The organism is Pseudomonas sp. NFX1 (assembly GCF_051123555.1).
Taxonomy (GTDB): domain Bacteria; phylum Pseudomonadota; class Gammaproteobacteria; order Pseudomonadales; family Pseudomonadaceae; genus Aquipseudomonas; species Aquipseudomonas capeferrum.
The window spans coordinates 4,836,682-4,892,906 of sequence record NZ_CP169366.1; the positions used below are offsets into that span (position 1 = coordinate 4,836,682).

Sequence of the window (56,225 nt, forward strand, 5' to 3'; positions counted from 1 at the left end):
TAGCTGCGGTACTGGGCCTCGATGTGGGCGCGCGAGTACACGTAGGTGGGGGTGCCGAAGCGTTCGGCGATGGCCGACAGGGCCACGCCTTCCGCGAACAGTTCACCGTCGCGGTAGTTGAAAGCGTTCATCTGATTTCCTTACTGCGCTGGCGACTGCTCGGGCTCGGATTGCAGCTCGGGCTGCTGTTCTTGCGTCTGGGCCGGCTTGGCTTTGGGCTGGTGCTGGTGCGATTTGCGGGTGTCCTTGCCGTCCTTGCCGTCTTCCGGCAGGTACAGGGGGCCTTTCTGGCCGCAGGCAGAAACGAGGCAGGCAACAGCGACCAGCGCCGCGAGGGAGGAAATCAGGCGCTTCATTGGGTGAAATCCTTTGAAATATGCAGTATTGCGCCCGAGTATACCGAGCGACCGGCGGATTGCCTATGCAAGGGCCGGTCCGCTGGGCGGGCTATTCTTACCGCCTTCAATGGCTAATCTTTGCATTCAGCGCCAAGCGCCCGTATCTTGCCCGGCTTGCCTGTCACGCAGCCAATTTCGAGGTTCCTGCAATGAGTTTGAGCGAAGCGCGTTTCCATGATCTGGTCGACGCGACCCAACAGGCGCTGGAAGACCTGTTCGACGAGAGCGACTTGGACCTGGACATGGAAAACTCCGCCGGCGTCCTGACCATCAAGTTCGACAACGGCAGCCAGCTGATCTTCAGTCGTCAGGAGCCGCTGCGCCAGTTGTGGCTGGCTGACAAGTCCGGGGGTTTCCACTTCGACTACGATGAAGAGAGCAAGAAGTGGACCTGCGAGAAGACCGACGAGCTGCTCGGCGAGATGCTGGAACGCATCGTCTGGGAGCGCGCCGGCGAGAAGCTGGACTTCGACGAGATCTGAGATGAGTGAGCAGCCCCGGCCGCCCAAGCCGCTTTACAGCAATGTCAGCACCGCCGTGAAATCGCCGTGCATCAGTGTCTGCCGCCTCGACGAGCAGCGCGTCTGCACCGGCTGTCATCGCCATGTGGAGCACATCCGCGAATGGCGCTCTGCAGATGACCAGCGGCGCCGGCAGATCTGCCAGGAAGCCGAGGCCTTGCGCGCGCGGGCTTGAGTATTTGCCCGGCTGTGGTAGTGTCGGGTTATGCGTCGGTGACGCCAAAGCATTCACAAACCCCGCCCTTGGGCGGGGTTTTGCTTTATTTGCCCACAGAAAACCGCCTGTTCAATGGAGTCTGACTGGATCATGAGCACCAAGCCTTCCCTCACCCTCACCCGATTGGACGTACAACGTCTGGAGCGTCTGATCGACAGCCTCGACGAAAGTACGCCGGGTGTGCTCGCCCTGCAGGACGAGCTGGACCGCGCCGAGAAGGTGGTCGGTCATGAGGAAGTACCGGCCGGCGTGGTGACCATGAACTCGCGCGTGCACTGCCGTGAAGAGGCCAGTGGCAAGGATTACCACCTGACCCTGGTGTATCCAAAGGATGCCGGCGGCGAAGGCAAGGTCTCGATCCTGGCGCCAATTGGTTGCGCATTGCTGGGCCTGACGGTGGGCGAGCAGATCGACTGGCCGGCGCCCGGCGGCAAGACGCTGAAACTGAAGCTGGTGGCGGTTGAGTACCAACCGGAAGCGGCGGGTGATTTCGATTTGTGAGCCTTTGGGGGCGCAAAGCGCCCCCAACTATTCAGAAGCCCAGCGCCTGCACCTGCTCCAACCCCTCGTTCAACGCCTGCTCCAGCTCCCGCTTGTAGCGCAGATACAACACGGTCGCCCCCAGCTCGTCCCCCAGTAGCTCGGACAAATCCAGGTCGGTGATGTAGCAGCGGTAATGCCCGGCATTGCGCCGTTGGCCGATGATCTGCCGCGCGACCACTGCGTACAGCTGATCACCATGATCCAGCTCGGAAAACTCCTGTTGGTCACAGTACAAGGTGACCTGCACGGCGCCCGCTGCCCCAGCCTGAATGATGGCCTGGACCTCATAGAAAGGCTGGTCGCTGCCGTCCACCGGCGCCAGGCGCGGCTCGATGCTGCGGGCCTTGCCTGTGCCTGAAGGCAGCAACTGCCCATAGCGGATATCCAGCGAAGCCGCCCCCAGGCTGTCGAGCGGCAGTTGCGCATCGCGGCGCATCAGCACCGAGCGCAGAAAGCGTTGCAGCGGCTGCAGCAAGTGGGCTTCGTCCTGCAGTGGCAGGCGCTGCTGCCACAACGCGTTGTACTCATCCAGCACATACAGGTCGGCCCAGTCACCCAACAGGCGATAGAACACCTGAATGCAAGCGGGCCGGCCGTGCTCCAGTACCAGTGGCAGGTCGTGGTCCTGCAGGGCATTGGCGTCCAGGTGCAGCGGGCTGTAGACGCTGCGCTCTTCGCTCAGGCAGTCCAGCACGGCCTCGTGGTCGCCCAGGGTCGCCAGGCTGACCTGGCCGGGCAGAAGCTCCAGCACATGGGTGTGCTGGGCCACCTGCAGCACATAGCGGTGGTTGGCACCTTGGTCGAGCAGCCGTTGCACCGTGGCGAAAATGTCCTCGACCCGCTGTTCGATGGCCTGCGCGCGGTTGTGGCAAAAGCAGCGCACCCGCAGCCGGGGGCGATGGCCGCGCTGGCCGAGGTTGTTGAGGTAGTCGCGCAGGCAGCGCAGCAGCGCGTGCTCGCCGTCGTAGCGCTGCACCAGCACCTCGCTCCAGCTGTTGAGGGTGACCTGGTCCAGCGTTAGCACCAGGTTTTCGCGAACGCCGGCGTAGCTCAACGAGTCGGTGCGCTCGGTGGTCATCAGGATGTTCAGGTCGCGGTGGTGGCGCAGTGGGTCGACACCGACGTTGACCAGCAACAGGATGTCGTCGGCCACGCTGGGCTGCAGCAGGCGGACTTCGCTGACGGTGGGCAACGGCAGGTCGATGGCCTGCTGCAGGCTGCCCAGCAGGTTGAACAGTTCGAGCTCTCTGAGATCGCTGGCGCCAGGGTGCAGGGCGAAGCGCGTGCTGCTGTCGATCACGCCGTTGCGATGGGCCCAGGTCAGCAGTTCGAGCAGTTCGCGGCAGCGTTTGATCGGGCTGAAGTGCTCCACTTCGTGGGTGCTCAGGTTGCCTGTGTACAGTTCCCAGTGATGGCTGCCGGGCTCCTTGCGATTGGGGGCCTGGACTAGGGTGAGGGTGCCCTCGGCCAGGTCCGGGGCAATCCCAGGGTTGATCACCTCGGTCTTGCCAGCACGGCGTTCGAACGCGGCATACAGGCGCCGCCCCAGCACATTGAGGTCACGCTGATCGGCGCGGCTGCTGGCGTTGCGGGTCTGGGCGAACTGGCTGAGGAAGCGGTAGCTGTGGTTCAGTTCGGCCACCAGTTCGCGGCGCTCCACGGCCACCTGGCCGACTTTCCATTGGCTGCGGCTATCGAGCACGGCCAGTTGGCGCTCGTCCCAGCCCCATTCGTCTGCCAGGCGCTGCAGCAGCTGGCGCTGCCAACCGTTGCCGCGCACCTGGCCGCTGAGTTTCTTGTTCACCTTCAGGTACAGGCTGCGCCTTACCCGTTCGAGGCGTACCGGCTCGCCGCGTTGGTGCAGGTACTGCTCGATGCGCCGGTAGACCATCACGTAGGGGTCCAGCGCGTCGAGGTCGAGCTGGTTGGCGAACACCGCTTGCTTGTAGTCCAGGCTCAGGCAGCGTACGGCGGGGTGCTCACTGGCGTAGGCTTCGGTCAACAGCAGCTTGAGCAGCGATTTGTAAGGCGAGTCGATGCCCTTGAACAGCTGCCACAGCCCGGCACCGACGAACTCGCCGGGTGGGATATGCGCCAGGTTGCCGAGGTCGAGCACGTCCTGGCTGCGGATGAAGCGCTTGCTGAGCAAGGTCTGGGTGTAGGCCCTGTAGTTGTGCTCTTCATACACCGGCACCAGCCACCACAGGGGCGTGCGCCCGGCCAGCCAGATGGCGGTGCGATAGAACTCGTCGAGCAGCAGGTAATGCTGGGTGGTGCCACAGTCGTCGGAGCCGAGCTGGCCGTCCCGCTCGCCTTGGGCAAAGCCTTGCGGGTCGATCAAGAAGAAGTGTGCCTCGGCCCCCAGGCTGGCGGCCCAGGTTTCCAGCAGCTGGCATTTGCGCCGAAGCTCGTCCAGCTGGCTGTCGCCCAGGTCAGGCGCGTGGCAGACCCAGAAGTCCATGTCGCTGAGTTCTGCCTGGGCCAGGGAGCCAAGGCTGCCCATCAGAAACAGCCCATGGATCGGGCGCGGTGCGTGCCCCTGGCGAGCCTTGTAGGCAAACGAGCGAGCCAGGCGCTGGGCTTCGGCGACCAATTCTGCGCCAGGCTCGAAGCCGGCCACCCCGGCAGGGGTGCTGCCCGAGACATAACCGGGCAGCAGCGGGTGATTGACGTGGAACAGCAGCGGCAACAACGTCAGTACTTGCTGCTGGCGCGTCGACAGCCCCTCCCTCGCACGCTGCAAACGGCCTTGATTGAGCTGCAAGAACCGCGCCCGTAATGTCGCCAGGACCTTGCGGTCGATGCCTTCGTCCAGGTCGGGGCGGATTTCGTGGGGGTGGTTCATTGCACACTCGGGGCAGGCCAGTGGGGCTGCGGCGAGTTTAGCCTGAGTGACGCACTCGGATAAGCGCTAAATGGATCGTTGGCGCCATTTTTCAAGCGCCGGTGTGCCTTGTGCAGGCCAGGCAGCTCCAGCTTTTGCCACGCTTCGGGCATGATATGAGGCATGAGCGTAGTCTCGCTGATTTAGAGGTGTTTCCCGATGCGTGTATGGATCGATGCCGACGCCTGCCCCAAGCCGGCCAAGGACTTGATCGTCAAGTTTGCCCTCAAGCGCAAACTCGAGGTGGTGATGGTGGCGGGCCAGGCGCAGAGCAAGCCGGCCTTTGCCTGTGTGCGGCTGATCGTGGTGCCCAGCGGCATGGATGCGGCTGATGATTACCTGGTCGACAACGCCGCGCCTGGCGAACTGGTGATCTGCAGCGACGTGCCCCTGGCCGATCGGCTGGTCAAGAAAGGTGTGGCGGCGCTGGACCCGCGAGGGCGTGAGTTTGACGAGCGCAACATGGGTGATCGGCTGGCGGCGCGCAACCTGTTCACCGAATTGCGCGAGCAGGGGCAGGTTGGAGGAGGGCAGGCGCCTTACGGCGAGCGGGAGAAACAGGCGTTCGCCAATGCGCTGGACCGCATCATCGCGCGCTTGTCCAAGGGCCCCTGACGCGCGAGCGCGGGTTTTGGTTTTTGTAGGAGCGGCCTTGCCGGTCCGGCGCCCCGGCAAGGCCGCTCCTACAAAGAGGGTGCAGGCCGGGGGTTACTGGTCGTTCTCGTGGGTCAGTTCCAGCACGCGATCCACCAGCTTGTAGATCCCGCCCGCCGCCTCGCTGATCGACTTGGCCACCATGTATGCCGGGGTCGTCACCAGCTTGCGCTGGGTGTCTTCGACGATATCGTGCACATCGCATTCTTCATGCTTGCCGCCCATTTTTTCCACTGCAGCAGCGGTGCCGGCATCGTTGCCGATGGTGCAGACCACGCCCGGGCCATAGATTTTCGCTGCCAGCGCTGGCGAGATGCAGATCAGCCCGACCGGCTTGCAGGCGTCGGCAAAGGCTTCGGCCAGGGCCAGCACGTCCGGGTTGACGCTGCAGTTGGCGCCTTCGACGGCAAAGTTGGACAGGTTTTTTGCCGCGCCAAAACCACCGGGCACGATCAGTGCGTCGAAGTCTTCGGCATTGGCTTCGCGGATGTCCTTGACCTCACCGCGGGCGATACGCGCCGACTCCACCAGTACATTGCGCGACTCGGGCATTGGCTCGCCGGTCAGGTGATCGATCACATGCATCTGCGCGATGTTCGGCGCAAAGCACTGCACCTGCGCCCCGCGCTGGTCGAGGCGCAGCAGGGTGATCACGCTTTCGTGGATTTCGGCGCCGTCATACACGCCACAGCCTGAAAGAATCACCGCTACTTTTTTTGTCATGCTCATTACTCCAGTGTCGAGGCGCTAAATGTCCTCTAGTTTGGCAGATGTAGCCATAGGGGTTCCCGCAGTCGCGGCCTAATCTTGGTGGATAACGCCTGAGGTCGTTGCCATGGACCTGATACTGCTGGCCGTGCCGTTCTTCTTCGTATTGATTGCCGCGGAGCTGGTCGCCGACCGCGTGCGCGGCCTGCGCAATTTCACCTTGGCCGACTCGATCAACAGCCTGAGTACGGGCGTCTTGTCGACCAGTACCGGCCTGCTGACCAAAGGTGTAGGGCTGGTGACCTATGCCCTGGCCTGGGAGCACCTGGCGTTGTTGCGTCTGCCGCACCAGGCGTGGTGGGTGTGGGTGCTGGCCTTTGTGCTGTACGACTTCTGCTACTACTGGCTGCACCGCCTGGGGCATGAGCGCAACGTGCTGTGGGCAGCCCATTCGGTGCACCACCAGAGCGAGGAGTACAACCTCACCACGGCGCTGCGGCAGACCAGCAGCGGGTTCATCTTTTCGTGGGTCTTCTACCTGCCGTTGGCGCTGATCGGCGTGCCGCCGCTGGTATTCATCACCGTGGCGTCGCTGAACCTGCTGTACCAGTTCTGGGTGCATACCCGGCACATTCCCAAGCTTGGCTGGCTCGAGTGGATACTGATCACGCCATCCAACCATCGCGTCCACCATGCGCAAAATCCTGTTTACTTGGATCGCAATTACGGCGGCGTGTTCATTCTCTGGGACCGCCTGTTCGGCACCTTCAAGGAAGAAGACCCGGCCGAGCCGGTGGTATTCGGGGTGACCACGCCACTCGCCAGCTGGAACCCGCTGTGGGCCAACCTGCAGTTCTATGCCCAGCTGTGGAGCGATGCACGGCGTACCCAGCGCGTGTGGGACAAGCTGCGGATCTGGTTCATGCCCACGGGTTGGCGCCCGGCCGATGTCGCGGCGCGCTATCCGCAGGCCAAGCCGGACCTGGCGCTGTTTCGCAAGTTCGAGGTTGCCCTGGGGCGGGCGGCGCAGGCCTACGTAGCGGCGCAGTTCGTCGTCTATGTGGCCGTGGGCAGCTACTTGATGGAGGTGGCAGAGCGCGTGCCGAGCGCCGCCCTGGTACTGGGCTGGTCGGTCATGGCCGTGGGCCTGTTCGTGCTCGGCACGCTGCTTGAGAATCGGCCGTGGGCCAGGCGCCTGGAGTGGCTGCGGTTGCTGTCGAATGCGCCAGCGCTGTACCTGGCTGGCGCACTGGGTTTAGCGGTGATCACGCCGCTGGGGTGGTTCCTGCTCCTGGTCTACAGCCTGCTCAGCGTCTGCGGCCTGGCCCAGTGCGGCCGCCTTGCGCTCGGCGCGCATGGTGCGAAAGCGCCGGCGCAGCCAGAGCAGGGCGCCAAGCAACAGCAGGCCGCCGAGCACCCATAGCTCGTATCGCTTCACATTACCCAGCAGGCCTTCGAGGATAGCGCCGAAGTGGTAGGCCGCAGCACCCAGGGCCAATGCCCAGATGGCGGCGCCGAGGCCGTTGAGCAGCAGGTAGCGGCGCGGCGGGTAGCCCGACAGGCCAATGGCCACCGGCATGACCGTGCGCAGGCCATAGACGAAGCGAAAACTCAGCACCCAGATGTCGGGGTGGCGGCGGATGTGGTCCAGCGCCCGATCACCCATGGCCTGCCAGCGCGGCTTGCGTGCCAGGATCTTGCGCCCATGGCGACGGCCCATGAAGTACCACAGTTGGTCGCCAGCATAGCTGCCCAGGAAGGCCACCAGGCACACCAGCTTGATGTCCATGTAGCCGCGGAACGCGAGAAAACCCGCAAGCACCAGGATGGTCTCGCCTTCAAAGAAGGTGCCTAGAAAAAGGGCGAAGTAGCCGAAATCCTGCAGGAATTGTTGAAGCATTTTCTGAGGTGCTGGCGAAATGAACGCGCAGCCTACCCCTTCGCGCGCGTGGATGAAAGTGTCCAAATGTGTCTCGACGTGAACATTTCCTACAAGGACAATGCCTTCGGCCACAAGTCGCAGGCTTGCCAGTGGGTGTAACACAGGCGTCATAATGGCCGCTTATCGTCCCGCTCAATTGATGATAGGGCGTTATCGTCCTCCAGGAACGTCCAGATGAATAATGAAGTGCTCACCCCTGTCGCGATCAAGGACGCCCAGGCAGTCCCCGAAGAGATGGTGCAGACCCCGCCAGACCTGCCGCCGGCGCCAGAGCCCGAGCCAGAACCTGCGCCGGTGGTCGAGGCTGCGGCACCGGCCCCTGCGCCGGCACCAGCGATCGCCGTCCCCGGCCTTGACGACAGCAGCCTGTACATTCATCGCGAGCTGTCGCAGCTGCAGTTCAACATTCGGGTACTGGAGCAGGCGCTGGACGAGAGCTACCCGCTGCTCGAACGCCTGAAATTCCTGCTGATCTTCTCCAGCAACCTCGACGAGTTCTTCGAGATCCGCGTCGCTGGCCTCAAGAAGCAGATCAACTTCGCCCGCGAACAGGCCGGTGCCGACGGGCTACAGCCGCACCAGGCGCTGGCGCGCATCAGCGAGCTGGTGCACTCCGAGGTGGACCGTCAGTACGCCATCCTCAACGATGTGCTGCTGCCGGAGCTGGAAAAGCACCACATCCGCTTCATCCGCCGCCGTCACTGGACGCCCAAGCTCAAGACCTGGGTGCGGCGCTTCTTCCGCGACGAGATCGCCCCGATCATCACCCCGATCGGCCTCGACCCGACCCACCCGTTCCCTTTGCTGGTGAACAAGAGCCTCAACTTCATCGTCGAGCTCGAAGGCGTCGATGCCTTCGGCCGCGACTCGGGCCTGGCGATCATCCCGGCGCCGCGCCTGTTGCCGCGGGTCATCCGGGTGCCTGAAGAGGTCGGTGGCCCGGGTGCCAACTACGTGTTCCTGTCGTCGATGATTCACGCTCACGCCGACGACCTGTTCCAGGGCATGAAGGTCAAAGGCTGCTACCAGTTCCGCCTGACCCGCAACGCCGACCTGGCGCTGGACTCCGAAGAGGTCGACGACTTGGCTCGCGCCCTGCGCGGCGAGTTGTTCTCGCGCCGCTATGGTGACGCCGTGCGCCTCGAGGTGGCTGATACCTGCCCGAAACACCTCTCGGATTACCTGCTAAAACAGTTCAGCCTGAGCGAGAGCGAGCTGTACCAGGTCAACGGCCCGGTCAACCTTACCCGCCTGTTCAGCATCACCGGCCTCGACAGCCACCCGCAGCTGCAATACACGCCGTTCACCCCGGCGATCCCCAAGCTGCTGGTGAACGCTGACAACATCTTCAGCGTGATCAGCAAGCAGGACATCCTGCTGATGCACCCGTTCGAGTCCTTCACGCCGGTGGTCGACCTGCTGCGCCAGGCCGCCAAGGACCCGCATGTACTCGCCGTGCGCCAGACCCTGTACCGCTCCGGTGCCAACTCGGAGATCGTCGACGCGCTGGTGGACGCTGCCCGTAACGGCAAGGAGGTCACTGCGGTGATCGAATTGCGCGCGCGCTTCGACGAAGAGTCCAACTTGCAGATGGCCAGCCGCCTGCAAGCCGCGGGTGCGGTGGTGATCTACGGTGTGGTCGGGTTCAAGACCCACGCCAAGATGATGTTGATCCTGCGCCGCGAGCACGGTGAAATCGTGCGTTATGCGCACCTGGGCACCGGTAACTACCACGCTGGCAACGCCCGTCTGTACACCGACTACAGCCTGCTGACGTCCGACGACGCCCTGACCGAGGACGTCGGCAAGTTGTTCAGCCAGTTGATCGGCATGGGCAAGACCCTGCGCATGAAGAAGCTGCTGCACGCGCCGTTCACCCTGAAGAAGGGCATGCTCGACATGATTGCGCGCGAGACCCAGTTCGCGCTCGAAGGCAAGCCTGCGCACATCATCGCCAAGTTCAACTCGCTGACCGACGCCAAGGTCATCAAGGCGCTGTACAAGGCCAGCCAGTCCGGCGTGCGCATCGACCTGGTGGTGCGCGGCATGTGCTGCCTGCGGCCAGGCATTGCGGGGGTCTCGCACAACATTCACGTGCGCTCGATCATCGGCCGCTTCCTGGAGCACACCCGGGTGTTCTACTTCCTCAATGGTGGCGAGGAGCAGATCTACCTGTCCAGTGCCGACTGGATGGAGCGCAACCTCGACAAGCGCGTCGAGACGTGCTTCCCCGTCGAAGGCAAGAAGCTGTTGCTGCGGGTGAAGAAGGAGCTGGAAAGCTACCTGACTGACAACACCCATGCCTGGACGCTGCAGTCGGACGGGCGCTACGTGCGCAGCACCCCGACCGGCAACCAGAACCCGCGCAGTGCCCAGGCGACCCTGCTGGAGCGCCTGAGCAACCCGGTGCTCAACGTACGCTGAGGACGAAGCCGACCCGGGCCAGCCACTCTGCCTCGTTGGCGAAGTCGGCCTGGGTCAGCTGGTGTTGCTCCAGCCAACCCTGCGGGAAGACCACTTCGAGGCTGTTGTCGCCGGCTTGCAGCTGCACTTTCGGCATCTGTTGAGTACCACGAATGTGGTGGAACAGGATGGCGAAGCGCAGCAGCACGCACAGGCGAATCAGCTGCACGCCTTCATCGCCGAACTCGGCGAATTTGTCTCTGGGGATGTTGCGGCGATGGCCGCGCACCAGCAGGGCCATCATCTGCTGGTCCTCGCGGGAGAAGCCCGACAGGTCGGAATGTTCGATCAGGTAGGCGCCATGCTTGTGGTAGTGGTAGTGGGCAATGTCCAGCCCAACTTCGTGCACTTTCGCCGCCCAACCCAGAAGATCGCGCCAATTGCCATCTTCCAGCTTCCAGGCTTTGGCCACTTGGTCAAAGGCATGCAGTGCCTTGCGCTCGACGCGCGCGGCCTGGCCTTGGTCAACGTGGTAGCGCTCCATCAATGAGTTGAGGGTGCGCTCGCGCACGTCTTCGTGATGATGGCGACCAAGCAGGTCGAACAGCACGCCTTCGCGCAGGGCGCCGTCGCAGTGATCCATGCGTTGTAGCTCGAGGGCATCGAAGATCGCCTCGAGAATCGCAAGGCCTGCCGGGAAGATGGTGCGCCGGTCTGGCTTGACCCCGTCGAAGTCGATCTTGTCGACCTCACCCAGCTTGAACAGCTTGCGTTTGACCCACGCCAGCCCCTCGGCGTTGACCTCGCCATTGCCCAGGCCACTGGCCTTGATGGCTGCGCCGATGGCGCGAATGGTGCCGGACGAGCCGATGGCTTCGTCCCAGGTCAGGCGGTGCAGGGCGTTTTCGATGCTCATCAGCTCCAGGCGTGCGGCGGTGTAGGCCTGGGCATAGCGCGCCGGGGTGATCTTGCCGTCGCGGAAGTAGCGCTGGGTGAAGCTGACGCAGCCCATCTGCAGGCTCTCGCGCAGCAGCGGCTCGAAACGCTGGCCGATGATGAACTCGGTACTGCCGCCGCCAATGTCGGCGACCAGGCGCTTGCCCGGGTTGTCGGCCAGGGTGTGGGAGACGCCCAGGTAGATTAGGCGGGCTTCCTCACGGCCGGAAATCACCTCCACCGGGTGGCCGAGAATGGCCTCGGCGCGCTGGATGAATTCGTTACGGTTGCGCGCTTCGCGCAGTGCGTTGGTGCCAACGATGCGCACGGCGCCCGCAGGCAGGCCGTTGATCAACTGGGCGAAGCGCTTGAGGCAATCGAGGCCTCTTTGCATGGCTTCTTCGCTGAGCTTGCGCTCTTCGTCGATGCCGGCGGCCAGCTGAACCTTTTCCCCCAGCCGTTCGAGAATGCGGATCTCGGTGTGGTGGGCCTTGGCCACGACCATGTGAAAACTGTTGGAGCCAAGGTCGATGGCGGCGATCAGAGACAGGTTCTTCGCGTTGGTATGCGGCATGATCTGGATGTTCTCGGTCGTTAACCTGGCAATCGTGCCACGATACGGGGCTGTCGCCAACGCGTGGCACGCCAAGGCTTGATGCAAGGCAATGTGCCATTCGATGTTATGACACACGTATGACAGTTTTCGATTCGCGGCGTCTTGCACAACTATAGTTACACTCAATCGTCTGTGACTTCCTGTAGCCAGCCTCTGCGGCTATCATGGGTCACGTTTTTTTGCTTACGACCCTGGAGATATCCATGAGCAGCGATCTGATCAAACACGTCACCGACGCGGACTTCGAAGCCACCGTACTGCAGGCTCAAGGCCCGGTGCTGGTCGACTACTGGGCTGAATGGTGCGGCCCATGCAAAATGATCGCTCCAGTCCTGGACGACATCGCCAGCACTTACGAGGGCAAACTGACCGTCGCCAAGCTGAACATCGACGAGAACCAGGAAACCCCCGCCAAGCACGGCGTGCGTGGCATCCCGACGCTGATGTTGTTCAAGAACGGCAACGTCGAGGCCACCAAGGTCGGCGCACTGTCCAAATCGCAGCTGGCCGCGTTCCTCGACGCCCACCTGTGATGTGAAAAAGCCCCGGAAAAACCGGGGCTTTTCTTTTCCAACCCACTAGACGTCGAAAAAAGCAAGTGTTACATTCGGCCTCGCACTGCTTCTCCAGTGCCCCCTGCACGCCGTCGCCGACGCACTCCTAATTAGAATCTGTGCGCGATCCTATCGCCTTCTAGCGGCGCGGCTTCATTAAGCCAGAAGCTTAATCCTCCCTTCATACATGATTACGTCACTCCCCTTATGAACCTGACTGAACTCAAGCAAAAGCCGATTACCGATCTGCTGGAAATGGCCGAACAGATGGGCATCGAAAACATGGCCCGTTCGCGCAAACAGGACGTGATTTTCGCCCTGCTGAAAAAGCACGCGAAAAGCGGCGAAGAGATCTCGGGTGACGGCGTGCTGGAGATTCTCCAGGATGGTTTCGGTTTCCTGCGTTCGGCTGATGCGTCCTACCTGGCCGGCCCCGACGACATCTACGTCTCGCCCAGCCAGATCCGCCGTTTCAACCTGCGTACCGGCGACACCATCGTCGGCAAGATCCGCCCGCCGAAGGAAGGGGAGCGTTACTTCGCCCTGCTGAAGGTCGACACGATCAACTTCGATCGCCCTGAAAACGCGAAGAACAAGATCCTGTTCGAAAACCTGACGCCGCTGTTCCCCAACAAGCGTCTGAAGATGGAAGCCGGCAACGGTTCCACCGAAGACCTGACCGGCCGTGTCATCGATCTGTGTGCCCCGATTGGCAAAGGCCAGCGTGGCCTGATCGTCGCCCCGCCGAAAGCGGGTAAAACGATCATGCTGCAGAACATCGCGGCGAACATCACCCGGAACAACCCCGAGTGCCACCTGATCGTCCTGCTGATCGACGAGCGCCCGGAAGAAGTGACCGAAATGCAGCGCACCGTGCGCGGCGAAGTGGTTGCCTCGACCTTCGACGAGCCGCCGACCCGCCACGTGCAGGTTGCCGAAATGGTGATCGAGAAGGCCAAGCGCCTGGTCGAGCACAAGAAGGATGTGGTCATCCTGCTCGACTCCATCACCCGCCTGGCGCGTGCCTACAACACCGTGATCCCGAGCTCCGGCAAGGTCCTCACCGGTGGTGTCGACGCCCATGCCCTGGAGAAGCCGAAGCGCTTCTTCGGTGCCGCGCGTAACATCGAGGAAGGCGGTTCGCTGACCATCATCGCCACCGCGCTGGTTGAAACCGGCTCGAAGATGGACGAAGTGATCTACGAAGAGTTCAAGGGTACCGGCAACATGGAGCTGCCCCTGGACCGTCGCATCGCCGAGAAGCGTGTGTTCCCGGCCATCAACATCAACCGCTCCGGCACCCGCCGCGAAGAGCTGCTGACTGCCGACGACGAACTGCAGCGCATGTGGATCCTGCGCAAGCTGCTGCACCCGATGGACGAAATCGCCGCCATCGAGTTCCTGGTCGACAAGCTCAAGCAGACCAAGACCAACGACGAGTTCTTCTTGTCGATGAAGCGCAAGTAAGCTTCGCTGCATCATACAAAAAGCCGGGGAAACCCGGCTTTTTGCTGCTTGTCACAAAAGATCGTTAGCCAGCCCCCTGAACGCAGGCCAGTCGGTGAGACTGTGCGCGGCCCAGACTCCCTTGGCCATTTTGCCCTCTTAGGCGCTACACTCTGCACCCCGACCGATACGGCCAACACGAGGCTCCTGCATGCAGTATCGCGACTTGCGCGACTTCATCCGTGGCCTGGAACAGCGCGGCGAACTCAAGCGCATCCAGGTTCCGATTTCTCCCGTCCTGGAAATGACCGAGGTCTGCGACCGCACCCTGCGTGCCAAGGGCCCGGCGTTGCTGTTCGAGAAGCCCACCGGCTACGACATCCCGGTGCTGGGCAACCTGTTCGGTACGCCAGAACGGGTGGCCATGGGCATGGGCGCCGAGTCGGTCGAAGAACTGCGCGAAATCGGCAAGTTGCTGGCCTTTCTCAAGGAGCCCGAGCCGCCGAAGGGCCTGAAGGACGCCTGGTCGAAACTGCCGATCTTCAAGAAGGTTGTGTCGATGGCGCCCAAGGTGGTCAAGGATGCCGTGTGCCAGGAGGTGGTGGTCGAGGGTGACGACGTTGACCTCGGCCAGCTGCCGATCCAGCATTGCTGGCCAGGCGATGTGGCGCCGCTCATCACCTGGGGCCTGACCGTGACCCGCGGCCCCAACAAGGACCGCCAGAACCTGGGCATCTACCGCCAGCAGGTCATCGGCCGCAACAAGGTCATCATGCGCTGGCTGAGCCACCGCGGTGGCGCGCTGGACTACCGCGAATGGTGCGAGAAGCACCCCGGCCAGCCGTTCCCGGTTGCCGTGGCGCTGGGAGCAGACCCGGCGACCATTCTTGGGGCGGTGACGCCCGTGCCGGATACCCTGTCCGAGTACGCCTTCGCCGGCCTGCTGCGTGGCAACCGCACCGAGCTGGTCAAGTGCCGTGGCAGCAACCTGCAGGTACCGGCCACCGCCGAGATCATCCTCGAAGGGGTGATCCACCCTGGCGAAATGGCGCCCGAAGGCCCCTATGGCGACCACACCGGTTACTACAACGAAGTGGACAGCTTCCCGGTGTTCACGGTCGAGCGCATCACCCACCGGCAGAAACCGATCTACCACAGCACCTACACCGGCCGCCCGCCCGATGAGCCGGCCATTCTCGGGGTGGCGCTGAACGAAGTGTTCGTGCCGATCCTGCAGAAGCAGTTCCCGGAGATCGTCGACTTCTACCTGCCGCCGGAAGGTTGTTCGTACCGCATGGCGGTGGTGACCATGAAAAAGCAGTACCCAGGCCACGCCAAGCGCGTGATGCTGGGGGTGTGGTCGTTCCTGCGACAGTTCATGTACACCAAGTTTGTTATCGTCACCGACGACGACATCAACGCCCGCGACTGGAATGACGTGATCTGGGCCATCACCACGCGCATGGACCCCAAGCGTGATACGGTGATGATCGACAACACCCCGATCGACTACCTGGACTTCGCGTCGCCGGTGTCGGGGTTGGGATCGAAGATGGGCCTGGATGCCACCCACAAGTGGCCGGGCGAGACTACACGCGAATGGGGGCGGGTCATCGTCAAGGACGAAGCCGTCACCCGCCGTATCGATGAGCTGTGGGATCAGTTGGGAATAGATTGATGCAGGTAACGTTGCAGCCGTCCGGGGCAGTGCTGGCGCTCGAACCCGGGGAACGGATCCTGGATGGAGCGCGGCGGCTGGGCTATGACTGCCCCAACAGCTGCCGCAATGGCAATTGCCATGTCTGCGCCGCTTTGCTGGTAGAAGGGAGCGTCCGCCAGAACGGCGAAGTACGCGACCATGGCGAGCTGTTCACCTGCATTGCCGAACCGCTGGAGGATTGCGTGTTGCTCTGGGATGGTGTGCTCGCCCTGGGCGAGCTGCCAGTGCGCAAGCTGGCGTGCAGCGTGAGCGAATGCGTCGACGTCGGTGGCGACGTCTGGCGCGTGCGCCTGCGTGCGCCTGCCGGCAAGCCGCCGCGTTATCACGCCGGGCAGTATCTGATGATCGAGCGTGAAGGCGGCAAGCAGGCGGCGTTCTCCCTGGCCTCGGCCCCCCACGGTGGGCGTGAGCTGGAGCTGCACGTGCTGGCGCGTGAACCCAGCGCACTGCAGTTGATCGAGCAATTGCAGCGCGATCGCCTGGCACGTATCGAACTGCCGTTCGGCGATGCGCACCTGGCCGAGCTGCCAGACGGCCCGCTGGTGCTGATCGCTGCCGGTACGGGGATGGGCCAGATGCACAGCCTGGTCGAGCACTGCCGCGCCCAGGGTTTCAAGCATCCGGTACACCTGTATTGGGGTGTGCGCCGGCCCGAGGATTTCTACCAGATCGAGCACTGGGACCAATGGCAGCACTTGCCTAACCTGTTCCTGCACAAGGTCGTCAGTGACCTGTGCGGGTGGGAAGGCCGGTGCGGCATGCTGCACGAGGCGGTTTGCGAAGACATCGCTGACCTCAATACCGTGCATGTGTATGCCAGCGGCTCGCCCAACATGGTCTATGCCACCCTCGATGCGCTGGTCGAGGCGGGCATGGATGCGCACCGCATGCGCGCGGATGTATTTGCCTACGCGCCGCGTGGCTAATAACCGAAGTTTGAACCACTGGGTATAAGGCGGTAATTGTTACCGCCTTGGCTAATAACTTTCACCCGGCTTGAAACAATGCGCTCCAACCGTCGGAAGTTCGCGTGAAACTTTAGCTGCGGGGCTTGAGTATTGGCCTGTTTATATCCTAAGGTTAATCCAGACACCTTTGGTGCGGGGCGCAGGCCCTGGCACACAGCGACGCTCGCTACGACTGTAGTTCACGGGGAATAATGGCGGCAGCTTATGTCGGCACTTCAACAGTTATCCTGGAATAGTTCTTACCCTCCGGCGCTCGATTTCGGCCAGCAATTGACCCGCGAGCAATTGATCAACTCCATGCACACGACCATGTCACGCCATGAAGGCGGGCCGGTGTGGTTGTTTGCCTATGGCTCGTTGATCTGGCGCCCGGAGTGCAGTTCGGTTGAGCGTCAGCGTGCGCGGGTGCATGGGTACCACCGTGGGCTGTACCTGTGGTCGCACGAGCACCGTGGCACGCCGGAAACACCGGGCCTGGTGTTCGGCCTGGACCGTGGCGGGTCGTGCAGCGGTTTTGCCTATCGGCTGGAAGAAAGCAACCTGGATGATTCGCTGATGGCGCTGTGGCAGAGGGAGATGCCTTACCCGGCCTACCGCCCGCACTGGCTCAGTTGCCGGTTGGGGGATGGCAGCAAGGTACAGGCCTTGGGTTTTGTGCTGGAGCGCCACTTGCCGTGCTATGCGGGGAATCTGCCAGATACGCTGCTCAGCCAGATCCTTGCCAGTGCCAAGGGGCGGTATGGCACCACGCGCGAGTACGTGGAGCAGACCTTGAACGCATTGCGCAGTCACCAGATGCCGGATCGCAACCTGGAGGCGCGGTTCAGGCGCTGCCATAACCTGCGCGAAGTTTGAGCAAGACAGTTGCTCAGGTTCTCTGCGGTCTTCAGGTTGTGGGAGCGGGCTTGCCCCGCGAAGAGGCCGGTGCTGCCAACCTTGTGATGCCTTATCGGGTTAGCACCACCAACTTACCCACCGCCTTCCTCTGTACCAATTGCTCGATAGCCGCCCCAGCCTCGGCCAGTGGATAAGTCTTCGACACCAACGGTTTCAGCTTGCCTTCGGCATGCCAGGCAAACAGCTGGCTGAAGTTCGCCGCATTGTCCTCCGGCTGACGCTGTGCAAACGCCCCCCAGAACACCCCCAGCACCGCAGCGCCCTTGAGCAGCACCAGGTTCGCCGCCATCTGTGGGATGGTGCCGCTGGCAAAACCGACCACCAGTAACCGTCCATTCCAGGCCAGCCCGCGCACGGCCTGGTCGAACAGCTCGCCGCCCACCGGGTCGTAGATCACGTCCGCGCCCTGGCCGCCGGTCAGGCGCTTTATCTCGTCCTTGAGGCTGGCCTGGCTGTAGTCAATCAGCTCGTCGGCCCCGGCAGCCTTGGCCACAGCCAGTTTTTCAGCGCTACTGGCCGCGGCGATCACCCGGGCGCCCATGGCCTTGCCTATTTCCACTGCCGCCAGGCCCACACCGCCAGACGCCCCCAGCACCAGCAGGGTTTCACCGGGCCGCAGTTGGCCGCGCTGCTTGAGAGCATGCATCGAGGTGCCGTAGGTCATGCCAAAGGCGGCAGCGGTCGTGAAGTCCATGCTTTCGGGGATCGGCATCACGTTGTAGAAGGGCACCGCGACCTGCTCGGCGAACGCACCCCAGCCCGTCAGCGCCATGACCCGGTCGCCGACCTTGAACGCACCGGCCTTTTCGCCGACTGCGGCGACCACGCCCGCTGCTTCGCTGCCCGGGGAAAACGGCAGCGGTGGCTGAAACTGGTATTTACCTTCGATGATCAGGGTGTCCGGGAAGTTGACGCCTGCGGCCTGTACCTCCAGCAGGAGCTCGTTCTTCTTCGGCGCGGGGCTGGCGACGTCTTCCAGTACCAGGTCGCGCGCCGGACCCAGGGTTTTGCACAACACAGCTTTCATCGGGGCTATTCCTTTGCGGGTAATGGCCGATAAGTGTAGGAGGGCCACCTGCCGGGTCAACGAGCATGGCCCACCCTGATGGGCCGGCATAAGCCTGGGCTTGGGTTTGAGCGGTGTGCTGGGTAAGCTGGCGCCAATTGTATTGAGGAGCGAATTCGTGAAAGCGTGGATCTTGATGGTGCTGGCCCTGATGCTGCCAGTGGCGGCCATGGCCGAAGAGGCCAAGGAAGGGCAGCCAAAAGTCGCCTACATCACCCTGAGCCCACCCTTTGTCGGTAATTACGCGCTCGACGGTGGCCCCAAGCTGCGCGTCTACAAGGCTGATGTAGCCCTGCGCGTGACCGGTGACGAGGCCGCCAAGGCGGTGAAGCATCACGAGCCGCTGATCCGTAACCAGCTGGTGGCGCTGTTCACCCAGCAGACGGTAGACAAGATGAGCAACGTCGAGGCCAAGGAGCAACTGCGCCAGGAAGCCCTCAAGCAGGTGCAGCAGGTGATGGAAGCGGAAGAGGGCAAGCCGATTGTCGAAGACCTGCTGTTCAACAACCTGATCGTGCAGTGATCAAGAGGCCAGGCTGCGCCGAAAGCGCGCCAGTGCCACGCTGAAGAACACCAGGCCGATCACGGCCAGGGCCAGGATATCTGGCCATACCACGGCCAAGCCGGCGTCGCGGAACAGAATGGCGGCGCCGAGGCTGACGAAATGCGTCGACGGCGAGCCTTGCATCACCCATTGCAACCACTGCGGCATGCTGTCCAGCGGCGTGCTGCCGCCCGACAGCAACAGCATCGGAATGATCACCGGGATTGCCAGCAGGCCGAACTGAGGTGTCGAACGCGCCAGGGTGGCCAGAAAGATGCCCAGCGCGGTGCTGGCGAACAGGTACAGCGCCGTCACACCCAGAAACAGCCCCATGGAGCCGGACAACGGCACGCCCAGGGCGCCTTTGACCACCACGATCAGCGAGATCCAGGTGCAAAGCACCACCACCAGTGCGTTGCTGGCGATTTTCGCCAGCATGATTTCCAGCGCGGTCAACGGCAGCACCAGCAAGTGATCGAGCGTGCCGTGTTCGCGCTCACGCAACAACGCGGTGCCGGTGAGGATGATCGCCAGAATCGTGATGTTGTTGACGATCTGGATCACCGCCAGAAACCAGCCGCCCTCAAGGTTGGGGTTGAACAATGCCTTGGGGTTGATCAGCACCGGGCTCTGCGTGGTGGTGCGCTGGGTATAGTCGAGCAGCTCACGTTCGAAGATCCGGCCGATGTAGCCGGCGCCCATGAAGGCCTGGCTCATGGCTGTGGCGTCGACGTTGATCTGCAGCTCCGGCGAACGCCCGGCCAGCAGGTCGCTCTGGAAATTCACCGGCACATTGATCACGAAGGTGTACTGGCCACTGTCCATGGCCTGGTCCAGGTGGTCCGGAGGCAGAGGCACGGCAGGCTGGAACTCGGGCAGTTGCAGCGACTCGGTGAGTTTGCGCGAGAGCAGGCTGTGGTCTTCGTCGACCACGGCGACACTGGCGTTGTGCACGCCGATCACCGAGCCGGCCGCAGGCATGTAGATCGCCACGCTAAAGGCATAAAGCAGAAACAGCAGCAGCACGCTGTCATGGCGCAGGCTGGTGAGTTCTTTCAGGCCCAGGCGCAGGGTGTGGTTCAAGCGCGACATATCAGGCCTCCTGCTTCTTGAGCATGATCAGGCTCAGGCCGGTGAATACGGCAAAGAAACTCAGCAGGATCAGGCACTGCGGCCACAGCTCGCGCAGGCCCAGCGCTTTGGTGAAGGTGCCGACCGCGATGTCGAGGAAATACCCGGCCGGGAACAGCTGGCCCATCACCGCCGCAGCGCCGTCGAGCGACGAGCGCGGCACGATCAGCCCGGAAAACTGAATGGTCGGCAAGCTGGTGATGATCATGGTGCCCAGAATGGCCGCGATCTGGGTGCGGGTGAACGCCGAAATCAGCAAGCCCAGGCTGGTGGTGGCCAATAGGTAGGCCACGCCGCCACAGGCCAGGGCCAGTACGCTGCCCTTTAGCGGCACGGCGAACAGCCAGCGGTTCATCGCCACCAGCAACGCCAGGTTGACCAGGCTCACGGCCAGGTAGGGCAGCTGTTTGCCGAGCAGGAACTCCAGGCGGGTGAGGGGCGTGGCGTAGAAGTTGGTAATGGAGCCGAGCTCTTTCTCGCGGACAATGCCCAGGGCGGTGAGCATGGCTGGTATGAAGGCCAGGATCAGCGCCATCACCCCGGGGCCGATGGCATTCACGCTGACCACGTCCTGGTTGTAGCGAAAGCGTGTTTCCAGGCGAACCGGCTCCTGGCGCTGCACCGGTTGTGGGCTGTAGGCGGCAAGCTGTTCGAGGTTCGCCTGGTGCACGGCTTCTACGTAGTTACGGCTGGTTTCCGCACGAAATGGCATGCCGCCGTCCAGCCAGGCTGCCACGACCGGCTGGCGCCCGGCGTGCAGGTCGCGGCCAAAGCCCGGTGGGATCTCCAGCGCCAGTTTGATTTCGGAGCGCTGCAAGCGCTGATGCATCTCGCGGGTATCCCGGATCGGCGCCTGTTCGGCGAAATAGCGCGACCCGCGAAAGGCCTCGAGGTAGGCGCGGCTCTGCGGGCTCTGATCCTGGTCGTGGACGGCGAAGGCGAGGTTCTCCACATCCAGCGAGATGCCATAGCCGAAGATCACCATCATGAACACGGCGCCGAGCAGGGCAAAGGCCAGGCGCACCCTGTCACGCAGCAGCTCCTTGCCCTCCCGGCTGGCCACCGCCAACAGGCGGCGCAGGCTGAAGCCTTGGCGCAACGGCGGCGTGGTCGCTGCCGCCTGCTCCAGTACCGCGCTGTCCGGGGCCTGGGGACCAGCCTCCTGGGCCAGTTCCAGGCAGCGGACGAAGGCGTCTTCCAGGGTGTTGCCGGCGTATTGGCGCTGCAGGGCGTCGGGCGTGTCGCAGGCCAGCACCCGGCCGGCGTGCATCAGCGAAATGCGGTCGCAGCGCTGGGCTTCGTTCATGAAGTGGGTGGAGAGGAAAATGGTCACGCCCTGCTCGCGGGACAATTCCACCAGCAGCCGCCAGAAGTCGTCCCGGGCGGCAGGGTCGACGCCAGAAGTCGGCTCGTCGAGGATCAGCACTTCAGGGCGATGCAGCACCGCGACCGCCAGCGACAGGCGCTGGCGCAGGCCAAGGGGCAGGGCGCCTGACGGCTGGTCGGCGAAGCTGCCCAAGTCGAAGCGTTCGATCAGTTCGCTGATGCGCTGCGCGCTTTCGGCCTTGGGCAGGTCGAACAGGCGGGCATGCAGCGTCAGGTTCTGACGGGTGCTGAGTTCGCCATACAGCGAGAAGCTCTGTGACATGAACCCCACCCGCTTGCGCGTGGCCAGGTCGCTGGCATCCACCGGGCGGCCGAGCAGGGTGGCGCTGCCCTCGGTGGCGGGCATCAGGCCGGTGAGCACTTTCATGGTGGTGGTCTTGCCGCAGCCGTTGGAACCCAGGAAGCCGAAAATTTCCCCACGACCAATGGCGAAGCTGACCTTGTTCACTGCGGTGAAAGCGCCAAAGCGCAGGGTCAGGTCGTGTGCCTCGATGGCAACCGGGCCGTCATTGGTCGGGCGTGGCGGAATGCTCAATGGTGCGTGCTGCGTGCTGCCTGCGCCCTGATAATGGGTAAAGGCGTCGTCCAGCTTGCCGCTGGGCGTGACCGCGGCCAGTGCCTGGCTGGGGCCTGCGGCAATCAGCTGGCCGCCATCGAGCATCAAGCAGTGCTCGAACTGCTCGGCCTCTTCCATGTAGGCGGTGGCCACCAGCAGCGTCAATTGCGGGCGTTGCGCACGTACCTGCTCGACCAGCTCCCAGAAGCGACGGCGCGACAGGGGGTCGACCCCGGTGGTGGGTTCGTCGAGGATCAGCAGGTCAGGCTCGTGGATCAACGCGCAGCACAGGCCCAGCTTCTGCTTCATGCCACCCGACAGCTTGCCGGCCGGGCGCTCGGCGAAACGTTGCAGGTCGGTGGCTTGCAGCAGGTTGGCCATGCGCTGGTCGCATTCATCACGGCCAAGGCCAAACAGGGTGGCGAAAAAGCGAATGTTCTCGCTGATCGACAGTTCGGGATACAGGTTGTTGCCCAGCCCTTGCGGCATGAACGCCACTTTTGGGTACAGCGCCGCGCGATGGCGGCGCTGACGGATCGAGCCGCCGAGCACCTGCAGCTCACCCTGTTGCAGGCGCTTCACGCCAGCGATCAGCCCGAGCAGGGTCGATTTGCCGGCCCCGTCGGGGCCAATCAGTGCACAGCGCGTGCCCGCAGGCAGGCTGAAGCCCAGCGTATGCAAGGCGACCAGGCCGCCGTAGCGGTGGCTGATACCCTCGGCCAGGAGTGCCGGCGCGTTCATTGCAGGTTGGCCGGCCAGTCCACATCAGCCGTGCGCACGTAGCCAGCACCGGGCATGCCCGGCTTGGCTTGAGGCACGGCGCTTGGGTCGATCAGGCGCAGTTTGACGCGAAACACCAGCTTCTGCCGTTCGTCACGGGTTTCGACCTGTTTCGGGGTGAACTGTGCCTTGGCCGCAACAAAGGCCACCTTCGCCGGCAAGGCCTGCTCTGGCAAGGCGTCAAGGACGATGCGTGCCTGATCGCCAACGGTCAGCCGACCGCTGGTGGAGGCCGGCAGATAGAGGTTCATGTACTGGTCGCTCGGGTCGATCAGCATCAGTACCCGACCACCAGCACCCAACACCTCACCCGGTTCGGCCAGGCGCAGCTGGATGATGCCGTCGATGGGCGCGCGCAGGCTGCTGTCGTCGATCTCGCTGGTGAGCTGCGCCACCTGGGCTTGCGCAGCGCCGATGGCGGCCTTGACTGCCGCCAGCTGGGCACGTGCCGCGACGACTGCTGCGTTGGCCGTGTCGAAGCGGGCCTGTTGCTGGTCGAGCAACTGCTGGCTGGCGTACTTGCGCTGGAAGATTTCGCGCACGCGCTTGAGCTCCTGGCCGGCCAGCAGCAGCTCACTTTGGCGCAGTTGCACACTGGCCTGGGCTGCCGCGTAGTTTTCCCGCGCGCGCAGCACTTCGGCCTCGGCCTGGTTGCGTTGGGCCTCCATGGTGCGGGTGTCGATACGGGCCAGCAGCTGGCCGCGGACAACCTTGTCGCCTTCGTCGACCCGCACTTCGGCCAAGCGCCCGGGGACCTTGCTGGCAATCTGCACTTCGGTCGCCTCGAGGCGGCCGTTGCCCATGCTCAAGCCTTCCGGCAATTGGTCGTGCAGCGACTTCCAGTAACCCAGCCCTGCAGCGGTCGCCAGTAAGGCGATCAACGCGGTGGCGAAGACCCTGGGGGCATATCGATTCATCAGTCAGCATCCTGCTCAATGCACGCCCCTATCGTGGCGTGTGGCTATCCATGGCGTGTTGATATCGGTCAAACCCCATGACCATAGCGCACCTTCAGCTCAGCGCGACAATCGCCGCCCATTGCTCGGGGGTCACCGGCATCACCGACAGGCGGCTGCCTTTCTGTACCAGCGGCAGTTCGGCAAGGGCAGCCTGTTGCTTGAGCCAGCCCAGCTCCAGCACCTTGGGCAGGGTCTGCACGTGCGCCACATCTACGGCGCTCCACGGGTTTTTCTCGGCCGTGGCCTTGGGGTCGTGATAGGGGCTCTCTGGGTCCAGTGCGGTTGGGTCCGGGTAGGCTGCCCGCGTGATCCGGGCGATGCCGGCAATGCCCGGCTGCGGGCAGCTGGAGTGGTAGAAGAAGAACGTGTCGCCCACGCTCATGGCCCGCAGGAAGTTGCGCGCCTGGTAATTGCGCACGCCGTCCCAGCGTGTTTCGCCCAGGCGGCCAAGGCCTTCGATCGAGAGCTCGTCGGGCTCGGATTTCATCAGCCAATAGGCCATGGATGCTGCTCCTGAAAAGGTTTGAAATAACCTGTTGCACGAAACCGACAGCCGGTTGGCGTCAATGTTTGCGTGTAGACGCAGGTTGTCGGAAAATGCGCCCCCGTTTAAAGCGAGATGCGCTGGCGATACCCAGAAAATCGCCAAGCCGGAACAGTTTGCCTGGGGGGCAATCTTCGATGAATCAACGCAAAAAGCCGGATCTGCTGTGGATCCTGGTGTTCATTTTTGGCCTGGGTGTGGTCACTACCGGTTATGCGCAGGGGTTCTGGGAGCGCAAGCTGGATACCGCCTATCAGATGCCGGTCGACGCCAGCCAGCCGCCACGTTGATGCCCTTCGCTGGCGCCGCTCAGCTCGGCGCCAGGTACCAGTCGCAGTCCGATACCGTCCCCTGCAAGGGTACATCCCAGCTGGCCTGCGCCAGCCGCTCGACCTTCTGGCATTCATGCGCCAGCCCCAGCAGCAAGGGCTTTTTCCAGGTCTTGCGGCGCGCCTGATAGGCCAGGCTGCGGTCATAGAACCCCCCGCCCATGCCCAGGCGCCCACCCACTTCATCGAAGCCCACCAGCGGCAGCAGGATCAGGTCCAGGGACCAGATTGGGCGTTGGCGTTTGCGGTCGGTCAGTGGCTCTGGAATACGGAAGCGGTTGCGCTTGAGTTTTTCACCCTGCTCGAAACGCTGAAACACCATGCGCGTGCGCGGCCAGGCGTGCAGTACCGGCAGGTAGGTGCGCTTGCCGCGTCGCTGGGCTTCGCGCAGTAGCAGGTAAGGGTCGATTTCGCCGTCGTTGGGCAAGTACAAGGCAATGTGCCGGGCGCGGCGGAACAGCGGGTCTTGCGCCAACTGGCGGTACAGGCCGAGGGCGGCCTGGCGCTGCTGGGCAGGCGTCAGTGCGCGGCGGGCATTGCGCAGCAGGCGACGGAGCTGGGGGCGGGTAGGCGGCGCGGTGTCGGTCATGGCACGGGCGTTCCCAGTTGTCGCTACTGGTGTGGAGTCTGCCCGCAGCAAATGCAGGCAAGAGAAATAAGGCTCCCCGATAGGACCGCTATCGGTGTAGCCCTTGAACCCGAAAGTTCAAGGTGGAGATTGCAGGGGGCGTTAAGGCTTTCCGTCGAGCGGACATGCACACCGGCCCCAGCGTGCAACCCCCGTGGTTGTGCGTATCGGCTCAGGGACATAACCGACTGGCGCATCCCCCAGGGAGTGGCGCCAGTATACCAATCTCAGCCGATTTTGGTATCCGTGTCGTCGGACAAAGCCTTATCGACCCGATCCAGCAGCTCGCGCACCTGTTCGCGGTTGGTGCCAGCGGCGGGTGCATCGGTACGCTCTTCCTGGCGGTGCAGCATCTCGTGGGTAATGTTCAACGCTGCCATCACCGCGATGCGGTCGGCACCAATCACCTTGCCGCTGCTGCGGATCTCGCGCATCTTGCCGTCCAGGTAGCGCGCCGCGCTGACCAGGTTGTTGCGCTCTTCCGGCGGGCAGATGATCGAGTATTCCTTGTCGAGGATCTGCACGGTGACGCTATTGCTTGAACTCATGAGTCTTGCTCCAGAGCCTTGAGGCGTAAAATCATCGACTCGACCTTGCGCCTTGCGATCTCGTTCTTTTCGATGAGGTGGGCGCGCTCTTCGCGCCAGGATTTTTCCTGAGCTACTAGGAGTGCATTTTGCCGTTTTAGTTGCTCGACACGTTCGATCAGCAACTCGAATCGGCTCATCAGCGCTTGCAGGTCGTTCTCTTGCGTGGGTTGCACTCGAATCGCTCCGTCGTTGAGTCACCTGGCGATGATGCCTCTCCCTGGCCCGCGACGGCCAGTGCCGATGGTCTTGGCGCGCCTGCCGGTGCTAGGATACAAGGTCTCCATTCTAGTCATTGCGCCGTCTGGCGCCTAGTTGCCCATGCCCAATACCCAATCGCCCTACATCGCCTTCGCCATGCTGCTTTCCAGCAATGGCCACCCTGTCACTCCTGCCGAGCTGCACGGCTTGCTGGTCGGGCGCAGTTGCGCCGGTGCCGGCTTCGATGCCGAGGCCTGGCTGGCCGACGCCGCCCAACTGCTGGAAAACGAACCCGGTGACACTGTCCGCAATGCCCTGATCGGCCTGCAGGAGATGGTCAAGGGTGAGCTGACCAGCGACGACATGGCCATCGTCCTGCTGCTGCCCACCGATGACGCCGCGCTGGCCGACCGCGCTGCGGCGCTGGGCCAGTGGTGCCAGGGCTTCATCACCGGCTTCGGCCTGAACGCAGGTGGCAAGGAGCTTTCCACCGAGGCCAAGGACGTGCTGCAGGACCTGGTTGCCATCTCCCAGGTGCAGGAAGCCCTCGAAGAGTCCGAAGACGGCGAGAGCGACTACATGGAAGTCATGGAATACCTGCGCGTAGCGCCGCTGCTGCTGTTCTCCGAGCTGGCCAAGCCGGCCGCACCCGCGTCCAAGCCATCGTTGCACTGATCAACCGGGGGTAGTCTGCCCATGAGCCACATTCCCAAGGCCGAGTATGCCCGTCGGCGCAAGGCGCTGATGGCGCAGATGGTCCCCAACAGCATCGCCATCCTGCCCGCCGCCGCAGTTGCCATTCGCAACCGCGACGTCGAGCACGTGTACCGCCAGGACAGCGACTTCCAGTACCTCAGCGGCTTCCCGGAGCCTGAGGCTGTCATCGCGCTTATCCCTGGCCGGGAACATGGCGAATACGTGCTGTTCTGCCGCGAGCGCAACCCCGAGCGCGAGCAATGGGAAGGGCTGCGCGCCGGCCAGGAAGGTGCGGTGCGTGATTTCGGCGCCGACGATGCCTTCCCGATCACCGACATCGACGAGATCCTGCCGGGCCTTATCGAAGGCCGGGAGCGGGTCTACAGCGCCATGGGCAGCAACCCCGAGTTCGACCGCCGGCTGATGGACTGGATCAACGTGATCCGCTCCAAGGCGCGCCTTGGTGCTCAGCCGCCGAACGAGTTCGTTGCGCTGGATCATCTGCTGCATGACATGCGCCTGTATAAATCGGCGGCGGAAGTGAAAGTGATGCGCGCTGCCGCAGAAATTTCCGCTCGCGCCCACGTGCGTGCCATGCAGGCATGCCGGGCCGGGCTGCACGAGTACAGCCTGGAAGCCGAGCTGGATTACGAGTTCCGCAAGGGCGGGGCGAAAATGCCGGCCTACGGCTCGATCGTCGCCGCCGGGCGCAATGGCTGCATCCTGCACTATCAGCAGAACGACGCCCCGCTCAAGGATGGCGACCTGGTGTTGATCGATGCGGGCTGCGAGATCGACTGCTATGCCAGCGATATCACCCGCACGTTCCCGGTCAGCGGGCGTTTCTCGCCCGAGCAGAAGGCCATCTACGAGCTGGTGCTCAAGGCCCAGGCTGCGGCCTTCGCCGAAATCGCCCCCGGCAAGCACTGGAACCACGCCCACGAGGCGACCGTGCAGGTCATCACCGAGGGCCTGGTGGCACTGGGGCTGCTCAAGGGCGATGTGCAGGGGCTGATCGAAAGCGAAGCCTACCGCGCCTTCTACATGCACCGCGCCGGGCACTGGCTGGGCATGGATGTGCACGATGTGGGCGAGTACAAGGTGGGCGGTCAGTGGCGCGTGCTGGAGCCCGGCATGGCGCTGACCGTCGAGCCGGGCATCTACATTGCCGCCGACAACCAGGCGGTGGCGAAGAAGTGGCGCGGCATCGGCATAAGGATCGAGGACGACGTGGTAGTGACCAGGCAAGGCTGTGAAATTCTGACCTCCGGCGTGCCGCGCACGGTCGCCGAGATCGAGGCGCTGATGCAGGCTGCGCGCAAGGACGCGGCATGAGTCGAGTAAACCTGGCGATCATCGGCGGCGGCCTGGTCGGCGCGAGCCTGGCCTTGGCCCTGCAAGCCGGGGCCAAGGCGCGCGGCTGGAAGATCCTGCTGATCGAGCCGTTCGCGCCTGGCGACAGCTTCCAGCCCAGCTACGATGCGCGCTCCTCGGCGCTGTCGTTTGGCACACAACAGATCTACCAGCACTTGGGGCTGTGGCAGGCCATCGGCCAACGCGCCGAACCGATCCGGCAGATTCAGGTATCCGACCGCGGCCGGTTCGGCGCCACGCGCCTGGATGCCGTCGAGGAGGGCGTGCCAGCGCTCGGCTACGTGGTCGAGAACGCCTGGCTTGGCCAGTGCCTGTGGCAGGGGCTGGACAGCGACGTGGTGAGCTGGCGTTGCCCCGCCGAGGTGCGGGCAATGCACGCCATCGAAGGCGGTTACCGCCTGCAGCTGGATGACGACACCAGCCTGGACTGCGACCTGGCGGTGCTGGCCGATGGCGGCCGCTCCGGCCTGCGTGAGCAACTGGGCATTCATGTGCGCCGCACGCCCTATGAGCAAAGCGCCTTGATCGCCAACATCACGCCTGGCGAGGCCCATCGCGGCCAGGCGTTCGAGCGCTTCACCGAGGCAGGCCCGATGGCGCTGCTGCCGTTGCCGGAAAACCGCTGTGCGTTGGTCTGGACCCGTCAGGGCATGGACGCGCAGCGGCTGGCCGAAATCGATGAGCGCAACTTCCTGCGCGAGCTGCAGGACGCCTTCGGCTATCGCCTCGGCGCATTGCGCCAGGTGGGGGCAAGGCATCTGTACCCGCTGGCATTGGTCGAAGCCGACGAGCAGGTACGCCCGCACCTGGTGGTGCTGGGCAACGCCGCGCACAGCCTGCACCCCATTGCCGGCCAGGGCTTCAACCTGTCGCTGCGTGACGTTCAGGCACTGGCCGAAGCGCTGTTGGCGGGCCCGCAGCAACCCGGAGACCTGGCTACCTTGCGCGTCTATCACCAGCGTCAGCGCCTGGATCAGGCCCTGACCATCGGCTTTTCCGACCAGGTTACGCGCCTGTTCGGCAGCAACCAGCCGTTGTTGGCCGCAGGGCGCAACATCGGCCTGCTCGGCCTCGACCTGTTGCCCCCGGCGAAAAGCTGGTTTGCCCGCCAGGCCATGGGCCTGGGTACGCGCCCCGACCCGCGAGGCCAGGCATGAGCAATCCGCGCAGGCTGGCGCGCCGGGCCCGTATGTTGCGCTGGTTGTTGAACCTCTACCCACCGTACCTGGGCGCCGGTATCCGTGTGCAGCACATCAGCCCGGACATGCGCAGCGTCAAGGTATGCATGAAGCTCACGCGCTGGAACCGCAATTACGTCGGTACCCAGTTCGGCGGCAGCCTCTACTCGATGGTCGATCCGTTCTACATGTTGCTGCTGATCGAGCAACTGGGGCGTGAATACATCGTCTGGGACAAGGCGGCGAGCATCGATTTCATCTCGCCGGGCAAAGGCCCGGTGTACGCCGAGTTCCACCTCGATGACGCCCTGCTGGACGAGATCCGCCAGCAGACCGCCACCGGCAAGAAGTGCCTGCCGCGTTTGCAGGTGGATATCCGCGACGCTGCCGGCGAGCTGGTGGCGCGGGTCGACAAAACCCTATACGTGCGGCTCAAGCCGCAAGCGAGGCAGGCGTAAGGCATGGAAATGCGCGCAGATCTGTTGATTGTCGGTGCCGGAATGGTCGGCAGCGCCCTGGCCTTGGCGTTGCGCCACAGTGGCCTGGACATTCTCCTGCTCGACGGCAGCCCGCTGTCGGTCAAACCCTACGATAACGAGGCCGCGTTCGAGCCGCGTGTCAGTGCCCTGTCGGCGGCCAGCCAGCGCATTCTCGAGCGCCTTGGCGCCTGGGACGGTATCGCCCGGCGGCGGGCCACGCCGTACACCGACATGCACGTGTGGGATGGCAGCGGCACGGGCCAGATCCACTTCTCGGCGGCCAGCGTGCACGCTCAGGTACTCGGCCACATTGTCGAGAACCGGGTGGTGCAGGATGGCCTGCTGGAGCGTCTGCATGACAGCGACATCGGCTTGCTGCCCAATGCGCGGCTGGAGCAACTGCGCCGCTCCGGTGACGAATGGCTGCTGACCCTGGCCGATGGCCGCCAGCTGCGTGCGCCGTTGGTGGTGGCGGCTGATGGCGCCAACTCGGCGGTGCGCCGCCTGACCGGTTGCGAAACCCGTGAGTGGGACTACCTGCATCACGCCATCGTCACCAGCGTACGTTGCAGCGCGGGGCACCAGTCCACGGCCTGGCAGCGCTTCACCGACGACGGCCCGCTGGCGTTCCTGCCGCTGACGCGCGATGGCCAGCAGGACTGGTGCTCGATTGTCTGGTCGACCACCCCGGAGCATGCCGAGCAGTTGATGGCGCTGGATGAGCCGGCTTTCCTCAAGGCCTTGGAGCGGGCCTTCGAGGGGCGCCTGGGTGAAGTCCTGCAGGCAGACCCGCGCGTCTGCGTGCCGCTGCGCCAGCGCCACGCCAAGCGCTATGTGGACGAGGGGCTGGCCTTGATTGGCGATGCCGCGCACACCATTCACCCGTTGGCTGGCCAGGGCGTCAACCTGGGCTTGCTCGACGCCGCTGTGCTGGCCGAGGTGCTGGTCAATGCCTGCGAGCGGGGCGAACGGCTGGCGGATGTGAAGGTGCTGAGCCGCTATGAGCGGCGGCGTATGCCGCACAACCTGGGGCTGATGGCGGCGATGGAGGGTTTCGAGCGGCTGTTCCAGGCCGACCCACTGCCGTTGCGCTGGCTGCGTAACAGCGGCTTGAAGCTGGTGGAGCAGATGCCGGAGGCCAAGGCGTTGTTCGTGCGCCAGGCATTGGGGTTGAGCGGGGACCTGCCGGCGTTGGCCAGGCCTTGAGCCTACGGGGCCGCCTTGCGGCCCCTGCAACATCCGGTAACGGCTCCAAGGGTGAGTGACAAAATGGGATTCACTACCATTTGCGCCTCTCATACGATCCGAGGAGCGCTTTCCATGTTGCCACGCAAGCCCCTATTGGCCGCCCTGGCCCTGACCCTGTTCGGCGGCACTGCCCAGGCAGCGGAGGAAGTGGTGGTGTACTCCTCGCGCATCGACGAGCTGATCAAGCCGGTGTTCGATGCCTACACCGCCAAGACCGGAGTCAAGATCAAGTTCATCACCGACAAGGAAGCCCCGTTGATGCAACGCATCAAGGCCGAGGGCGAGAACGGTGTGGCCGACCTGCTGCTGACCGTCGATGCCGGCAACCTCTGGCAGGCCGAGCAGATGGGCATCCTGCAGCCGATCAAGTCCGACATCATCGACCAGAACATCCCGGCGCAGTACCGTGCCTCGTCCCATGACTGGACCGGCCTGAGCCTGCGCGCCCGGACCATCATCTATGCCACCGACCGGGTCAAACCCGAGCAGTTGAGCACCTACGAAGCCCTGGCCGACAAGCAGTGGGAAGGCCGCCTGTGCCTGCGCACCGCGAAGAAGGTCTACAACCAGTCGCTGACCGCCACACTGATCGAGAACCACGGCGAGGCGAAGACCGAAGAGATCGTCAAAGGCTGGGTCAACAACCTGTCCACCGACGTGTTCTCCGATGACAACGCCGTGATCCAGGCCATCGAGGCCGGCCAGTGTGACGTGGGCGTGGTCAACACTTACTACTACGGGCGCCTGCACAAGCAGAACCCCGCGTTGCCGGTGAAGATCTTCTGGCCCAACCAGGGCGACCGTGGCGTACACGTGAACCTGTCGGGCATCGGCCTGACCAAGCATGCTCCGCACCCAGAGGCTGCGAAAAAACTGGTCGAGTGGATGACCGGCGAAGACGCGCAGAAGCTGTTCGCCGACATCAACCAGGAGTTCCCGGCCAACCCGAAGGTCAAGCCGTCCGAGGAGGTTGCGGCCTGGGGCAGCTTCAAGGCTGACAGCATTCCGGTCGAGATCGCGGGCAAGCGCCAGGCAGAAGCGATTCGGTTGATGGACCGGGCTGGCTGGAACTAAGCGCCAGGCTTTATCCTTGCGGGGCCTGCAAGGGCCCTTTCGCGGGGCAAGCCTGCTCCCACAGGGTTTCCACTGCCTTCAAGGTTTGTGTGATCCCTGTGGGAGCGGGCTTGCCCCGCGAACGACCGCAAACGGTCGCAAATCAGCCACAGAGACCGTCAACTTGCCCCACACCCCCCAACGCCGCTGGTACCTCCCGGTCGCCCTGATCGCTGCCCTGGTGCTCCTGCCCCTGAGCGTCCTGCTGCTGTCGTGGCAGTCGATCGACCAGCAGATCTGGTCGCACCTGCTCGACACCCAGATGAGCCGCCTGCTCGGCAACACCCTGACCCTGGTGCTGGGCGTAGGCATCGGCGTCACTGTCCTGGGTGTCAGCCTGGCCTGGCTCACCAGCCTCTGCGAGTTCCCCGGCCGACGCTGGCTGGACTGGGCGCTGATGCTACCGTTCGCCATCCCCGCCTACGTGCTGGCATTCGTCTTCGTCGGCCTGCTGGACTTTGCCGGCCCCGTGCAAAGCGCCCTGCGTGAAGCCTTCGGGCCGATGCGCCTGCCCCGGGTACGCTCCACGGGTGGGGTGGTCATCGTGTTGGTGCTGGTGTTCTACCCCTATGTCTACCTGCTCGCACGCACGGCCTTCCTGGCGCAGGGCCGGGGCCTGATGGAAGCGGCCCGGGTACTGGGGCTGTCGCCGCTGCAGGCGTTCTGGCGGGTGGCGTTGCCCATGGCGCGCCCGGCCATCGGTGCCGGTATCGCCCTGGCGTTGATGGAAACCCTGGCCGATTTCGGTGCAGTGGCAGTGTTCAATTTCGATACCTTCACCACGGCCATCTACAAGACCTGGTACGGCTTCTTCAGCCTGTCCAGCGCCGCGCAGTTGGCCAGCCTGCTGCTGTTGGCGGTGATGCTGGTGCTCTACGGCGAGCGCCGTGCGCGCGGCGCCAGCCGTACCGGCAACGAGCGGCCGCGTGGGCAAGCGCTTTATCACCTGCGCGGGGTCAAGGCGCTGCTGGCCAGCGGCTGGTGCCTGCTGGTGTTCGCCTGCGCCTTCGTCATACCGCTGCTGCAGTTGCTGGTGTGGTTCTGGCAGCGCGGGCGGCATGACCTGGACGATCGCTATGTCGGCCTGGTGCTGCACACCTTGTACCTGGGCGGCATGGCGGCATTGATCACGGTGAGCGTGGCGCTGTTGCTGGCATTTGCCCGACGCCAGGCGCCGACGGCTGGCATCCGCGCCGGGGTCGGCCTGGCCAACCTTGGTTATGCCTTGCCAGGTTCAGTGCTGGCGGTGTCGATCATGCTGGCCTTCAGTTACCTCGATAACCAACTGGTAGTGCCGCTCTCCACATGGCTGGGCGGCGCTGGCAAACCCTTGCTGCTGGGTAGCCTCGCGGCCTTGCTGCTGGCCTACCTGGTGCGCTTCATCGCCGTGGCCTACGGGCCGCTGGAGGGCAGCCTGGAGCGTATCCGGCCGTCGTTGCCGGAGGCGTCGCGAAGCCTGGGCGTCGGCGGCGTGGGATTGTTCTTCAGGGTGTATCTGCCGTTGTTGGTGCCCGGTGCACTGAGTGCGGCCCTGCTGGTATTCGTCGATGTGCTGAAGGAAATGCCGGCTACCTTGCTGATGCGTCCGTTCGGCTGGGACACCTTGGCGGTACGGGTGTTCGAAATGACCAGCGAGGGGGAGTGGGCGCGCGCCTCGCTGCCTGCCTTGACCCTGGTACTGGTGGGGCTGCTGCCGGTCATCGGGCTGATCCGCCGTTCGGCTCGGCGCCCCGGTCACAGACACTAAGGGTGCCAGCCTGCGTCCATGCGGCTACAATGCGCGGCATTCGCGCGGCGGGTCCTACAAGAAGAGCTGACGACCCAACGTCATCGACCGCCGCCGCTTCGCCACGCCCGGAAGGAGAAACCCATGGGACAGCGCACGCTTCTGTATGACCTGCACCTGGCGCTCGGCGCCAAGACGGTCGATTTTGGCGGCTGGGACATGCCCCTGCACTATGGCTCGCAAGTCGAGGAGCACCATCAGGTGCGCAGTGACTGCGGGGTCTTCGATGTCTCTCACATGACCGTCATCGACGTCACGGGCAGTGATGCCTTTGCCTGGTTGCAGCGTTTGCTGGCCAACGACGTCGCACGCCTCGCGGGTATTGGCAAGGCGCTGTACAGCCCACTGCTGAACGCGCAGGGGGGGGTTATCGACGACCTTATCGCCTACCGTACCGAAGGCGGCTATCGCCTGGTGACCAACGCCGCCACCCGCGAAAAGGTGCTTGGCTGGCTGCATGCGCAGCGTGCAGGCTTCGAGGTGGATGTTCAGGTTCGCCCGGACCTCGCCATCCTCGCCATCCAAGGCCCCCACGCCCGTGAAAAGGTGGCGGCCTTGCTGAGCCCCTCGCGCGCCGCGCTGATCCGCGAGCTGCGCCCGTTCGAAGGTATCGCCGAAGGCGACTGGTTCATTGCCCGTACCGGTTATACCGGTGAGGACGGCCTGGAGATCATCCTCCCAGGTGACCAGGCCGTGGCCTTCTTCAACGACCTGGTGGGGGCCGGCATCGCCCCCAGTGGCCTGGGCGCCCGCGATACCCTGCGTCTGGAAGCCGGTATGAACCTTTATGGCCAGGACATCGACGAAGCCCACACCCCGCTGACCTCCAACCTGGGCTGGAGCATCGCCTGGGAGCCGGCTGCGCGCGAATTCATCGGCCGCACTGGCCTGTTGGCGGAAATCGAGCAGGGGGTGAAGGAAAAACTGGTTGGCCTGGTGCTGGAAGAACGCGGCGTTCTGCGTGCCCATCAGGTGGTTCGTGTTACCGGTATTGGCGAAGGTGAGATCACCAGTGGTAGTTTCTCTCCTACGCTGAGCAAATCCATTGCCCTGGCGCGTGTACCCATGGCTACCGGCGACCGCGCCGAGGTCGAGATTCGCGGCAAGTGGTACCCGGTGCGGGTGGTCAAACCGACCTTCGTGCGCCACGGCAAAATCCTGATTTGAACAATTATTAACCGGCGGGCCGACCGCTGAGCCAATCGAGGAATTCAAGACATGAGCAATATCCCCGCCGATCTGCGTTTTGCCGAAAGCCACGAGTGGGCGCGCCTGGAAAGCGACGGCACAGTGACCGTTGGCATCAGCGACCATGCACAGGAAGCCCTGGGTGACGTCGTGTTTGTCGAACTGGCGGAAGTCGGCAAGGTGTTTGCCCAAGGCGATGCCGCAGGCGTGGTCGAATCGGTCAAGGCGGCTTCCGACATCTACGCCCCGATCGCTGGCGAAGTGATCGCGGTCAACGACGCGCTGGCAGACAACCCGGAGCTGCTGAACGAAGAACCTTATGGGGCGTGGATCTTCAAATTGAAGCCAAGCGACGCAGCTGAATTGGAAAAGCTGCTGGATGCTGCGGCTTATCAGGCTGCGATCGGCGAGTAACTGATCTGGCCGGGGGGGCGCAATGCGCCGCCCGGCCATGGTGCAGCAAAAGCAAGTTTCTCCGCACAATCGGCAATCCTTCCTAGACTTATAAGTCTCCATGAGGCCTGGTCTAGGAAGAGAGCGTCGTCATGTCCCAGTCGCCGTCCCTGCATCAACTGCAAGAGCTCAACCCTTTCCTGCGTCGCCACCTGGGCCCCGATGCCTCGGAGCAGCAGGCCATGCTCAGCGCGCTGGGTGTTGCCAGCCGCAGCGAGCTGATCGAGCAGACGGTCCCGCCAGGGATCCGCCTCAATCGCTCACTCGACCTGCCGCCGGCCCTGGATGAACAGGCCGCACTGGCCAAGCTCGCCGGTTACGCCGAACAGAATCAGGTCTGGACCAGCCTCATCGGCATGGGCTACCACGGCACCGTCACGCCAACCGTCATCCTGCGCAACGTGCTGGAAAACCCAGGCTGGTACACCGCCTATACGCCTTATCAGCCAGAAATCGCCCAAGGCCGGCTGGAAGCCCTGCTCAACTTTCAGCAGATGGTCATCGACCTGACCGGCCTGGCCCTGGCCAACGCCTCGCTGCTCGACGAAGCCACCGCCGCCGCCGAGGCGATGGCCTTGGCCAAGCGCGTGGCACGTAATAAGAGCAACGCCTTCTTCGCCGACGAGCACTGCCATCCGCAAACCCTCTCGGTACTGAAAACCCGCGCCGAGGGGTTCGGCTTCGAGCTGATCATCGACACTGTGGATAACCTGGCCAAGCACTCGGTATTCGGCGCTTTGCTGCAATACCCGGACACCCATGGCGAGGTGCGCGACCTGCGTCCGTTGATCGACCAGTTGCACAGCCAGCAAGCCTTGGCCTGCGTTGCCGCCGACCTGCTCAGCCTGGTGGTGCTGGCGCCGCCCGGTGAACTGGGCGCCGATGTGGTGCTGGGCTCGACCCAGCGCTTTGGCGTACCGATGGGCTACGGCGGGCCACACGCGGCCTATTTCGCCTGCCGTGACGACTTCAAGCGGGCCATGCCGGGGCGCATCATCGGTGTGTCACGCGATGCCCGTGGCAATACCGCGCTGCGCATGGCCCTGCAGACCCGCGAGCAGCACATCCGCCGTGAGAAGGCCAACTCCAACATCTGCACGGCCCAGGTACTGCTGGCCAATATCGCCGGCTTCTATGCCGTCTACCATGGCCCAGAGGGCTTGCAGCGCATCGCCCAGCGCGTGCATCGGCTGACCTTTATCCTGGCGGCCGGCCTTGAAGCCAAGGGCATCAAGCGGCTCAACCAGCATTTTTTCGACACCCTGACGCTGGAGGTGGGCGGCGCGCAGGCGGCGATCATCGAAAGTGCCGAGCACGCGCAGATCAACCTGCGCATCCTCGGGCGTGGGCACCTGGGCGTGAGCCTGGACGAAACCTGCAGCGAACAGACCGTGTTGCGCCTGTTCGATGTGTTCCTGGGGGTCGACCACGGCCTGGACATCGCGACGCTCGACCAACTGGCGCTGCCCGAAGGCATACCAGCGGGGCTGGTGCGGCGCACGCCGTTCCTCGCGCACCCGGTCTTCAACCTGCACCACAGTGAAACCGAGATGCTGCGCTACCTCAAGCAGCTGGAAAACAAGGACCTGGCGCTGAACCAGTCGATGATCCCGCTGGGCTCCTGCACCATGAAGCTCAACGCCACCAGCGAGATGATCCCCATCACCTGGCCCGCCTTCGCCCAGCTTCACCCGTTCGCGCCTGCTGCCCAGGCGGTCGGCTACAAAGCGATGATCGACGAGTTGGAAAGCTGGTTGTGCGCCATCACAGGCTTTGACGCCATTTGCATGCAGCCCAACTCCGGCGCCCAGGGCGAATACGCCGGTCTCATGGCCATCACCCGCTACCACCGCAGCCGCCATCAGCCGCAGCGTACGCTGTGCCTGATTCCGTCCTCCGCCCACGGCACCAACCCGGCCTCCGCGCAAATGGCCGGCATGGAGGTGGTGATCGTCGATTGCGACGAAGACGGCAACGTCGACCTCCCGGACCTCAAGGCCAAGGCCCAGGCGGCAGGGGATCGGTTGTCCTGCCTGATGGTCACTTACCCCTCGACCCATGGGGTGTACGAAGAGGGTATCCGCGAGATCTGCGACGTGGTGCACCAGCACGGTGGCCAGGTGTACATGGACGGTGCCAACCTCAATGCCCAGGTCGGCCTGGCACGGCCCGCAGACATCGGCGCCGACGTCTCGCACATGAACCTGCACAAGACCTTCTGCATCCCCCATGGCGGCGGCGGCCCCGGCATGGGCCCGATCGGCATCCGCGCCCACCTCAAGCCCTTTGTCGCCAGCCACCCGGTGGTGCCGGTACCCGGCCTGGACCCGAACAACAGCGCGGTCAGTGCCGCGCCCTGGGGCAGTGCGAGCATTCTGCCGATCAGCTGGATGTACATCGCCATGATGGGCCCGCAACTGGCCGATGCCAGCGAGGTGGCGATCCTCTCGGCCAACTACCTGGCCAGCCAGCTTGCCGGGGCGTTCCCGGTGCTCTACCGCGGGCGTAACCAGCGTGTGGCCCACGAATGCATCCTCGACCTGCGCCCACTCAAGGCCCAGACCGGCATCAGTGAGGAGGACGTGGCCAAACGTTTGATGGACTACGGCTTCCATGCCCCGACCATGTCATTCCCGGTACCGGGCACGCTGATGGTCGAGCCGACCGAGAGTGAATCAAAAGCCGAGCTGGACCGTTTCGTCGAGGCGATGCTGGCGATACGCGCAGAAATCGCCCAGGTGCAGGAGGGCAACTGGCCGGCAGAAGACAACCCGCTCAAACATGCGCCGCACACCCTGGCCGATGTGTTGGCACCGTGGAACAGGCCGTACAGCCTGGAGCAGGGCATCGCCCCCAGTGCTCACGTACGCCAGCACAAGTATTGGCCAGCGGTGAACCGGGTCGACAATGTGTATGGAGACAGGAACTTGTTCTGCGCGTGTGTGCCGGTGGAGGCTTATCGCTGAGTTTCGGGGGGCTTGGCCCCCCGAATATTTATTCGGCTACTGCGTTCTTGGCCAGGATGGCATTGGCCAGTTCCATGTCGCTGGCTTGCATGCCTGGGTTTTCGGCGCGCACCTGGCGCAGCGCAGACTCCAGGAATGGCCCACGAATGGCGCCTTCGCTGGCCACGAAGCTGCCAGCGTCTTCCTGCGCGGCCAGTACCAGCTTGTGATCCTTGGAGGTCAGGTAGGTCGACGCGGTGGTCGCACCGGAAGAAATCACGTTACGCCAGAAGGTATCGGCCATGGCGGAGCCCATTGGCAGCGAAAGCAAGGCAGCGGTCGCGATGGCGGTTTTGAGACGCATGTTGAAACACCTCGAAGGGTGAGGGTTGAAGATGCGCGGTTTGATCGTGGCAGAGGAGGCAAGTTCCTTGAATAAAAGGGATTTTCGCTCAGGAGCAGGCCCGTAGCACTTCCTCTGCGCGGGTCAGCCCGCAGGCCACTTTTGCCTCACCGCAGCGGCGCAGATCCAGCAAGCCTTCTGTCAGTGCCTGGCGCCGCAAATGCGCAAGGTCGGTGTGCGGGCCTATCTGCGCGCGCAAGTTTTCGCTGGGTATCAACAGCTCGAACAGGCCCGTGCGACCGTGAAACCCGGTACCACGACAGGTCCGGCAGGGCTGGCCGCTGGCCGCCGAGGCACAACCCTGGCAATCGCCGCAAAGGGTACGAATCAGCCGTTGCGCCATGACCCCGATCAGCGTTGCCTTGATCAGGTAGTCGGCTACGCCCAGCTCCTGCAGGCGGGTGATTGCAGCGCAGGCATCATTGGTGTGCAGGGTCGACAGCACCAAGTGCCCGGTGAGGGCTGCCTGAACGGCCACCAGGGCGGTTTCACGGTCGCGGATCTCGCCGATCATGATGATGTCCGGGTCCTGGCGCAGCATCGCCCGCACGCCGTTGGCGAAGCACAGGCCCAGGGCCGGCTGCACTTGCAACTGGTTGAACGCCGGTTCCAGCCGTTCGATCGGGTCTTCGATGGTGCACAGGTTGATTTGCGGGGTGGCCAGCAGTTTGAGGCTGGCGTAGAGCGTGCTGGTCTTACCGGAGCCGGTGGGCCCCGTTACCAGGATGATGCCTTGGCGGTGGCGCAGCAGCGCCCGCCATTGCTCCAGCTGCTGCCCTTCGAGGCCCAGGCGGTCGAAGCCTTCATGCAGTTGTTGCGGGTCGAACAGGCGCAACACCAGTTTTTCGCCAAACGGCGTCGGCAGGGTCGACAGGCGCAGCTCCACCTCGCCGCCGCCCGGCAGGCGGCTTTGCAGGCGACCGTCTTGTGGCCGGCGTTTCTCCGCTACATCCATACGCCCCAGGTGTTTGAGGCGGCTGACCAGCGCCAGGGTCACGCCTGCGGGAAAGGCGTAGACGGTGTGCAGCAGGCCGTCTATGCGGTACCGCAGTTGCCCCTGTTCGCGGCGGGGCTCCAGGTGGATATCGCTGGCGCGTTGTTCGAGGGCGTACTGCAGCAGCCAGTCGACGATGTGCACGATATGCGCATCGTCGGCATTGGCCTCGGCCTGGCGTTTGCCCAGTTCCAGCAGGTGTTCGAGCTCCCCCAGGCTGGCCGGCTGCTGGTGTTGCGCACCCTGTACCGACTGGGCCAGGCGCAAGAACGATTGCCCCAGCTGACGGATCTGCAACGGGCTTGCCAGCACCCGACGGATCGGCCTGCCGAGGCTGCGGGCCAGGTCTGCCTGCCAGTCATCCTGATAAGGCTGGGCGCTGGCCACGGTGACGCCCGAGGCGTCGGCGGCCACGACGAGGATGCCATGGCGCTGGGCGAACGCCGGGGAGATCAGCCCGCTGACCTGGGACATGTCCAGTTGCATCGGGTCGATGCGCACAAAGGGCTGGCCGACCTTATCGGCCATCCACTGACAGAGGCGGTCGAGGTCCAGCGGCTGGCCGGGGTGCATGCGGTCTTCAAGACCAGGGGCGGCGATCAGCTCCAGTGGGTGGCAGGCCGGGCGTGCGGCGGCCTGCTCCAGCACCAGCAGGGTGTCGCTGGCGTCCAGGTGCTGCTCGGTCAGCAGAGCCTGGAGCAGGCGGTTGAGGTCGAGGGCTTGCTTGCCGGGGGTATGCATGTTGGCGTCCTTGCCAGGTGGGGAGTCCTGATGAAGGCTAGCCGGGTGCGGTGGGCTGTCTGCTGGCAAAGGGTTTCGGGATCTTGCGACATGAACAAAAGAAGCGGGCTCAGACCACCGCCAGCTCCACGCGCGCAAGGTTCGCCAGGCTCACCTCACCCACGCACACCAGGTTGCGCAATTTTTGCGCAATGACCTCGGCCCGGTGCCAGCTCAGCCCGCCAATGCCGATTTCGATATCGAGCCAGTCCTCCTGTTGGCTGACCTGCACGTGGTGCGGGGTCAGAAACTGCAAGGCAAACAGGTTGAGCACCCGGCACAGGCTGTCGGGCTCGGCTTCGGCTTGCAGGCGGTAGTGCACGGTGCTGTGGGCGTTGCTGGCGGCCCAGGCGTCGGTACGTGGCAGTGCGTTCATGCTGGTCTCCGCGAATGTGGGAGAAATTCTTGCACGTTGCGGCGGGAATTTTTTCGCTATGATTCCATCGATTTGCCGGTATGGCAGATCGTTCAATTCTGATTATCTGGTTTTAGGGGATTATTCATGCACAGCGAGCTGGACGCCTATGATCGGCGCATCCTCGAACTGCTTCAGGAGGACGCTTCGCTGTCCAGCGCACAGATCGCCGAGCGTGTCGGGCTGTCGCAATCGCCTTGCTGGCGGCGTATTCAGCGGCTGAAGGAGGAGGGGGTGATACGCGGGCAGGTGACCTTGCTCGACCGCAAGAAAATCGGCTTGAACACGCAGATCTTCGCCGAGGTGAAGCTGAACGCGCACGGGCGCTCGAATTTCACCGAGTTCACCGAGGCGATTCGGGGGTTCCCGGAGGTGCTGGAGTGTTATGTGCTGATGGGGTCGGTGGACTTCCTGCTGCGCATCGTTACCTCGGACATCGAGGCGTACGAGCGGTTCTTCTTTGAAAAACTGTCGAATGTGCCGGGGATTCAGGAGGTCAATTCGATTGTGGCGCTTTCGGAGATCAAGTCCACGACGAGCCTGCCACTGGGTCGCTGAGGTAGATTTTCGTGATTTTTGCAGGAGCGGCCTTGCCGGGGCGACGGACCGGTCGGAAAGGGTCGCTGCGCGACCCGTTCGCGACGCAAGGCCGCTCCTACAGGGGCCGTGTCGTCAGGCTTTGAGCAGGTGCTTCCAGCCGCGGCTCTGATCAACGGCGCGGGCCTGTTCGATACGGGCTTCAAGCAGCTCGTCGGGCTCTTCCGACAGCGGCAGCTCGGCCAGCTCGTGCAGTTTTTTCAGGTCGCCGTACAGGCGGTCCATTTGCGGTGCTTCGAGCACCTGGCGGGCATGGTGCAGCCAGGCCAGCAACTGTTCGATGCGCGGCAGCTGTTCGGCCAGGTCTTCCGGGCGCTGGGTGTACAGCGGCAGCTTCAGCGCACGGCCTTCTTCGCCCAGCAGGTGGGCCATCCAGCTGGCCAGCTGCGCGTTGCCCTGGCGTTCGCCACGGCCTTTGCGCTCGGCGGTCCAGCCACGGGCCAGCAGCCAGCGCGAGGTTTCCAGGGAGAACTGACCCCAACGCACGTCTTCGAGCTCTTCGGCAAACTGCTCGGGCGCGGCGCGGCGGATGTCTTCGTCATCGTTACCGGCCTGCACCAGCGGGCGCCAGTCTTCGAGCAATGCGTCGAGGCTGCTGCGCAGGGCGCGGGTGGACGGGCGTGGCGCCGCCTGGCCCAGGCTGCTGGTCAGTGCGCGCAACTCGGCCAGGCACTCGACCCAGTCCTGCAACAGGCGCCAGTGGCCATTGTGGCGATATTGCTCGGCCAGGCGCTGGCTGCTGGCCAACAGCTGCCAGGCGAGGGCGGCGTAGGCATCGTCCACGGCCATTTCGGCGTCCAGCTCGGTGTGCGGCAGGCCCAGCTCATAGCTCTCGGGCTCCAGCAGGCGGTAGCCACGCTCGGCCTTGCTGATGTCGCAGGGCATCAACGGCAGGCTGGCGGCGAGCTCGGCGGCCAGCTCCAGCAGGGCTTCAGGCGCACCTTCGCGCAGCTCGAGCTCCAGCTCGCAGATTTCTTCCTTGCGCTTGCCGGCGATCACGAAGCCTTGGTCCAGAGCGGCCTCGATCACGACTTTGCTCTTGCCACGGCCCCAGGCAATTTCCGCGAATTCGCGGGTGAAGTCGGTGGTGAACAGCGGCTTGATGGTTTTCTTGTCGAGCGCGGCCAGCTGCTCGGGCCAGCAGGTGGCGTCGAGTTTTTTCAGGTCGAGCTTGACCTTGTCCAGGTGCCACTCGTACTCGTTGCGCTCGGACAGCCCGGCCACGCTTTGGCCACGGCACTTCAAGGTCTGGATGATCGCCTCGCCATCGCGGCGCAGGCGCAGGGCCACGCGGGCAGCGCAAAGGTCACGCTCCGGGGTGTCGAAGTACTGGTTGAGCAGTTCGCGGGTCTGCCAACCGGACTTGTTGCGCTTTTTCAGCAAGGGGTGCTCGCGCAGGGCGGCAAGGGTCTCGCGGCTGGCGCGGAGCTTGAGTTCGGTTTCTTTGTGCATCGCTGGCTCGAAGGAGGGGCTCGTTGGCAACAGAGTCTACAGCAGTCGGCCGCCAACGGTTTATTCCAGACGGCAGATGGTCCTATGATGGGCAACGCTTCCGAGGAGTACGGGCATGCCGTTGCCGACGCTGAAAGACCAGTTTGCCGCTTTGATCGCCGCGCCTTCGGTCAGTTGTACCCAGCCTGCGCTGGACCAGTCCAACCGCCAGGTCATCGACCTGCTGGCCGGCTGGTTGGGCGACCTGGGTTTCACGTGCGACATCCAACAGGTCAGCCCCGGCAAGTTCAACCTGCTGGCGAGCCGTGGCACCGGCCCGGGTGGCCTGGTGCTGGCGGGGCACAGCGATACCGTGCCCTTCGACGAGCAGCTGTGGTCGAGCGACCCGCTGAAGCTGACCGAAATCGATGGCCGTTGGGTCGGCCTGGGCAGCTGCGACATGAAGGGCTTCTTCCCCCTGGTCATCGAGGCCGTGCTGCCGTTGCTGGAGCACGACTTCAAGCAGCCGCTGCTGATTCTCGCCACCTGCGACGAAGAAAGCTCCATGTCCGGCGCCCGCGCCCTGGCCGAGGCCGGCCAGCCTCTGGGTCGCGCAGCGGTGATCGGCGAGCCTACCGGCCTGCGGCCGATCCGCATGCACAAAGGCATCCTCATGGACCGCATCGACATCTTGGGCCGCAGCGGCCATTCGTCGGACCCAAGCCTCGGGCGCAGCGCCATGGAAGCCATGCACGCGGTGATGGGCGAGCTGATGCAGTTACGCGGGCAATGGCAGCAGGCGTACCGCAACCCACAGTTCACCGTGCCTACGCCAACGATGAACTTCGGCTGCATCCATGGCGGCGATAACCCCAACCGCATTTGTGGCCAGTGTGCGCTGGAATTCGACCTGCGGCCGCTGCCGGGGATGGATGCAGAGCAGTTGCGTGCGGCGATTCGCCAGAAGCTGGTACCGCTGGCGGAACGTTTTGAGGTGCGTATCGACTATGCGCCGCTGTTCCCCGAAGTACCCCCGTTCGAGGAGGCTGCGGACGCCGAGCTGGTGCAGGTGGCCGAGCGCCTGACCGGTCATCGCGCCGAAGCGGTAGCGTTCGGCACCGAAGCGCCTTATCTTCAGCAGCTGGGCTGCCAGACCATCGTGCTGGGCCCTGGCGACATCGCCTGTGCCCACCAGCCTGGCGAGTACCTTGAAATGTCACGAATCGAGCCTACCGTGCGTCTATTGCGTGACCTGATCCGGCACTATTGCCTGCACTAAACGTCCATTGAGCTGATTCGTTCCTGCCTAGAGGAGACCGCGCGTGACCGCAAGCCTGTTCCGACGATGATCTTGAACGCCCCCTGTATCGCCGTTCTCCGTCCACTTATCCACAGGCCCTGTCATGCCCGATTACGTCAACTGGCTGCGTCATGCTTCCCCGTACATCAATGCCCATCGCGACTGCACCTTTGTGGTCATGCTCCCCGGCGATGGGGTAGAGCACCCTAATTTCGGCAATATTGTCCACGACCTGGTGCTGCTGCACAGCCTGGGCGTGCGGCTGGTGCTGGTGCATGGCTCGCGCCCGCAGATCGAGAGCCGCCTGGCCGAACGCGGCCTGACTCCGCACTACCACCGCAGCCTGCGCATCACCGATGCGGCCACGCTGGATTGCGTGATCGATGCTGTGGGTGCCCTGCGCCTGGCCATCGAGGCCCGCTTGTCGATGGACATCGCCGCTTCGCCGATGCAAGGCTCGCGCCTGCGCGTGGCGTCCGGCAACCTGGTCACTGCCCGGCCGATCGGTGTGCTCGAAGGCGTGGACTACCACCACACCGGCGAAGTGCGCCGGGTCGACCGCAAAGGCATCAGCCGCTTGCTCGACGAGCGCTCCATCGTGCTGCTGTCGCCGCTGGGGTACTCGCCCACCGGTGAAATCTTCAACCTTGCCTGCGAAGACGTGGCCACCCGCGCGGCCATCGAGCTGGGTGCCGACAAACTGCTGCTGTTCGGCGCCGAGCCGGGGCTGCTGGATGAACAGGGCAAGCTGGTGCGTGAGCTGCGCCCGCAGCAGGTGGCGCCGCATCTGCTGCGCCTGGGCAGCGACTATCAGGGTGAGCTGCTGGATGCTGCCGCCGAGGCCTGCAAGGGCGGCGTGGCGCGCAGCCATATCGTCAGTTATGCCGAAGACGGTGCGCTGCTGACCGAGCTGTTCACCCGCGGGGGTGGCGGTACACTGGTGTCCCAAGAGCAGTTCGAGGTCGTGCGTGAGGCAACCATCGAAGATGTCGGCGGCCTGTTGGAACTGATCAGCCCGCTGGAAGAGCAAGGCATCCTGGTGCGCCGTTCGCGCGAGGTGCTGGAGCGGGAAATCGAGCAGTTCAGCGTGGTCGAGCGCGAGGGCATGATCATCGCGTGTGCGGCGCTGTACCCGATTGCCGATTCCGAGGCGGGGGAGCTGGCGTGCCTGGCGGTGAACCCGGAGTACCGGCATGGTGGGCGCGGCGATGAGCTGCTTGAACGCATCGAGAGCCGGGCACGGCAGATGGGTTTGAATACGTTGTTCGTGCTGACGACGCGCACTGCGCACTGGTTCCGCGAGCGTGGCTTTGCGCCAAGTGGCGTGGAGCGGCTGCCGGCGGCGCGGGCTTCGCTGTACAACTATCAGCGCAATTCGAAGATTTTCGAAAAGTCGCTGTAAGCCTGCCTCGGCCTCAATGAAAAACGCCGCCCTGATGGGCGGCGTTTTCAGTTACACGGTATGCAGGTACCAGTTGTACTCGAGGTCGGAGATCGAATGCTCGAACTCCTCCAGCTCGCTTTCCTTGCACGCGACGAAGATGTCGATGTACTTCGGATCGATGTACTTGTTGAGGATCTCGCTGTCGTCCAGCTCACGCAGGGCATCGCGCAGGTTGTTCGGCAGGCTCTGATCCAGCTGCTCGTACGAGTTGCCTTCGATCGGCGCGCCGGGCTCGACCTTGTTGGTCAGGCCGTGGTGCACGCCGGCCAATACGGCCGCCATCATCAGGTACGGGTTGGCATCGGCGCCGGCTACGCGGTGCTCGAGGCGCACGGCATCGGCAGAGCCGGTCGGCACGCGCAGGGCCACGGTGCGGTTGTCCAGGCCCCAGCTCGGCGCGTTCGGCACATAGAACTGCGCGCCAAAGCGACGGTACGAGTTGACGTTCGGGCAAAGGAACGCCATGGACGCGGGCAGGGTCTCGAGCACACCGCCGACAGCGTGACGTAGCGCGGCGTTCTGCTCGGGATCCTCGCTGGTGAAGATGTTGTTGCCATCTTTGTCCAGCACGGAGATGTGTACGTGCAGGCCGTTGCCTGCCTGGCCCGGGTAGGGCTTGGCCATGAAGGTGGTGTCCATTTCATGGTCGTAGGCGATGTTCTTGATCAAGCGCTTGAGCAGCACCGCGTAGTCACAGGCCTTGAGCGGGTCGGGGACGTGGTGCAGGTTGACTTCGAACTGCGCCGGGGCGCTTTCCTTGACGATGGCGTCGGCCGGAATACCCTGCTCCTTGGCACCCTCGAGGATGTCCTGCAGGCAGTCGGCGTATTCGTCGAGGTCGTCGATCAGGTACACCTGGGTCGACTGTGGGCGCTTGCCCGAGATCGGCGAGCGGGGTGGTTGCGGGCGGCCGTTCACGTTCTCCTGGTCGATCAGGTAGAACTCCAGCTCGAACGCGGCGCAGATGGTCAGGCCCATGTCGTCGAACTTGCTGACAACCTGACGCAACACTTCACGAGGGTCGGCGAAGAAGGGCTCGCCTTCGATCTCGTGCATGGTCATGAGCAGCTGTGCGGTGGGGCGTTTCTGCCACGGCTCGTTGCACAGCGTGTCGGGGATTGGATAGCAGATGCGGTCAGCATCGCCGATGTCCAGGCCAAGCCCAGTGCTCTCGACGGTGGAACCGTTGATGTCCAGGGCGAAGAGGGAGGCCGGCAGGTTGATGCCTTTCTCGTAAACCTTGTGGAGGCTGGTGCGCTCTATGCGCTTGCCGCGCACCACACCATTCATATCTGCAATCAGAAGGTCAACGTAGAGAACCTCAGGATGTTCCTTAAGGAACGCGTTCGCTTCGTTAAGCTGAACGGCACGCGGGGGTACCGACATGATGCAACACCTTTGTTGTTAAAAATATCAATCAAGGGGGGCTTGCAGGACCAGTCAATCGAAAAGCCATACTGATGTCAAGCCAACCCCATGATGCCCTGAAATGGCACATCTACGGCAGATTTGCTGCATATCGGGGCGTGCCATTATCCGCTATTTACCGCTCAAAGGGCTATCTCAAGCTTGCCGTGTTTTATTTTTTACGGAGGTGTTGTGTAAAAAAATGAACAAGGCTAAGCTCGGTCACAACCCAAAACACAATAATACGAGGGTCATATGGTCCGCTTGTCGCGACCTGAAAGCGCTGCCTGCGCAGTGCAGTCGGGTACCCCTGTCGTTCATGAACGCACCGTCAACGGTGTGGCCGCCCTGGCCGCAATAATTGACGCTTGGCGCACTCGGACCTTCCCCCGTAGCGGCGTTGCGCTACTCGATTCGCCTTCCTGCCCTTCAAACTCATTACGGACACGCTTGTTTTCAGTGTATCCACTGTGCTCGTGCGTGGGGGTTTTTGCTTTAGCAATCTTCTCCATCCAGAATCAATGCGCGGACCACCTTACCTCCTGAGGTATTTATGAGTAACAACCTCGACCAGCTCACCGATTGGTTGAAAGAGCACAAGATCACTGAAGTCGAATGCATGATCAGCGACCTCACTGGTATCACGCGCGGCAAGATCTCGCCGACCAACAAGTTCATCGCCGAAAAAGGCATGCGCCTGCCCGAGAGCGTGCTGTTGCAGACCGTGACGGGTGACTACGTCGACGACGACATCTATTACGAACTGCTCGACCCGGCCGACATCGACATGATCTGCCGCCCCGACGAAGACGCCGTGTTCCTGGTGCCCTGGGCCATCGAGCCGACGGCGCAGGTGATCCACGACACCTACGACAAGAAGGGCAACCCGGTCGAACTGTCGCCGCGCAACGTGTTGAAGAAAGTGCTCAAGCTCTACGCCGACAAAGGCTGGCAGCCGATTGTCGCGCCCGAGATGGAGTTCTACCTGACCAAGCGTAGTGAAGACCCGGACTTCCCGCTGCAGCCGCCGGTAGGCCGCTCGGGCCGCCCGGAAACCGGCCGCCAGTCGTTCTCGATCGAAGCCGCCAACGAATTCGACCCGCTGTTCGAGGATGTCTATGACTGGTGCGAACTGCAGAAGCTGGACCTCGACACGCTGATCCACGAAGACGGCACGGCGCAGATGGAAATCAACTTCCGTCACGGCAACGCGCTGCACCTGGCCGACCAGATCCTGGTGTTCAAACGCACCATGCGCGAGGCTGCGCTCAAGCACAACGTGGCCGCCACCTTCATGGCCAAGCCCATGACCGGCGAGCCTGGCAGTGCCATGCACCTGCACCAGAGCGTGATCGACGCGGCCACCGGCAAGAACATCTTCAGTAACGAAGACGGCAGCATGAGCGAGCTGTTCCTGCACCACATCGGTGGCCTGCAGAAGTTCATCCCCGAGGCGCTGCCGCTGTTCGCCCCCAACGTCAACTCGTTCCGCCGCTTCCTGCCCGACACCTCGGCGCCGGTGAACGTCGAGTGGGGCGAGGAAAACCGTACCGTCGGCCTGCGCGTGCCGGATGCCGGGCCGCAAAACCGCCGGGTCGAGAACCGCTTGCCGGGCGCCGATGCCAACCCTTACCTGGCCATCGCCGCCAGCCTGCTGTGCGGCTACATCGGCATGGTCGAAGGCATCGAGGCCAGCGCGCCGGTGCAGGGCCGTGGTTACGAACGCCGCAACCTGCGCCTGCCACTGACCATCGAAGACGCCCTGGAACGCATGGAAGTCAGCCGTGCGCTGGTGCAGTACCTGGGCAAGAAGTTCATCACCGGCTACGTCGCGACCAAACGCGCCGAACACGAAAACTTCAAACGCGTCATCAGTTCCTGGGAACGTGAGTTCCTGCTGTTTGCAGTCTGATCAACCCTGGTGCCGCAGGAGCGCGGCTGTCGGATAACGGAGAAGCACATGAGCGTCAAAAACCCGCAAACCCGTGAATGGCAAACCCTGAGCGGCGAGCACCACCTCGCGCCCTTCAGCGACTACAAACAGCTGAAGGAGAAGGGGCCGCGCATCATCACCAAGGCCCAGGGCGTGCATTTGTGGGACAGCGAGGGCAACAAGATCCTCGACGGCATGGCCGGCCTGTGGTGCGTGGCGGTGGGGTATGGCCGCGAAGAGCTGGTGCAGGCTGCCGAAAAGCAGATGCGCGAGCTGCCGTACTACAACCTGTTCTTCCAGACCGCGCACCCGCCGGCATTGGAACTGGCCAAGGCGATCACCGACGTGGCGCCAGAAGGCATGAGCCATGTGTTCTTCACCGGCTCCGGCTCCGAAGGCAACGACACCGTGCTGCGCATGGTCCGTCACTACTGGGCACTGAAGGGTAAACCGCACAAGCAGACCATCATCGGCCGCATCAACGGCTACCACGGTTCCACCTTCGCCGGTGCGTGCCTGGGTGGCATGAGTGGCATGCACGAGCAGGGCGGCCTGCCGATCCCGGGTATCGTGCACATCCCGCAGCCGTACTGGTTCGGTGAGGGCGGTGACATGAGCCCGGACGCGTTCGGGGTGTGGGCTGCCGAGCAACTGGAGAAGAAAATCCTCGAAGTCGGCGAAGACAACGTCGCGGCCTTCATCGCCGAGCCGATCCAGGGCGCGGGCGGGGTGATCATCCCGCCAGAAACGTACTGGCCGAAGGTCAAGGAGATCCTCGCCAAGTACGACATCCTGTTCGTTGCCGACGAAGTCATCTGCGGCTTCGGCCGTACTGGCGAGTGGTTCGGCTCCGACTACTACGACCTCAAGCCCGACCTGATGACCATCGCCAAGGGCCTGACCTCCGGTTACATCCCCATGGGCGGTGTGATCGTGCGTGACACTGTGGCCAAGGTGATCAGCGAAGGCGGCGATTTCAACCACGGCTTCACCTATTCGGGCCACCCGGTAGCGGCCGCGGTAGGCCTGGAAAACCTGCGCATCCTGCGCGACGAGCACATTGTCGAGCAGGCACGCAACGAAGCGGCACCGTATTTGCAAAAGCGTTTGCGTGAGCTGCAAGACCACCCGCTGGTAGGTGAAGTGCGCGGCCTGGGCCTGCTCGGCGCGATCGAGCTGGTCAAGGACAAGGCGACCCGCAGCCGTTACGAAGGCAAGGGCGTGGGCATGATCTGCCGCAACTTCTGCTTCGAGAACGGCCTGATCATGCGTGCGGTGGGTGACACCATGATCATCGCGCCACCGCTGGTGATCAGCCATGCAGAGATCGACGAGCTGGTGGAAAAGGCACGCAAGTGCCTGGACTTGACCCTCGAAGCGATCAGATGAGCACCTGCTAGGCTAGCGTTGTGACATTAGTTGGTTACAAGGGGCTGCTTTCCTTGAAACAGCGCCTTGTAACTTGCCAGACTAGCGACTGTTTCAGTCGCCCAGCGCGTGTACTGCGGGACCTGGCAGCTGAACGGATGGCTAATCAAAAAAATCTGGAGCATGACGCATGAAGAAAATGGGCAAGACGTTGCTGGCCGCCGCCCTGATGGGTGCCATGGCGACCGCTGTTCAGGCTGATGACAAAGTACTGCACGTGTACAACTGGTCGGACTACATCGCCCCGGACACCGTGGCCAATTTCGAGAAAGAGACCGGCATTAAGGTCGTCTATGACGTCTTCGACAGCAACGAGACCCTCGAAGCCAAGTTGCTGGCAGGCAAGTCGGGCTATGACATCGTCGTGCCGTCCAACAACTTCCTGGCCAAGCAGATCAAGGCGGGTGTCTACCAGGAGCTGGACCGCTCCAAGCTGCCAAGCTGGAAAAACCTCGACCCAGCCCTGCTCAAGGCTGTTGGCGATGCCAGCGACCCCGGCAACAAATTCGCCTTCCCCTACATGTGGGGCTCCATCGGTATCGGTTACAACCCAGAGAAGGTCAAGGCCGCGCTGGGCGTCGACAAGATCGAATCGTGGGACGTCGTGTTCAAGCCTGAGAACATCGAAAAACTCAAAAGCTGTGGCGTGAGCTTCCTCGATGCACCGACCGAGATGATCCCGGCCGCGTTGCACTTCCTGGGCAAGCCGAGCGACAGCACCAAGAAAGAAGACCTGAAAGCCGCGGAAGATCTGTTCCTGAAGATTCGTCCGTCGATCACCTACTTCCATTCCTCCAAGTACATCTCTGACCTCGCCAACGGCAACATCTGCGTGGCAGTGGGTTACTCGGGTGACCTGGAGCAGTCCAAGGCCCGTGCCCACGAGGCCGGCGACAAGGTCAAGCTGAGCTATGTCATTCCGAAGGAAGGTGCCGGCACCTTCTATGACATGGTCGCCATTCCGAAAGACGCCGAAAACGTCGAAGCTGCCTACAAGTTCATGGAATACCTGCTGCAGCCGAAAGTGATGGCCGCCATCACCAACGCCGTGCGTTTCCCGAATGGCAACATGGCGGCGACCGAGTTCGTCGACAAGGACATCACCAGCGACCCGGCCATCTACCCGTCTGATGCAGTGAAGGCGCAACTGTACGCCATCAAAGCGCCAGAGAAGGCTGCCCAGCGCGACATCACCCGCAGCTGGACCAAGATCAAGTCGGGCAAGTAAGCCCGATGCGAGGCTCTCTGGGCCGGGGACTCCCGGCCCAGAGGCAGTGAAAGGCAATTGATGATTGCGGCATCGAAGCTGCGAAGGTAAGTTGCGCGCCGGTTTTGCGTGTGCGGCCACATTGCCGCTACCCATGCACTGATTGTGAGGACCACCCACTTGTCTATTTCTGTATTACGCAAGGCCTTGATGGCTGGAGCGGGCCTGACGCTGGCATGCAGCGTCCAAGCGGCGCCTACGGTGCATTTCTATAACTGGTCCGATTACATCGGCCCAACCACACTCGCGGATTTCGAGAAGGCAACGGGTATCAAGCCCGTGCAGGACGTTTTCGACTCCAACGAAACACTGGAAGGCAAGCTGCTGGCCGGTAACACCGGTTATGACGTCGTCGTGCCGTCCAACCATTTCCTCGGCAAGCAGATCAAGGCGGGCGCGTTCCAGAAGCTCGACAAGAACCTGCTGCCCAATTATGCCAACCTGGACCCGGCGCTGATGAAGCGCCTCGAGAAGAATGACCCAGGCAACCTGTACGCCGTGCCTTACCTGTGGGGCACCAACGGCATTGGTTACAACGTAGAAAAGGTCAAGGCTGCGCTGGGCGTCGACACTATCGATTCCTGGGCTGTGTTGTTCGAACCCGAGAACATGAAAAAGCTCTCCACGTGTGGTGTTGCCTTCCTCGACTCGGCGGACGAAATGCTCCCGGCGGTGCTCAACTACATGGGGCTGGACCCCAACAGCAGCAACCCCGACGACTATAAAAAGGCCGAGAAGAAGCTGCTGGCGGTACGCCCGTACGTGACCTATTTCCACTCGTCCAAGTACATCACCGACCTGGCCAACGGCGACATTTGCGTCGCGGCAGGCTTCTCGGGCGATATCTTCCAGGCCAAGGCCCGCGCGGAAGAAGCCAAGAAGGGTGTGAACCTGGCTTATGCGATTCCCAAGGAAGGCGGCAACCTCTGGTTCGATGTACTGGCGATCCCCAAGGACGCCAAGAACGTCAAAGAGGCCCATGCCTTCATCAACTATTTGCTGAAACCTGAGGTTATCGCCCAGGTCAGTGATTACGTCGGTTACGCCAACCCGAACCCCAAGGCTGGCGACCTGATGGACCAGGCCGTGAGGACTGACGCCGCGGTTTACCCACCGCAGGAAGTGCTGGACAAGATGTTCGTCAACGCTGAGTTGCCACCCAAGGTGCAACGTCTGATGACCCGTAGCTGGACCAAGGTCAAGTCGGGCAAGTAACAATCCAGGCCCGCCGCGGCCCCCTGCAGAACAGGTTGCGCGGGCACACAAATCTTGTTGGGAGTTTCACTCATGGCAGTTGCCTCCGGTGCCTATAAGAAAGCCCTCGAGGGTGGCCAGCAACCCAAGCAGGTGCTGGTCAAGATCGACCGGGTCACGAAAAAGTTCGACGAAACGGTAGCTGTGGACGATGTGTCCCTGGAAATCCGCAAAGGCGAGATCTTCGCCTTGCTGGGTGGCTCCGGTTCCGGCAAATCGACCTTGCTGCGTATGCTGGCCGGTTTCGAACGGCCGAGCGAAGGGCGGATCCTGCTCGACGGCGTCGACATCACCGACATGCCGCCCTACGAGCGGCCGATCAACATGATGTTCCAGTCCTACGCGCTGTTCCCGCACATGACCGTGGCGCAGAACATCGCCTTCGGCCTGCAGCAGGACAAGTTGCCCAAGGCCGACGTCGACGCCCGCGTGGCCGAGATGCTCAAGCTGGTGCACATGACCCAGTACGCCAAGCGCAAGCCACACCAGCTTTCTGGCGGCCAGCGCCAGCGTGTGGCCCTGGCCCGCTCGCTGGCCAAACGGCCGAAGCTGCTGTTGCTCGATGAGCCGATGGGCGCCCTGGACAAGAAGCTGCGTTCGCAGATGCAGCTGGAGCTGGTGGAGATCATCGAGCGCGTGGGTGTGACCTGCGTGATGGTGACCCACGACCAGGAAGAGGCCATGACCATGGCCCAGCGCATCGCCATCATGCACCTGGGCTGGATCGCCCAGATCGGCTCGCCGGTGGACATCTACGAGACCCCGACCAGCCGCCTGGTGTGCGAATTCATCGGCAACGTCAACCTTTTCGAAGGTGATGTGGTCGACGACGCCGAAGGCCACGCGATCATTGCCAGCCCTGAGCTGGAGCGCAAGATCTACGTCGGCCACGGCATCACCACGTCGGTCGAAGACAAACACATCACCTACGCGCTGCGCCCGGAAAAAATGCTGGTCACTACCCAGCAGCCGACCTGCGAGCACAACTGGTCGCGCGGCAAGGTCCACGACATTGCCTACCTGGGCGGCCACTCGGTGTTCTACGTCGAGCTGCCGAGCGGCAAGATCGTCCAGTCGTTCGTGGCCAACGCCGAGCGCCAGGGCACGCGTCCGACCTGGGGCGATGAAGTGTACGTGTGGTGGGAAGACGACAGCGGCGTGGTACTGCGGTCATGAAACTGCGCAAGCTCAAGCGAGCCTTCCAGCGCTTGATCCCGGAGGGGCGGCACTTGGTGATCGGCGTGCCGTTCATCTGGCTGTTCCTGTTCTTCATGCTGCCGTTCTTCATCGTGTTGAAGATCAGCTTTGCCGAAGCCGACGTGGCGATCCCGCCGTATACCGAGATCTACAGCTACGTCGAAGACAAGATCCAGTTGGTGCTCAACCTGGCCAACTACGGGCTGTTGACCGAGGACGAGCTGTACATCTCGGCCTACCTCGGCTCGTTGAAGATGGCCTTCATCAGCACCCTGCTGTGCCTGTTGATCGGCTACCCGATGGCCTATTCCATCGCCAATGCCCGCAAAGAGTCGCAGACCGTGCTGCTGTTACTGATCATGATGCCGACCTGGACGGCGATCCTGATCCGCGTCTACGCCTGGATGGGTATCCTCAGCAACAACGGGCTGCTCAACAGCTTCCTGATGTGGCTGGGGCTGATCGACCAGCCGTTGCAGATCCTCAACACCAACCTGGCGGTGTATATCGGCGTGGTCTACTCGTACCTGCCGTTCATGATCCTGCCGCTGTACGCCAACCTGGTGAAGCATGACCCGAGCCTGTTGGAAGCTGCATCGGACCTGGGTTCGAGCACCTTCAACAGCTTCTGGAAGATCACCGTGCCGCTGTCCAAGAACGGCATCATCGCCGGCTGCATGCTGGTGTTTATCCCGGTGGTGGGTGAGTTCGTGATCCCGGAACTGCTGGGGGGCCCGGAAACCCTGATGATCGGTAAGGTGCTGTGGCAAGAGTTCTTCAACAACCGTGACTGGCCGGTGGCGTCCGCGCTGGCGGTGGTGATGCTGGCGATCCTGATCGTGCCCATCCTGCTGTTCAACCGCAGCCAGGCCAAAGAGATGGAGGGCAGGGCATGAAGCGTTTCAGTTTCTCCAAGCTGATGCTGGTGCTCGGCTTGCTGTTCATCTACCTGCCGATGCTGATCCTGGTGATCTACTCGTTCAACGCCTCCAAGCTGGTGACGGTGTGGGGTGGCTGGTCGGTGAAGTGGTACGTCGGCTTGCTCGACAACACCCAGTTGATGGGGTCGGTGATGCGCTCGCTGGAAATCGCCTGCTACACGGCGGTGGCGGCAGTGGCGTTGGGTACCCTGGCGGCCTTCGTGCTGACCCGGGTCACTCGCTTCAAGGGCCGTACGCTGTTCGGTGGTCTGGTTACCGCGCCGCTGGTCATGCCTGAAGTGATCACCGGTCTGTCGCTGTTGCTGCTGTTCGTGGCCATGGCGCAGATGATTGGCTGGCCGCAGGAGCGTGGCATCGTCACCATCTGGATCGCCCACACCACGTTCTGTGCGGCGTATGTGGCGGTGGTGGTGTCGGCGCGGCTGCGTGAGCTGGACCTGTCGATCGAGGAAGCGGCGATGGACCTGGGTGCCAAGCCGTGGAAGGTGTTCTTCCTGATCACCATCCCGATGATCGCGCCTTCGCTGGCGGCGGGCGGCATGATGTCGTTCGCGCTGTCGCTGGACGACCTGGTGCTGGCCAGCTTCGTGTCCGGGCCTGGCTCGACTACCTTGCCGATGGAAGTGTTCTCGGCGGTGCGCCTGGGCGTGAAGCCTGAGATCAACGCTGTGGCCAGCTTGATCCTGCTGTCGGTGTCGCTGGTGACCTTCATGGTCTGGTTCTTCAGCCGCCGTGCTGAAGAGCGTCGTCGCAAGGCGATTCAGCAGGCGATCGAAGAAGGTGCTGCGGCGAACGTGTCGCAGCCACAGGTCAAGCGCCCGACGGCTGCTGCAGCGTCCGCCTGACCCGGTTTGGG

Annotated in this window: 51 protein-coding genes, 1 other RNA gene and 1 pseudogene (1 of these 53 running past the window's edge); 33 read left to right on the forward strand and 20 right to left on the reverse strand. The window is 63.3% G+C overall.

The genetic code is table 11. The features are described from left to right. Together lysA and lptM are read right to left on the reverse strand one after the other, a co-directional pair. Positions 1-131, reverse strand: partial view of a diaminopimelate decarboxylase gene (gene lysA, locus DJ563_RS21785; RefSeq protein ID WP_033702216.1) — the beginning only. 1,117 nt of this gene lie to the left of the window's left edge; 131 of the gene's 1,248 nt are visible here — the first part of the coding sequence; the start codon lies at positions 129-131; the stop codon falls past the left edge of the window. A gap of 9 nt (positions 132-140) precedes the next feature. Then, entirely contained in the window at positions 141-356 is a 216-nt protein-coding gene (gene lptM / locus DJ563_RS21790) for an LPS translocon maturation chaperone LptM (protein WP_033702214.1), read from the reverse strand. A gap of 191 nt (positions 357-547) precedes the next feature. Between lptM and cyaY the strand changes: the two genes are divergently transcribed. The 3 genes from cyaY (at position 548) to rnk (ending at position 1,637) form a co-directional block, all read left to right on the forward strand. Further along, on the forward strand, positions 548-880 hold the full coding sequence (cyaY, locus tag DJ563_RS21795) for an iron donor protein CyaY (protein ID WP_274097814.1): 333 nt from the start codon (positions 548-550) through the stop codon (positions 878-880). Between the two features lies 1 nt (position 881). Further along, complete coding sequence (locus tag DJ563_RS21800; protein WP_095063924.1) at positions 882-1,094, forward strand: DUF1289 domain-containing protein; 213 nt, start codon at positions 882-884, stop codon at positions 1,092-1,094. A 132-nt stretch (positions 1,095-1,226) separates the two neighbouring features. Continuing rightward, positions 1,227-1,637 (forward strand): nucleoside diphosphate kinase regulator, encoded by a 411-nt coding sequence (rnk, locus tag DJ563_RS21805; RefSeq protein WP_033702208.1) that lies wholly within the window; start codon positions 1,227-1,229, stop codon positions 1,635-1,637. A 31-nt stretch (positions 1,638-1,668) separates the two neighbouring features. Here rnk and DJ563_RS21810 read toward each other — a convergent pair whose 3' ends face one another. After that, the gene (locus DJ563_RS21810) at positions 1,669-4,524 is read right to left on the reverse strand and encodes a class I adenylate cyclase (protein WP_434518320.1); all 2,856 of its coding nucleotides are present in this window, start codon (positions 4,522-4,524) and stop codon (positions 1,669-1,671) included. A 198-nt stretch (positions 4,525-4,722) separates the two neighbouring features. On the opposite strand from DJ563_RS21810, the gene DJ563_RS21815 reads away from it, so the two are divergent. Then, positions 4,723-5,178, forward strand: a complete 456-nt coding sequence (locus DJ563_RS21815; RefSeq protein WP_033702205.1) for a YaiI/YqxD family protein — start codon at positions 4,723-4,725, stop codon at positions 5,176-5,178. Positions 5,179-5,271: 93 nt separating this feature from the next. Here DJ563_RS21815 and elbB read toward each other — a convergent pair whose 3' ends face one another. After that, the gene (elbB, locus tag DJ563_RS21820; protein ID WP_274097816.1) at positions 5,272-5,940 is read right to left on the reverse strand and encodes an isoprenoid biosynthesis glyoxalase ElbB; all 669 of its coding nucleotides are present in this window, start codon (positions 5,938-5,940) and stop codon (positions 5,272-5,274) included. A gap of 112 nt (positions 5,941-6,052) precedes the next feature. Here elbB and DJ563_RS21825 point away from each other — a divergent pair. Further along, positions 6,053-6,679, forward strand: a pseudogene (locus DJ563_RS21825) (sterol desaturase family protein); the annotation flags it as partial. A gap of 501 nt (positions 6,680-7,180) precedes the next feature. On the opposite strand, the gene DJ563_RS21830 reads toward DJ563_RS21825, so the two are convergent. Further along, positions 7,181-7,825, reverse strand: coding sequence for a DedA family protein (locus DJ563_RS21830; RefSeq protein ID WP_274097817.1), 645 nt, complete (start codon positions 7,823-7,825; stop codon positions 7,181-7,183). Positions 7,826-8,041: 216 nt separating this feature from the next. Between DJ563_RS21830 and ppk1 the strand changes: the two genes are divergently transcribed. Next, positions 8,042-10,291 carry a polyphosphate kinase 1 gene (gene ppk1, locus DJ563_RS21835; RefSeq protein WP_033702202.1) on the forward strand — a complete coding sequence of 750 codons (2,250 nt, stop codon included), beginning with the start codon at positions 8,042-8,044 and terminating at the stop codon, positions 10,289-10,291. Here ppk1 and ppx read toward each other — a convergent pair. Next, positions 10,278-11,780 carry an exopolyphosphatase gene (gene ppx / locus DJ563_RS21840; RefSeq protein WP_033702200.1) on the reverse strand — a complete coding sequence of 501 codons (1,503 nt, stop codon included), beginning with the start codon at positions 11,778-11,780 and terminating at the stop codon, positions 10,278-10,280. The genes ppk1 and ppx overlap by 14 nt on opposite strands. Before the next feature lie 245 nt (positions 11,781-12,025). Here ppx and trxA point away from each other — a divergent pair, with 245 nt between their 5' ends. From trxA to DJ563_RS21865, 5 genes are all read left to right on the forward strand, one after another. Continuing rightward, on the forward strand, positions 12,026-12,355 hold the full coding sequence (gene trxA, locus DJ563_RS21845; RefSeq protein WP_033702198.1) for a thioredoxin TrxA: 330 nt from the start codon (positions 12,026-12,028) through the stop codon (positions 12,353-12,355). 228 nt (positions 12,356-12,583) lie between these two features. Next, complete coding sequence (gene rho / locus DJ563_RS21850) at positions 12,584-13,843, forward strand: transcription termination factor Rho (protein ID WP_003253661.1); 1,260 nt, start codon at positions 12,584-12,586, stop codon at positions 13,841-13,843. Positions 13,844-14,033: 190 nt separating this feature from the next. Continuing rightward, positions 14,034-15,500, forward strand: a complete 1,467-nt coding sequence (gene ubiD / locus DJ563_RS21855; protein ID WP_033702193.1) for a 4-hydroxy-3-polyprenylbenzoate decarboxylase — start codon at positions 14,034-14,036, stop codon at positions 15,498-15,500. Further along, the gene (locus DJ563_RS21860; RefSeq protein WP_047582091.1) at positions 15,500-16,468 is read left to right on the forward strand and encodes a CDP-6-deoxy-delta-3,4-glucoseen reductase; all 969 of its coding nucleotides are present in this window, start codon (positions 15,500-15,502) and stop codon (positions 16,466-16,468) included. Before ubiD ends, DJ563_RS21860 begins: the two co-directional genes overlap by 1 nt. A gap of 246 nt (positions 16,469-16,714) precedes the next feature. Further along, a complete protein-coding gene (locus DJ563_RS21865; protein WP_434518321.1) occupies positions 16,715-17,365 on the forward strand; it encodes a gamma-glutamylcyclotransferase in 651 nt (216 codons plus the stop codon). A 91-nt stretch (positions 17,366-17,456) separates the two neighbouring features. On the opposite strand, the gene DJ563_RS21870 is transcribed toward DJ563_RS21865, so the two are convergent. Then, a complete protein-coding gene (locus tag DJ563_RS21870; RefSeq protein WP_434518322.1) occupies positions 17,457-18,434 on the reverse strand; it encodes an NADPH:quinone oxidoreductase family protein in 978 nt (325 codons plus the stop codon). A gap of 157 nt (positions 18,435-18,591) precedes the next feature. Between DJ563_RS21870 and DJ563_RS21875 the strand changes: the two genes are divergently transcribed. Beyond that, positions 18,592-18,996, forward strand: coding sequence for a flagellar basal body-associated protein FliL (locus tag DJ563_RS21875; RefSeq protein ID WP_033702186.1), 405 nt, complete (start codon positions 18,592-18,594; stop codon positions 18,994-18,996). On the opposite strand, the gene DJ563_RS21880 is transcribed toward DJ563_RS21875, so the two are convergent. From DJ563_RS21880 to DJ563_RS21895, 4 genes are all read right to left on the reverse strand, one after another. Next, the gene (locus tag DJ563_RS21880) at positions 18,997-20,109 is read right to left on the reverse strand and encodes an ABC transporter permease (protein WP_434518323.1); all 1,113 of its coding nucleotides are present in this window, start codon (positions 20,107-20,109) and stop codon (positions 18,997-18,999) included. A gap of 1 nt (position 20,110) precedes the next feature. After that, positions 20,111-22,831: a ribosome-associated ATPase/putative transporter RbbA gene (gene rbbA, locus DJ563_RS21885; protein ID WP_434518324.1), complete on the reverse strand. Its 2,721-nt coding sequence runs from the start codon at positions 22,829-22,831 to the stop codon at positions 20,111-20,113. After that, on the reverse strand, positions 22,828-23,787 hold the full coding sequence (locus DJ563_RS21890) for an HlyD family secretion protein (RefSeq protein ID WP_033702180.1): 960 nt from the start codon (positions 23,785-23,787) through the stop codon (positions 22,828-22,830). Before DJ563_RS21890 ends, rbbA begins: the two co-directional genes overlap by 4 nt. Before the next feature lie 94 nt (positions 23,788-23,881). After that, entirely contained in the window at positions 23,882-24,331 is a 450-nt protein-coding gene (locus DJ563_RS21895) for an EVE domain-containing protein (RefSeq protein WP_033702178.1), read from the reverse strand. A gap of 179 nt (positions 24,332-24,510) precedes the next feature. On the opposite strand from DJ563_RS21895, the gene DJ563_RS21900 reads away from it, so the two are divergent. Beyond that, the gene (locus DJ563_RS21900; RefSeq protein WP_167334468.1) at positions 24,511-24,663 is read left to right on the forward strand and encodes a hypothetical protein; all 153 of its coding nucleotides are present in this window, start codon (positions 24,511-24,513) and stop codon (positions 24,661-24,663) included. Positions 24,664-24,682: 19 nt separating this feature from the next. On the opposite strand, the gene DJ563_RS21905 is transcribed toward DJ563_RS21900, so the two are convergent. The 4 genes from DJ563_RS21905 to DJ563_RS21920 all read right to left on the reverse strand — a co-directional run bounded on the left by DJ563_RS21905 (position 24,683) and on the right by DJ563_RS21920 (position 26,057). Continuing rightward, positions 24,683-25,291: a 5-formyltetrahydrofolate cyclo-ligase gene (locus DJ563_RS21905; protein ID WP_033702176.1), complete on the reverse strand. Its 609-nt coding sequence runs from the start codon at positions 25,289-25,291 to the stop codon at positions 24,683-24,685. Positions 25,292-25,360: 69 nt separating this feature from the next. Beyond that, positions 25,361-25,540, reverse strand: a non-coding RNA gene (gene ssrS, locus DJ563_RS21910) — 6S RNA. 17 nt (positions 25,541-25,557) lie between these two features. Continuing rightward, complete coding sequence (locus tag DJ563_RS21915; RefSeq protein WP_033702174.1) at positions 25,558-25,878, reverse strand: cell division protein ZapA; 321 nt, start codon at positions 25,876-25,878, stop codon at positions 25,558-25,560. Further along, the gene (locus DJ563_RS21920; RefSeq protein WP_033693939.1) at positions 25,875-26,057 is read right to left on the reverse strand and encodes a TIGR02449 family protein; all 183 of its coding nucleotides are present in this window, start codon (positions 26,055-26,057) and stop codon (positions 25,875-25,877) included. Before DJ563_RS21920 ends, DJ563_RS21915 begins: the two co-directional genes overlap by 4 nt. Positions 26,058-26,238: 181 nt before the next feature. Between DJ563_RS21920 and DJ563_RS21925 the strand changes: the two genes are divergently transcribed. The 10 genes from DJ563_RS21925 to gcvP all read left to right on the forward strand — a co-directional run bounded on the left by DJ563_RS21925 (position 26,239) and on the right by gcvP (position 38,599). Further along, positions 26,239-26,793 carry a YecA family protein gene (locus DJ563_RS21925; protein WP_274097823.1) on the forward strand — a complete coding sequence of 185 codons (555 nt, stop codon included), beginning with the start codon at positions 26,239-26,241 and terminating at the stop codon, positions 26,791-26,793. Between the two features lie 21 nt (positions 26,794-26,814). Continuing rightward, positions 26,815-28,149 (forward strand): Xaa-Pro aminopeptidase, encoded by a 1,335-nt coding sequence (gene pepP / locus DJ563_RS21930; protein ID WP_274097824.1) that lies wholly within the window; start codon positions 26,815-26,817, stop codon positions 28,147-28,149. Then, positions 28,146-29,345, forward strand: a complete 1,200-nt coding sequence (gene ubiH, locus DJ563_RS21935; RefSeq protein WP_274097825.1) for a 2-octaprenyl-6-methoxyphenyl hydroxylase — start codon at positions 28,146-28,148, stop codon at positions 29,343-29,345. Before pepP ends, ubiH begins: the two co-directional genes overlap by 4 nt. Beyond that, positions 29,342-29,824: a DUF4442 domain-containing protein gene (locus DJ563_RS21940; protein ID WP_033702166.1), complete on the forward strand. Its 483-nt coding sequence runs from the start codon at positions 29,342-29,344 to the stop codon at positions 29,822-29,824. Before ubiH ends, DJ563_RS21940 begins: the two co-directional genes overlap by 4 nt. A 9-nt stretch (positions 29,825-29,833) precedes the next feature. Further along, the gene (locus DJ563_RS21945; protein WP_434519740.1) at positions 29,834-31,051 is read left to right on the forward strand and encodes a 2-octaprenyl-3-methyl-6-methoxy-1,4-benzoquinol hydroxylase; all 1,218 of its coding nucleotides are present in this window, start codon (positions 29,834-29,836) and stop codon (positions 31,049-31,051) included. A 114-nt stretch (positions 31,052-31,165) separates the two neighbouring features. Next, entirely contained in the window at positions 31,166-32,167 is a 1,002-nt protein-coding gene (locus tag DJ563_RS21950; protein WP_274097826.1) for an extracellular solute-binding protein, read from the forward strand. 163 nt (positions 32,168-32,330) lie between these two features. Further along, complete coding sequence (locus tag DJ563_RS21955) at positions 32,331-33,953, forward strand: ABC transporter permease (protein WP_434518325.1); 1,623 nt, start codon at positions 32,331-32,333, stop codon at positions 33,951-33,953. A 123-nt stretch (positions 33,954-34,076) separates the two neighbouring features. Then, on the forward strand, positions 34,077-35,159 hold the full coding sequence (gene gcvT / locus DJ563_RS21960; RefSeq protein ID WP_186657665.1) for a glycine cleavage system aminomethyltransferase GcvT: 1,083 nt from the start codon (positions 34,077-34,079) through the stop codon (positions 35,157-35,159). A gap of 51 nt (positions 35,160-35,210) precedes the next feature. After that, on the forward strand, positions 35,211-35,594 hold the full coding sequence (gcvH, locus tag DJ563_RS21965; RefSeq protein ID WP_156309953.1) for a glycine cleavage system protein GcvH: 384 nt from the start codon (positions 35,211-35,213) through the stop codon (positions 35,592-35,594). Positions 35,595-35,725: 131 nt separating this feature from the next. Next, a complete protein-coding gene (gene gcvP / locus DJ563_RS21970; RefSeq protein WP_274097828.1) occupies positions 35,726-38,599 on the forward strand; it encodes an aminomethyl-transferring glycine dehydrogenase in 2,874 nt (957 codons plus the stop codon). Between the two features lie 28 nt (positions 38,600-38,627). Here gcvP and DJ563_RS21975 read toward each other — a convergent pair whose 3' ends face one another. From DJ563_RS21975 to DJ563_RS21985, 3 genes are all read right to left on the reverse strand, one after another. Continuing rightward, positions 38,628-38,942, reverse strand: a complete 315-nt coding sequence (locus DJ563_RS21975; protein WP_274097829.1) for a DUF2388 domain-containing protein — start codon at positions 38,940-38,942, stop codon at positions 38,628-38,630. A gap of 88 nt (positions 38,943-39,030) precedes the next feature. Then, entirely contained in the window at positions 39,031-40,716 is a 1,686-nt protein-coding gene (locus DJ563_RS21980) for a GspE/PulE family protein (protein WP_434518326.1), read from the reverse strand. A gap of 109 nt (positions 40,717-40,825) precedes the next feature. Continuing rightward, positions 40,826-41,131 (reverse strand): hypothetical protein, encoded by a 306-nt coding sequence (locus DJ563_RS21985; RefSeq protein WP_258714235.1) that lies wholly within the window; start codon positions 41,129-41,131, stop codon positions 40,826-40,828. A gap of 126 nt (positions 41,132-41,257) precedes the next feature. On the opposite strand from DJ563_RS21985, the gene DJ563_RS21990 reads away from it, so the two are divergent. Continuing rightward, on the forward strand, positions 41,258-41,728 hold the full coding sequence (locus DJ563_RS21990; protein WP_033702147.1) for an Lrp/AsnC family transcriptional regulator: 471 nt from the start codon (positions 41,258-41,260) through the stop codon (positions 41,726-41,728). A 114-nt stretch (positions 41,729-41,842) separates the two neighbouring features. On the opposite strand, the gene DJ563_RS21995 is transcribed toward DJ563_RS21990, so the two are convergent. Continuing rightward, complete coding sequence (locus DJ563_RS21995; protein ID WP_274097831.1) at positions 41,843-43,219, reverse strand: inorganic triphosphatase; 1,377 nt, start codon at positions 43,217-43,219, stop codon at positions 41,843-41,845. A gap of 115 nt (positions 43,220-43,334) precedes the next feature. Here DJ563_RS21995 and argE point away from each other — a divergent pair, with 115 nt between their 5' ends. Both argE and argA read left to right on the forward strand, forming a co-directional pair. Further along, a complete protein-coding gene (gene argE / locus DJ563_RS22000; protein WP_274097832.1) occupies positions 43,335-44,477 on the forward strand; it encodes an acetylornithine deacetylase in 1,143 nt (380 codons plus the stop codon). A 124-nt stretch (positions 44,478-44,601) separates the two neighbouring features. After that, positions 44,602-45,900: an amino-acid N-acetyltransferase gene (gene argA / locus DJ563_RS22005; RefSeq protein WP_033702141.1), complete on the forward strand. Its 1,299-nt coding sequence runs from the start codon at positions 44,602-44,604 to the stop codon at positions 45,898-45,900. A 51-nt stretch (positions 45,901-45,951) separates the two neighbouring features. Here argA and DJ563_RS22010 read toward each other — a convergent pair whose 3' ends face one another. Next, positions 45,952-47,328, reverse strand: coding sequence for a glutamine synthetase family protein (locus tag DJ563_RS22010; RefSeq protein ID WP_033702140.1), 1,377 nt, complete (start codon positions 47,326-47,328; stop codon positions 45,952-45,954). Between the two features lie 574 nt (positions 47,329-47,902). Here DJ563_RS22010 and DJ563_RS22015 point away from each other — a divergent pair. From DJ563_RS22015 to DJ563_RS22045, 7 genes are all read left to right on the forward strand, one after another. Then, positions 47,903-49,261 (forward strand): glutamine synthetase family protein, encoded by a 1,359-nt coding sequence (locus DJ563_RS22015; protein WP_033702137.1) that lies wholly within the window; start codon positions 47,903-47,905, stop codon positions 49,259-49,261. A 48-nt stretch (positions 49,262-49,309) separates the two neighbouring features. Then, positions 49,310-50,671, forward strand: a complete 1,362-nt coding sequence (locus tag DJ563_RS22020) for an aspartate aminotransferase family protein (protein WP_033702135.1) — start codon at positions 49,310-49,312, stop codon at positions 50,669-50,671. Between the two features lie 169 nt (positions 50,672-50,840). Further along, on the forward strand, positions 50,841-51,938 hold the full coding sequence (locus tag DJ563_RS22025) for a polyamine ABC transporter substrate-binding protein (RefSeq protein ID WP_047582109.1): 1,098 nt from the start codon (positions 50,841-50,843) through the stop codon (positions 51,936-51,938). 159 nt (positions 51,939-52,097) lie between these two features. Next, the gene (locus tag DJ563_RS22030; protein WP_274097833.1) at positions 52,098-53,192 is read left to right on the forward strand and encodes a polyamine ABC transporter substrate-binding protein; all 1,095 of its coding nucleotides are present in this window, start codon (positions 52,098-52,100) and stop codon (positions 53,190-53,192) included. A 72-nt stretch (positions 53,193-53,264) separates the two neighbouring features. Next, positions 53,265-54,407 carry a polyamine ABC transporter ATP-binding protein gene (gene potA, locus DJ563_RS22035; RefSeq protein WP_033702130.1) on the forward strand — a complete coding sequence of 381 codons (1,143 nt, stop codon included), beginning with the start codon at positions 53,265-53,267 and terminating at the stop codon, positions 54,405-54,407. 35 nt (positions 54,408-54,442) lie between these two features. Beyond that, the gene (locus DJ563_RS22040) at positions 54,443-55,324 is read left to right on the forward strand and encodes an ABC transporter permease subunit (RefSeq protein ID WP_177326479.1); all 882 of its coding nucleotides are present in this window, start codon (positions 54,443-54,445) and stop codon (positions 55,322-55,324) included. Then, positions 55,321-56,214, forward strand: coding sequence for an ABC transporter permease subunit (locus DJ563_RS22045; RefSeq protein ID WP_033702126.1), 894 nt, complete (start codon positions 55,321-55,323; stop codon positions 56,212-56,214). Before DJ563_RS22040 ends, DJ563_RS22045 begins: the two co-directional genes overlap by 4 nt. Positions 56,215-56,225: the final 11 nt, after the last annotated feature.

Bases quoted from the DNA above. Each gene is read 5' to 3' on its own strand.
- lptM (WP_033702214.1), bottom strand. From the start codon at position 356: ATGAAGCGCCTGATTTCCTCCCTCGCGGCGCTGGTCGCTGTTGCCTGC.
- cyaY (WP_274097814.1), top strand. From the start codon at position 548: ATGAGTTTGAGCGAAGCGCGTTTCCATGATCTGGTCGACGCGACCCAA.
- DJ563_RS21800 (WP_095063924.1), top strand. From the start codon at position 882: ATGAGTGAGCAGCCCCGGCCGCCCAAGCCGCTTTACAGCAATGTCAGC.
- rnk (WP_033702208.1), top strand. From the start codon at position 1,227: ATGAGCACCAAGCCTTCCCTCACCCTCACCCGATTGGACGTACAACGT.
- DJ563_RS21810 (WP_434518320.1), bottom strand. From the start codon at position 4,524: ATGAACCACCCCCACGAAATCCGCCCCGACCTGGACGAAGGCATCGAC.
- DJ563_RS21815 (WP_033702205.1), top strand. From the start codon at position 4,723: ATGCGTGTATGGATCGATGCCGACGCCTGCCCCAAGCCGGCCAAGGAC.
- elbB (WP_274097816.1), bottom strand. From the start codon at position 5,940: ATGACAAAAAAAGTAGCGGTGATTCTTTCAGGCTGTGGCGTGTATGAC.
- DJ563_RS21830 (WP_274097817.1), bottom strand. From the start codon at position 7,825: ATGCTTCAACAATTCCTGCAGGATTTCGGCTACTTCGCCCTTTTTCTA.
- ppk1 (WP_033702202.1), top strand. From the start codon at position 8,042: ATGAATAATGAAGTGCTCACCCCTGTCGCGATCAAGGACGCCCAGGCA.
- ppx (WP_033702200.1), bottom strand. From the start codon at position 11,780: ATGCCGCATACCAACGCGAAGAACCTGTCTCTGATCGCCGCCATCGAC.
- trxA (WP_033702198.1), top strand. From the start codon at position 12,026: ATGAGCAGCGATCTGATCAAACACGTCACCGACGCGGACTTCGAAGCC.
- rho (WP_003253661.1), top strand. From the start codon at position 12,584: ATGAACCTGACTGAACTCAAGCAAAAGCCGATTACCGATCTGCTGGAA.
- ubiD (WP_033702193.1), top strand. From the start codon at position 14,034: ATGCAGTATCGCGACTTGCGCGACTTCATCCGTGGCCTGGAACAGCGC.
- DJ563_RS21860 (WP_047582091.1), top strand. From the start codon at position 15,500: ATGCAGGTAACGTTGCAGCCGTCCGGGGCAGTGCTGGCGCTCGAACCC.
- DJ563_RS21865 (WP_434518321.1), top strand. From the start codon at position 16,715: ATGTCGGCACTTCAACAGTTATCCTGGAATAGTTCTTACCCTCCGGCG.
- DJ563_RS21870 (WP_434518322.1), bottom strand. From the start codon at position 18,434: ATGAAAGCTGTGTTGTGCAAAACCCTGGGTCCGGCGCGCGACCTGGTA.
- DJ563_RS21880 (WP_434518323.1), bottom strand. From the start codon at position 20,109: ATGTCGCGCTTGAACCACACCCTGCGCCTGGGCCTGAAAGAACTCACC.
- rbbA (WP_434518324.1), bottom strand. From the start codon at position 22,831: ATGAACGCGCCGGCACTCCTGGCCGAGGGTATCAGCCACCGCTACGGC.
- DJ563_RS21890 (WP_033702180.1), bottom strand. From the start codon at position 23,787: ATGAATCGATATGCCCCCAGGGTCTTCGCCACCGCGTTGATCGCCTTA.
- DJ563_RS21895 (WP_033702178.1), bottom strand. From the start codon at position 24,331: ATGGCCTATTGGCTGATGAAATCCGAGCCCGACGAGCTCTCGATCGAA.
- DJ563_RS21900 (WP_167334468.1), top strand. From the start codon at position 24,511: ATGAATCAACGCAAAAAGCCGGATCTGCTGTGGATCCTGGTGTTCATT.
- DJ563_RS21905 (WP_033702176.1), bottom strand. From the start codon at position 25,291: ATGACCGACACCGCGCCGCCTACCCGCCCCCAGCTCCGTCGCCTGCTG.
- DJ563_RS21915 (WP_033702174.1), bottom strand. From the start codon at position 25,878: ATGAGTTCAAGCAATAGCGTCACCGTGCAGATCCTCGACAAGGAATAC.
- DJ563_RS21920 (WP_033693939.1), bottom strand. From the start codon at position 26,057: ATGAGCCGATTCGAGTTGCTGATCGAACGTGTCGAGCAACTAAAACGG.
- DJ563_RS21925 (WP_274097823.1), top strand. From the start codon at position 26,239: ATGCCCAATACCCAATCGCCCTACATCGCCTTCGCCATGCTGCTTTCC.
- pepP (WP_274097824.1), top strand. From the start codon at position 26,815: ATGAGCCACATTCCCAAGGCCGAGTATGCCCGTCGGCGCAAGGCGCTG.
- ubiH (WP_274097825.1), top strand. From the start codon at position 28,146: ATGAGTCGAGTAAACCTGGCGATCATCGGCGGCGGCCTGGTCGGCGCG.
- DJ563_RS21940 (WP_033702166.1), top strand. From the start codon at position 29,342: ATGAGCAATCCGCGCAGGCTGGCGCGCCGGGCCCGTATGTTGCGCTGG.
- DJ563_RS21945 (WP_434519740.1), top strand. From the start codon at position 29,834: ATGCGCGCAGATCTGTTGATTGTCGGTGCCGGAATGGTCGGCAGCGCC.
- DJ563_RS21950 (WP_274097826.1), top strand. From the start codon at position 31,166: ATGTTGCCACGCAAGCCCCTATTGGCCGCCCTGGCCCTGACCCTGTTC.
- gcvT (WP_186657665.1), top strand. From the start codon at position 34,077: ATGGGACAGCGCACGCTTCTGTATGACCTGCACCTGGCGCTCGGCGCC.
- gcvH (WP_156309953.1), top strand. From the start codon at position 35,211: ATGAGCAATATCCCCGCCGATCTGCGTTTTGCCGAAAGCCACGAGTGG.
- gcvP (WP_274097828.1), top strand. From the start codon at position 35,726: ATGTCCCAGTCGCCGTCCCTGCATCAACTGCAAGAGCTCAACCCTTTC.
- DJ563_RS21975 (WP_274097829.1), bottom strand. From the start codon at position 38,942: ATGCGTCTCAAAACCGCCATCGCGACCGCTGCCTTGCTTTCGCTGCCA.
- DJ563_RS21980 (WP_434518326.1), bottom strand. From the start codon at position 40,716: ATGCATACCCCCGGCAAGCAAGCCCTCGACCTCAACCGCCTGCTCCAG.
- DJ563_RS21985 (WP_258714235.1), bottom strand. From the start codon at position 41,131: ATGAACGCACTGCCACGTACCGACGCCTGGGCCGCCAGCAACGCCCAC.
- DJ563_RS21990 (WP_033702147.1), top strand. From the start codon at position 41,258: ATGCACAGCGAGCTGGACGCCTATGATCGGCGCATCCTCGAACTGCTT.
- DJ563_RS21995 (WP_274097831.1), bottom strand. From the start codon at position 43,219: ATGCACAAAGAAACCGAACTCAAGCTCCGCGCCAGCCGCGAGACCCTT.
- argE (WP_274097832.1), top strand. From the start codon at position 43,335: ATGCCGTTGCCGACGCTGAAAGACCAGTTTGCCGCTTTGATCGCCGCG.
- argA (WP_033702141.1), top strand. From the start codon at position 44,602: ATGCCCGATTACGTCAACTGGCTGCGTCATGCTTCCCCGTACATCAAT.
- DJ563_RS22010 (WP_033702140.1), bottom strand. From the start codon at position 47,328: ATGTCGGTACCCCCGCGTGCCGTTCAGCTTAACGAAGCGAACGCGTTC.
- DJ563_RS22015 (WP_033702137.1), top strand. From the start codon at position 47,903: ATGAGTAACAACCTCGACCAGCTCACCGATTGGTTGAAAGAGCACAAG.
- DJ563_RS22020 (WP_033702135.1), top strand. From the start codon at position 49,310: ATGAGCGTCAAAAACCCGCAAACCCGTGAATGGCAAACCCTGAGCGGC.
- DJ563_RS22025 (WP_047582109.1), top strand. From the start codon at position 50,841: ATGAAGAAAATGGGCAAGACGTTGCTGGCCGCCGCCCTGATGGGTGCC.
- potA (WP_033702130.1), top strand. From the start codon at position 53,265: ATGGCAGTTGCCTCCGGTGCCTATAAGAAAGCCCTCGAGGGTGGCCAG.
- DJ563_RS22045 (WP_033702126.1), top strand. From the start codon at position 55,321: ATGAAGCGTTTCAGTTTCTCCAAGCTGATGCTGGTGCTCGGCTTGCTG.